The organism is Thalassococcus profundi (assembly GCF_003344785.1).
Lineage (GTDB): Bacteria > Pseudomonadota > Alphaproteobacteria > Rhodobacterales > Rhodobacteraceae > Puniceibacterium > Puniceibacterium profundi.
In genome coordinates this window covers 168,383-223,156 of the sequence record NZ_QPMK01000003.1, presented here as the reverse complement: position 1 = coordinate 223,156, position 54,774 = coordinate 168,383, and the positions used below count along the sequence as shown (strand labels likewise).

Sequence of the window (54,774 nt, the reverse complement as noted above, 5' to 3'; positions counted from 1 at the left end):
AGGGTTCCGCAATGTTGCGCGTCCACGCCGATTGCGAACCATGCGGACGGACCGACGCCGCCAGTTCCGGAGAAGCACCCGGATAATAGACTTGAGCATTACCCAACACACGGCCATCGGCGAGAGCAAACGCGGAACATGCGCCATCGGTCCATCCCAGCGCATCGACCAGATCAAGACGCAGCTGCGGGCGCCACGCATTCAAGAGTTCCACGATCCCTTCCTTGACCTTCGCTCCACGCGCCAGCACGAGACCCTTGCTGACCAAGACGGCTACAACGCGGGACGCGCTGCCCGACAAGGTTGCAGCATCCAGAATTACAGTATGCGAGCGGCCATCTTCGTCTTCAATCTCGATCACCTGGCCCCAACCAGATCCATTGGCCCGACGGCAGAGCGCGACGACACGAAGCGGCGAGCAGAGCCGGACAGCTTCTTCGTCGTCATCTTTCGTGGCTCGAATCTGCCACACGCCGTCCTGCCCGAGGAAGAAGTCGGCAGGCGGGCCGTCCGACACAGATGCGCCCGGAACGTTTTGCACAGTTCCCGCGCCCAATCCGGGTATGTGGATGATATTGGATATTTCGGGATTCAAGTGTTCGGTCATGGTGCGCCTTTCAGCGGGCATAGGAACATTGTTCCGGCGTGTTGATGCGCCGGTCGGACCAATTTGTTTCGGGTGTGAGGTCAGTTGATGGTGAGAGAGCTCTCAGGGATATCGAGATGAGCCACGAAGCCGATCAAACAGCTCGCCTCCCAGGCCTCGATGTCCGAAAGGCGCCAGCGGGTCGTGCGCCCGCTGAGCTTCATGGCCTTGGGAAAGGAGCCGTTGCGTTTCCAGCGCCAGATCGTGTCGCGCGACACGCCAAGGCGTGCCGCGACCTGATCGACGCTGAGGTAGAGGTTTTTCGGGTCGAGGGGCATCTGATGATCTCCAAAATCAGGTGTGTTCATTCTCCGTTGGAGCAGATCTATGCCCAAGGGGATTGCCTAGCTTGCTTATAGACAGCGGACATCCGCGATGCGGGCGGTTTTTTCACCGTGGGTGGATTTTTCTTCCCGGCCGTTTTCACGAGAGGGCCGTTTAGAGCAGTAAAGGCTGCCTAGAAGAGGCCCGTGAACGTTAAGGCCGTGCAAGCGTTGAGCATATTCAGGAACGTCGTGCGATCTGCGATCTGATCGGGTTCCAAAAACACACGGAAGTATCAGGTTTGAGACCGGCTTTGCGGTGAACCCTTGATGTTGCAGCGATCATTGCCCGCATCTCGATGGTATGAGCGCAGCATGACGCTCTATCACACATCAGTTGTTCCGCAGTTCGAAATTGGCAAACGGCGTCTTTGCCCAACCTCAGTGAGATTGAAAACCACTGCGGCGCTGCAGCTCGTTGCAGAAAACAGCAGCTAAACGGCGAACCATTGGCGGCAACGATGGAGGCAAGGCTGAATGGAAAATGTGTTTATTTATTATTTACAATGACTTACAAGGCGCTCTGGCGGAGGCTGTGGGATTCGAACCCACGGGACGCTCTCACGCCCAACGGTTTTCAAGACCGCCGCATTCGACCACTCTGCCAAGCCTCCGTCTTCCTCGGATAGACCCACTCACGCGATTCTGAAAGCCGCGCGGCGGGATTTTCCGCCGAGCCGTGGCAGCGGTCTTTTCTTGTCTCCACATTGCCGTTAAGCTACGCGCGAGCGAGGCGCAGACGGAACGGCGTTCGGCGGTCAAGACCGGTCAAACCGGCACAAAACCGCGACACCGAAGGATGCCGCGAAACAGGCTGAGGGGCACGGCATGAGCAGGGATTTCGGAACGGCGCGGCAGCATGGCTGGACGGTGCGCGGTGTGGCATTCTTCATCGGACTTGCGACGTTGTCCGCCTGCGAGGACGGCAATCTCCCGGGGTTCCTGCAACCGCGCGACAGGGATGCCGCCGCCTCCGAACCCGCCAGCCGTGCCGCCCGCACAGTCGAGCGCGACATCGAGGCGCCGGAGGTGTTCCAGGCCACCGAGGCCGGGCTCTGGGACGGCAGGCCGTCGCTGGGCGGTGTCTGGGCCGCGCATCCCGATGTCCAGGACCCCGAGCGGGTGATCATCCGCAACGAACAGAACGGCCAGTTCGTGATCGGCGCCCTGTTCCGGCGCGAACGCGAAACCCCCGGCCCGCGGCTGCAGATTTCCTCGGATGCGGCGGCGGCGCTCGGCATGCTCGCCGGGCAGCCCACCAACCTCAACGTCGTGGCCCTGCGCCGCGAAGAGGCCACCGAAGACGCCCCAGCCGAGGCCCCCGCCCCGGACGGCACCACCGGCACGCTGGCCGCGCCCACCGATATCTCGTCGGGCACGCTCGATCCGGCGAGTGTCGGCGCCGCTGCCGCGATCGAGGCAGCGCCCGAAACGCCCTCTGCATCCGCGGCCCCTGCCCCGACCCCGGTCGCCGCCGCCCCGAAACCGCCGGCCTCCGCGCCCGCCGCATCCGCCCTGTCGCGGCCCTACCTGCAGATCGGCATCTTCAGCGTCGAGGCCAATGCCAACAATACCGCGACCGCGATGCGCCAGGCGGGCATGGTGCCCACGGTGAAAAAGCAGTCCTCCAGCGGCAAGACCTTCTGGCGGGTGCTCGTGGGGCCGGCCCAGACGGAATCCGAGCGCGACACGCTGCTGGCCAAGATCAAATCCTCCGGCTTCACGGATGCCTATGCCGTCAGCGACTGACCCGTCGCGGGCGCGCCGACCCGACGCCGCCTGACCAAGGGAGCTGCCCATGTTCGCCCACCTGCGCCAGACACTGGCCCTCTGCGCGGCGCTTGCGCTTTTCGCGATGCCCGCGTCCGCCTTCGACACCCAGGCCCGCGCCGCCTTCGTGCTGGATTTCTCCACCGGGACCGTGCTGCTGGCCAAGAATGCCGACGAGCCCCTGCCGCCGGCGTCGATGTCGAAGCTGATGACCCTCTACATGGCCTTCGAGGCGGTGCGCGACGGGCGGCTGCAACTCGACGAACGCCTGCCGGTGTCGCAGCACGCCATGTCCTACGGCGGCTCGACCATGTTCCTCGACACCACCGACCGGGTGCGGGTCGACGACCTCTTGCGCGGCATCGTGGTGCTGTCGGGCAACGACGCCTGCGCCGTGATCGCCGAGGCGCTGAGCCCCGACGGCACCGAACGCGGCTTTGCCGACCTGATGACCCGCCGCGCGCAGCAGATGGGCATGACCAATTCCACCTTCAAGAACTCCAACGGCTGGCCCGCCGACGGCCACCTGATGTCGATGCGCGACCTGACGCTGCTGGCCAGCCGCCTGATCCGCGACTTTCCCGACTTCTACCCGATGTTCGCCGAGCAGACCTTCCAGTTCGACGGCCGCGCGCCGCAGAACGTCAGCAACCGCAACCCGCTGCTGGGTCTCGGGATCGGTGCCGACGGGCTCAAGACCGGCCACACGCAAGAGGCCGGCTACGGCCTTGTCGGATCGGCCAGGCAGGGCGAGCGTCGGGTGATCTTCGCCATCACCGGGCTCGAGACCACCCGCCAGCGCGCCGAGGAATCCGAGGCGATCGTCAACTGGGCCTTCCGCCAGTTCGCCGAGAAGAAGGTCACCACCGCCGGCCAGCGTGTCGCCGCGGCGGAGGTCTGGATGGGCGCCGAGGACAGCGTCGGGCTGGTCACCACCGAGGACACGACCCTGCTCCTGCCGATCATCCCCGGCGCCTCGCTCGAGGCCGAGGTGGTCTATACCGGCCCGCTCCAGGCGCCGATCAGCAAGGGTCAGCAGCTGGCAGAGCTGATCATCCGCCCCGAAGGTCTGCCCGAGCACCGCATGCCTCTGGTGGCCGAGTCCGACGTCGCCACCGGCGGGTTCATGAGCCGGATGATGACCGTCAGCAATGCGCTGCTGAAGCGGCTGGGCGATGGCACGGCCGAGGGCACGATGTGACGGCGCCAGGCCTTTTCGTCAGTTTCGAAGGCATCGACGGTTCCGGCAAATCCACCCAGGCGCGCCTGCTGGCAGAGACCCTGCGGGCGCGCGACCGCGATGTCGTGCTGACCCGCGAACCCGGCGGCAGCCCCGGTGCCGAGGAAATCCGCGCCCTGGTGCTGCAGGGCGATCCCGACCGCTGGTCGGCACAGACCGAGCTGCTGCTCTTCACCGCCGCCCGCCGCGACCACCTCGAACGCACGATCCGGCCGGCGCTGGCGGCGGGCCGGATCGTGATCTGCGACCGCTTCGCCGACAGCACGCGCATGTATCAGGGCCTGTCGCGCGGCGACCTGCGGCCCGCGGTGGACCAGCTGCACGACCTGATGATCGGCACCGAACCGGATCTGACCTTTCTGATCGACATGGACCCGGGCCAGGGCCTGGCGCGGGCCAAGTCCCGCGCCACGGCCGAGGAACGGTTCGAGGATTTCGGCCTCGACCTGCAAACCCGGATGCGCGCCGGTTTCCTCGCCCTCGCCCGGGAATTTCCCGACCGCATCCGCGTGATCGACGGCAACCGTGCCAAGGCCGCGGTGGCGGCGGACGTGCTGGCCGTCCTCGAGGCGGAACTGTCATGAGCGACGAGCCGCACCCCGAACCCGACCGCGTGGAAGGCGCCCCGCATCCGCGCGCGACCCCGCGGCTCATCGGACAAGAGAGCGCCGAGGCGGATTTTCTCGCCGCCTTTTCCGCCGACCGGCTGCACCACGGCTGGCTGATCACCGGACCGCAGGGGCTGGGCAAGGCAACCCTGGCCTGGCGCATCGCGCGCTTCCTGCTGGCCACGCCCGAGGCGGCGGACGACGGCCTCTTCGGCGCGCCGCCGCCGCCCGAAAGCCTCGACATCCCCGTCGATCATCCGGTCGCGCGCCGGGTGCTGGCGCTGTCGGACCCGGGACTGAAACTGGTGCGCCGCGGCTGGGACGAAAAGGCGAAACGCCTCAAGACGGTCATCACCGTCGACGAGATCCGCGACCTCAAGCAGTTCTTCGCCCTCTCCTCCGCCGATGGCGGCCGCCGCGTGGTGATCGTCGATTCCGCCGACGAGATGAACCCCAACGCCGCCAACGCGCTGCTGAAACTGCTCGAGGAACCGCCCGCCCGCACGACGCTGCTGCTGATCAGCCACCAGCCCTCGCGCCTGCTGCCGACGATCCGTTCGCGTTGCCGGGAGTTGCGCCTGGCGCCGCTGGGCGCCGCCGACATGACCGCCGCGCTCGGCCAGGCCGGGGCCGAGGTCGGCGCATCCGAGTCCCAGGCGCTGGCGCAGCTCTCCGCCGGGTCGGTGGGCGATGCGCTGCGGCTGCTGAACCTCGACGGCCTCACGCTCTACGGCCAGCTGGTGACGGTACTGGGCAGCCTGCCCGACCTCGACCGCGCCCGCGCCATCGCGCTCGCCGAAAGCGTCGCCGGGCGCGGTGCCGAAGCGCGGCTCGACCTGCTGCTGACGCTTCTCGACACCGGCCTCGCGCGCCTCGCCCGCACCGGCGTGACCGGCACCCCGCCACAGCCCGAAGCCGCGGCCGGAGAGGCCCGGGTCTTGACCCGCCTCGCCCCCGATGCCCTTTCGGGCCGCCGCTGGGCGCAGCTGGCCCAGACCGCCGGCGACCGCCTGCGCCACGGCCGCGCCGTCAACCTCGACCCGGCCTCGCTGGTGCTCGATACCCTGCTGCAAATGCAACGCACCGCGCGCCCCTGACGCGCCGCATCTGCCACATCGCCCCCTGCTTCATCTTGCCAATAAACCTCCAGAGAGCACGAGAGACAGCGTCTCTCGTATCGCCCCTTGGGCGATCCTGCTGCGCCAATGCGTAAGCGCATCGGACGATGTCTCTCGTATCGCCCGACGGGCGATCCCTCAGGGCAGCAGCGCCAGCCAGACCCAGGTCGTCCCCAGCGACAGCGCCGTCGCCACCAGCACCGATGACGCCGCCACCCGCCGCGCCCGGCCGTACATGTTGGCGAAGACATAGGCGTTGATCCCCGGCGCCATGGCCGCCGTCACCACCGCCGACCGGAAGGTCTGCACCGGCAGGTCGAAGGCGCGCCCCAGCGTCCAGGTGATCGCCGGATGCACCACCAGAACCACGACGCAGACAAAGGCGATGACCCGCCCGTCGCCCTCGGGCCGGTAGCGGTAGAGAACCCCGCCCATGCCGAAGAGCGCGGCGGGCAGTGCCGTGCGCACCATCATGTCCAGCGCCTCGACCGCCGGGCCGGGCAGCGAGACGTCGAAGAGGTTGAACGCCGCGCCCAGCAGGATCGCGATCACCAGCGCGTTGCGGAACATCGCCCGCATCACCTTGCCGGGAACCGCCCGCGCCGGCGTGCCGCGGGCGCGCGCGATCTCCATCGCGGTGATGCCGACGCCGTAGCAGAACGGCGAATGCATGGCGACGATGGCGTAGTTGGCCTCCAAAGCGTCCACGCCGTAGGCCCGTTCGGTGATCGCCAGCCCCAGCAGCAGCGAATTGGCGAAGAGGCAGCAGAAGCCGATCGCGACCGCGTCCTCCCAGTCCCGCCCGAAGACATAGCGCCCGCCCAGCAGCCCCAGCGCAAAGCCGGTGGCCGACCCGGTGTAGAAGCTGATCAGCAGTCCCGGCTCGAAACTCTGGCCCAGGTCCAGCGTCCAGATGGCGCGGAACAGCAGGCAGGGCACGGCGAAATTGTGGGTGAAGGCCATCAGCCCGTCGACAGCGCTGTCGGACAGATAGCCCCGCCAGACCGCGAGGTAGCCGAAGCCGATCACCAGAAAGACCGGCAGGATGACGTCAATCAGCGCCTGCATCGCGCCTCCGGCGCACCGAGGCGCAGACGACCGTCACAACGGGAACCGCAGCACCATCCCGTCATAGGCCGGGGTGATGTGCTCGGGCGTCTCCGCCTCCAGCGTCGCATAGTCGAGGTCGATATGCATGTTCGTCAGCACCGCCCGCCGCGGCGCCATCCGGTCGATCCAGTCGAGAGACTGCGCCAGATGCGCATGGGTCGGATGGGGTTTCCGGCGCAGGGCGTCCAGCACCCAGCAGTCCAGCCCTTCGAGCACCGGCCAGCAGGCCTCGGGGATCTGCGCCACGTCCGGCAGGTAGGCCAACCCGCCGATACGGAACCCCAGCGCGTCGATGCCGCCGTGGTTCACCCGGAACGGCAGGAAGGGCACGGCGCCGCCCGCGCCGTCGATCTCGAAGGCGCCGTCGATCAGGTTCATGTCGAGGATCGGCGGATAGGAGCTGCCTTCGGGCTGCACGAAGGCATAGCCGAACCGGTCGAGCAGCGCCGCCCGCGTTTCGGCATCGGCCCAGACCGGCAGGCGCGCGCGCATGTTGAAGACGATCATTCGCAGGTCGTCGATCCCGTGCACATGATCCGCATGGGCATGGGTGTAGACCACCGCGTCGAGCCTCCCAACGCCGGCGTCGAGCAGCTGAGCCCGCAGGTCCGGCGAGGTGTCGATCAGCACCCGCGTCACGCCCGCCTCGGTCTCGCGCTCCACCAGCATCGAACAGCGGCGGCGGGTGTTGCGCGGGTTCCCGGGATCGCAGTCGCCCCAGTGGCCGCCCAGCCGCGGCACCCCGCCCGACGATCCGCAGCCCAGGATGGTAAAGCGCATCTCGTGGGTCATGCAGCCGCCCGGAAGGCCGCCGCCTTGGCGAAGAGACGCTCGAAATTGCGTTCGGTCGCTGCGGCGAAATCGGCATAGTCGAGCCCGAAGACCTCGGCCCCGACCTTTGCGGTGTGCACCGAATAGCCCGGCTCGTTGCGCTTGCCGCGATAGGGCGGCGGCGCGAGATACGGGCTGTCGGTCTCCACCAGCACGCGGTCGAGCGGCGCCGCGCCGAAGATCTCGCGCAGTTCCGTGGACTTCGGGAAGGCCGCGATACCCGACATCGACAGGTAGAACCCCATGTCGAGCGCCGCGCGCGCCAGACCCGCGCCCGAGGAAAAGCAGTGCATCACGCAGGCATAGGGCGCGCGGTCATAGCCTTCGCGCAGGATCGCCGCCATGTCGTCATCCGCCGCGCGAGCATGGATGATGAGCGGCAGGCCGGTTTCCTGCGCCGCCGCGATATGCACCTTCAGGGACTGCTGCTGCACCGCGGCGCTGTCTTTCGTATAGTGATAGTCCAACCCGGTCTCGCCGATGCCCACGAATTTCGGATGCTGCGCCAGCGAGACCAGCTCGTCGACAGACGCCATCGGTTCGTCCGCGGCGCTCATCGGATGGGTGCCGGCGGCGTAGAAGACGGGCGCATGGGCCTCGGCGATGGCGCGCACCTGCGGTTCAAGCCGCAGCCGGGTGCAGATGGTGACCATCCGGTGCACACCCGCCGCCACTGCCCGGTCGATCACCTTGGCGCGTTCGGCGTCGAAATCGGGAAAGTCGAGGTGGCAATGGCTGTCGGTGATGACGCTTTCGCTCATGGGCCCCTCTTGGTCGCGTGTTGGCCCTGATATCTAGGATGTGGTCCCGAGGGTCAAGGCGGCCCACGCTCAGGGCGTGACCGTCACCAGGATGTACTTCGCCGCCGCCAGACCGGTGGCCAGCCGCACCCGCCCATGCGGGCGAAACCGCAGGCTGTCGCCCTGGTCGAGCCGGTGCACGACGTCGTCCACCGCCACCGTCATCTGCCCGCTCAACATATAGATATGGTGCTCCTGCCCCGGCACCGCCGGCGCCGCCTGGTCAAAGGTGCTTTCCGCGCCCAGCTTGCAATCCAGCACCTCGGCGGCCAGCCCGCCGCCGCCCGGCGACACGCTGCGCCGTACCACGCCCTGGTCGCCGTCGCGCCAGACGCTCTGATCGGCGCGCGGCAGATGCGCGGCAAAGCCGTCCTCGGCCTTCGCCATGAGCTGCGCCAGGCTGTAGCCATAGGCAAAGCAGAGCTTGTCCAGCATCTCGGCGGTCGGGCTGGCCTCGGCCTTTTCCAGCCGCGACAGGGTGGCCCGGCTGACGCCGCTGGCGGTGGCCAGTTCGTCCAGCGACAGGCCCCGCGCTGCGCGCGTCCGTGCCAATGTCTCTGCCAGCCGTGTCGTCAGGGACCGTACCATGCCCGTCCGCCTTCGGGAAAAATTCTCTGCCCTCGCACCAAAGCGTGGTCGGCGCCCAAGCGCAACCCAAAGATGCCGCAATGTCCGTGCGCTCCGCTCCAGAGGCGGAATGGCGTCCGCAGGCCTCGCGCAACCGGCGCTCTGGTGCCTGTGGTTGGGCAGACCCTCGCGGCTTCGGGTCGAAACCCTGGAAAAATGGTGCGGGTGGAGGGACTTGAACCCCCACGCCTTGCGGCGCCAGAACCTAAATCTGGTGCGTCTACCAATTTCGCCACACCCGCAGATCGTGCCGGCGCCACACGAAACGGCGGCTCGGCCCGGCGGGGTGTAGCAAAGCTGCGACGGCAATGCGAGGAGAAAAAAGCAGCCAAGAAAACGCACGACATTAACCTATTCTTGCCATAAACTGGTGAAAAAACGAGGCAGGACAATCAGGATGACGCCCATGAAGCCGAAAACGGCCGGGCGCGCGGACAGCCGGACGGCTGTCATCGATCGCGTGCAGGATCAGACCATCACCAATGCGCTTGTGGCGGGCACGTCGGTGCTCACGCTCGATGGGGCGTTGCCCGTGGAAATGCTGTCGCCCGGGGATCGCGTCATCACCCGCGACAGCGGTATGGCCGTGCTGCGCGAGGTGTCGGTGATCAAGCGCACCGTGCGCGCCATCGGCATCCGCGCCGGCACGCTGGGCAACACCCGTCCCGACCGCGACGCGGTCTTGCCTGCCAGCCAGGAGGTGCTGATCCGCGATTGGCGCGCCAAGGCGCTGTTTGGCCGCAGCCAGGCGCTGGTTTCCGCCGCGCGGCTGATCGACGGCGAATTCGTCCGCGACCTTGGACAGGTCACGCTCACGCTGGTCACGCTGCGTTTCGACGCGCCGCATATCCTCTATGCCGACGGTCTCGAAGTGGCGGCTCAGGACCCCGCGCACGCACCGGCCTGAGGCGCTCACCCTCCGTTCAGGATATCCGCCAACACTCCCGGCAATACCTCGGGCAGGTCCTCTGCGATCAGGCCGGGGCCGAAGCGCCGCGCGCAGGCCACGTGCAGCCAACTGGCCGTGGCCGCCGCGTCATAGGCCGCCGAGCCGCGCGCCATCAACCCGCAGATGTACCCCGCGAGCACATCGCCCGCCCCCGCCGTCGCAAGCCAGGGCGCTGCCTCTGCGCCGATGGCCGCGTTGACGCAGCAGCGCCCCTCGGGGTCGGCGATCACCGTGTCCGCGCCTTTCAAGAGCACCACGCAACCGGCCCGCGCCGCCGCGTCCCGCGTGGCATCGGCCTTCGAATAGGCCGTTCCGCCATCGGGCGTGGCCGTCAGACGCTCCGCGATATCCGGGAAGAGCCGCGCGAATTCGCCGCCATGAGGGGTCAGCACGCAGCGCGCGTGCAGCAGTCCGAACAGCGTCTCCGGCGCATCGGCAAAGGCGGTCAGGGCGTCGGCGTCCAGCACCACCCCCGGCGCATGGACCGCCCGCAAGGCCACGGGCACCAGGTCCCGCGCCCGGTCGGTGCCCATGCCCGGCCCGAGGCACAGCGCCGCGAGACGCCTGTCCTCCAGCGCTTGTGCCAAGGCCGCGGCATCGGCGATCCTGGTCAGCATGATCGCGGTCACTTGGAAGGCCACCTCCATCTGCGCCGAAGGCGGCACCCCCAGCGTCACCAGCCCCGCGCCGATCCGCAGCGCGCCGCGCGCCGCCAGTCGCGCCGCTCCGGTGCGCCCGGCCCCGCCGGAGAGCACCAGCGCATGCCCGCTGTCGTATTTGTGCGCGCCGTCCGCCTTGGAGAGGTCGCGCGCATCCGGGGCCTCGACCAATCGCGCGACGGACACATCGGGCGCGTGGGCCAGCCCGATCTCCGCCACCACTGTCTTGCCACATCTCGACGGCCCCAGGCTCAGCACCTGCCCCAGCTTTCGGGCGTGAAAGGTCACGGTCAGCGCGGCCCGCACGGTCTCGGCCGTCTCGCCCAATGCGCGCCCGCTGTCGCTGCACAGGCCCGACGGCATGTCGAGCGCCACGGTGCGGGCCGTGGCCTGCGGATCGGCGGCGCGGGTGGACACCCAGTCCAGCAGCTCGCCTTCCAGCGGCCGCCGCAAGCCGGTGCCGAAGAGCGCATCGACGTAAAGATCGGCCGCATCGGCTGCGGTCGGGGCCGAGGCGAAGGGCAAGACCGGACCCAACGCCCGCCAGCGGTCGTGGTTCGCCCGCGCATCGGGCGGCAGTTTTTCCGCGTCGCCGTAGAGGTACAACGCGACCTGCCAGCCCCAGTCATGCAGCAGCCGTGCGACGACGAACCCGTCGCCGCCGTTGTTGCCCGGCCCGCACAGCACCACGGCGCGATGCGGCGCGGCGGCCAGGTCCGGCCATTCGGCAAAGATCGCATCGACCGCGCCGCGCCCGGCCCGCTCCATGAGGTCGCGCCCGGTCACGGCGCCCGCCGCCATCGCCGCCTGTTCGAGGGCGCGCATCTGCGCCGCTGTCAGAAGTTCGGTCATCGCATCCCCTGCCCGTCCGGACATCTGAGTCCGCGTCAAGGCTAGCGAAGGCGGCGCGGCGTTACCACCCGGCGGGCAGCGGGTCGGTCGACAGCACCGCGCTGATCTGCGCCGCCTGGTCTTCGTCCATCACGGGCAACATCGCCCGCGCACCGAAATGCCCGTAGGCGCGCCCGTCGAGCGTCACGGTCCAGTCGACCATCTGGTCCGCGCCGAACGCGACCCGGTCGCCCCTCTTCAGCCCGTCAAGGTTGACCGGATCGTTGGAGAGGCGTCCGGTGTACGCGCCCTCCCCCTCGGGAAGGATGTCCGCCACCCAGATGTTCTCGACCTGATGCGTGCCGGGAATGGCCACCTTGACCGCTGGGCCCTCCCACCCGCGCGTGTCACCGCTCGCCATCCGGGTCAGGAACCCCGGCAGGCTGTGCTGCGCCTTGACCCTGGCGGTGGACATGCGCGCGTCGAAGGTGGCGACAAAGGCCACGTTCTGTGCGGGCGCCGGAGCCGCGTTGCTGCTGCCGGACAACATCCCCGACTGCTGGCCGGCCCAGACCGCGACGACCATGCCGCCCCAAAAGAGCATGCGGCCATATCCCTTGAAACCCGCCATGGTGCTTGTCCTTTCCCGCTCATTGCCGCGCGATAGACTCGCCCGCAATGACGACAGGACAAAGGCCGGGACCGGACCTGTCCGGGCGGTTTCCAAGGCAATTCCGCGGCACCCGGCCCCTGTCCCCGCCCGGCAAAGGCGCTGGTTTGCAAACCGCACACTTTTTGCGCATGTTGATCAAAATTTCAGCCTGCTTGCGGATTTGCTTTGCGCCCGCGCGCATTTCGGGACCGTATCAGATTGAGGCTCTGGGGCAGAAGTGATCTGGAGCGCCATGTAAGACCGAAGGGAGAGCACCGTGAAAAAGATCGAGGCGATCATCAAGCCGTTCAAACTCGACGAAGTCAAAGAGGCTTTGCAGGATGCCGGCATCCAGGGGCTGAGCGTGATCGAGGTCAAGGGCTTCGGCCGTCAGAAGGGCCATACCGAGCTTTATCGCGGCGCCGAATACGTGGTGGACTTCCTTCCCAAGGTGAAGATCGAAGTGGTTCTGGACGACGACCAGGTCGACGGCGCCATCGAGGCGATCATCGCGGCTGCCAAGACCGACAAGATCGGCGACGGCAAGATCTTCGTCAGCTCCGTCGAACAGGCCATCCGTATCCGCACCGGCGAATCCGGCTCGGACGCGCTCTGAGCCGTCCGGTCGCAGCCACATCACCCATATTGAAAAGACGACCCAACCGAGAAAGGGACCGAAGGAATGAGTAAGAAAGACGTTCTCAAGCTGATGAAGGACGAGGAAGTCGCATTTGTCGACATCCGCTTCACCGACCCGCGCGGCAAGCTGCAGCACGTGACGCTGATGGAAGACCAGGTCGACGAGGATTTCCTCGACGAAGGCTTCATGTTCGACGGCTCGTCCATCGAAGGCTGGAAGTCCATCGAAGCGTCGGACATGAAACTCATTCCCGACACCGAAAGCGCCTATATCGACCCGTTCTACGCGGAAAAAACCCTGTGCCTGCACTGCACCGTGGTCGAGCCCGACACCGGCGAACCCTATAATCGCGACCCGCGCGGCACCGCGCTGCTGGCCGAGGCCTATCTCAAGTCCTCCGGCATCGGCGACGTGTCCTACTGGGGGCCCGAGGCGGAATTCTTCCTCTTCGACGACGTGCGCTACTGCAACAAGATGAACAAGGTGTCCTACGAGGTCGACGCGCTGGATGCGGCGTGGAACACCGACACCGAATACGAGATGGGCAACACCGGCCACCGTCCGGGCGTCAAGGGCGGCTATTTCCCGGTGAACCCGATCGACGACGGCCAGGACATCCGCGCCGAGATGCTCTCGACCATGAAGCGCATGGGCATGAAGGTCGACAAGCACCACCACGAAGTGGCGTCCTGTCAGCACGAACTGGGCCTGATCTTCGGATCGCTGACCAAGCAGGCGGACGAGCTGCAGAAGTACAAGTACGTCATCCACAACGTCGCCCAGGCCTACGGCAAGTCGGCCACCTTCATGCCCAAGCCGATCTACGGCGACAACGGCACCGGCATGCACTGCAACATGTCGATCTGGAAAGACGGCAAGCCACTCTTCGCCGGCGACAAATACGCCGACCTCAGCCAGGAAGCGCTGTGGTACATCGGGGGCATCCTGACCCACGCGAAGTCGCTCAACGCCTTCACCAACCCGTCCACCAACTCCTACAAGCGCCTGATCCCCGGCTTCGAGGCCCCGGTGCTGCGCGCCTATTCGGCCCGCAACCGCTCGGGCTGCGTGCGGATCCCGTGGACCGAGAGCCCGAAGGCCAAGCGCGTCGAGGCCCGCTTCCCCGATCCGTCGGCGAACCCGTATCTGTGCTTTGCCGCCCTGCTGATGGCCGGTCTGGACGGCATCAAGAACAAGATCGACCCGGGCGAGGCGATGGACAAGAACCTCTACGACCTGCCCGCCGAAGAGCTGGCCGGCATCCCGACCGTCTGCGGCAGCCTGCGCGAAGCGATGCAGGAGCTGGAGAAGGATCACGAGTACCTGCTCGCCGGCGACGTGTTCACCAAGGACCAGATCGACGGTTACGTGGCGCTCAAGATGGAAGAGATCGAGCTTTACGAGCACACGCCGCACCCCGTCGAGTTCGGCATGTACTACAGCTGCTGATCCGATCCTTCAGATCGACACTCCGAAGCGCCCCACCCGGGGCGCTTCTTTTTTTCCGCACGCATGAAACGTGCGGTCCTGCGGCGGGATGTCCGTAGACCGGCACTGATTCGACGGGCGCCCTGTCGGTCACGGGACTGCCGACCGCTCCGCCACCATACTTTAGTCAAATGTGACCCGAACGCGGCGAAACGCGCCCAAAGCGTCGAAAATGGAGCGAAAGCAGAGGTTTGCACAAACTCCGTCTTAACCTTTGCGCTCAAAAAACAAAAAAACTGCACAATTCTCGGCCCTACTGGACCCCAAGCAACACGCCCCAAAACCGTTGCAAGGAAGCCAGGAAATGACCCTCATCACCTACCACAACTCGACGTTGATCCTGCAGTCAGAGCGCCTGTTCTCGACCACCGAGCTTGGCGGCATTCTGAAATCCGCCCTGCACGCCCTGGGCGAAACAGGATGCGACGCGGCGACGGTCACCTTCACCGGCGTGACCGTTTCCGGCGACAGCCTCGAGGCGGCGCTGGACGTGAACCTGACCCGTGGCGGAACCGAGCTGGTGCTGTCGCTGGGCGGCGCGGGGCTTCCCGACAAGGCGGTGCAGGCCCGCCTTGCAGGTCTCGTCTACCACCTGTGCGCGGCTCTGCCCGTGACCCATATCGCCTGGCTCGAGACCGGAACACTGCTGCCCCGGACCAGGTTCATGGAGGCGCTGGCGCCGAAATTCGCGGCCCCCGCCCCCGCCCCGGTCGCGCCGCGTCGCCCGACACGGACCCTGGCGGACACCAATCGACCCACCGCCCGCATGCACCGCCGCACCCTTGCCCGGATGATGCCAGCTGTGGACGGTGCCAACCGCAACGGCATCCCGACCCCGCACCGCTACGACGCGCATGTGCGGGCCTACGATGCCAACGTGAAGGCCTGCATGCTCCGCAGCGCCGACGACTCCGAGCTTGCCGCGATGCGCGCAGAGCACGGTGTGGCCGGTTCGAACCGTCTGCGCGTTGCTTCGATCGCCCTGACGCTGGCGGGTGTCATCCTGGCCACCGACACCAGCAACGCCATGGCCGGCGTCCTGAGCGTCTTCTGATACGGCAGAGCACGGAATCCCGGCATTTACCTATGGCGAAATGTCGCTACCTTATTTCCGAAACCCGGGTTTAAGGAGTTCCCATGCGCCGAATCGTCATCGCCACCCTTTTCTGCTTCGCCGCAGGATCCGCGCTCGCCGCGCCCTGCATCACCAGCCAGGGAGGCTATGGCGGATACAAACAGGCACTGGCCAACGATGCTGCTGCCGCCGGCGTCGGACAGCGCGGCATGGCGGCGCTGAGCGGCGCACAGCTGTCGGGCATCACCTGGCGGTTCGAATCGAACCCTTCGAGCCAGTCCGGCGTGTCGCAGGGCGACCCGGCGCGGTTCCTGGCCAAGCGGTCGGGCAGTTCGGCGGAGAATTTCATCGGCCAGACCCGCGCCAAAATCCAGCGCAACGCCAATCTCTTCGCCTCGCTCGAGCGCAACTACGGCGTGCCGGGGTCGATCCTCGCCACGATCTGGGGGCTCGAGACCAGCTGGGGCGGCTACCTGGGCGGAACGCCCATCGTCGACGGCGCCGTGACGCTGGCCTCGTACTGCCGCCGCCATCCGCGGTTCGAGGATGACGCGATCGCGGCGCTGCGGCTGGTCGACCGCGGAGTCATCAGCGCCGGCACCAACGGCGGACCATCGGGCGAGTTGGGGCACATGCAGTTCCTCGCAGGCAACTGGGAACGCTTCGGCGTGGATGCCAACGGCGACGGGCGCGCCGACCCCTACAACGCCGTGGATGCGCTGGCGTCGGCCGCCAACATGCTGCGCCGCAACGGCTGGCAGCCGGGGCAGCCCTTCGGACAGGGCACGCGCAACTTCAGCGTGCTGTCCGCCTGGAACGACAGCGGCAATTACCAGCGCGCCATCGCCTATTCCGCCGAACGCGTCGGTAACTGACCGCCGCGCCGCGCCCTGCCACAAACCGGCGGCGGCGCGGCGAAGAAACACCGTCAAAACGGGCGGGTTGCGTCGAAGTCTGACCGCAATTCGCGGGTATCCTGTCCTGGACCTTGCAACCGGGACGTGAAAACGATGCCGCAGCCCAGCTTCTACGCCGCCCTGATCCTGCCGGACACCAACGGCATGGCGCCGGGGCCTTACCTCAGCGCCGCCACCGATGCGGTCGCCCGCGCCGATTGCGCGCCGGGGTGCCGCCCCGGGATGTCCGACGACCTCACCGCGGTCTGGGGCGACACGATCCGGATCGAGATCACCCCCCAGGAAGACAGCGATTACGGCCCGCGCATCCTCTTTACCGCGCGCGCCACGTCGAACGCGCGCTTTTCCGAAGATCGCGCCGCCACGATCCTGTCGCACACGCTGGTCGCCGCTTTGCGCTTCAGCCCGGCCGACATCATCGAATGGAACGCCCCCGACATCCTTCTGGACACCGAGGATTTCCTGACCCTGCGCAGCTATGTCTCGCCCAACCGCCGGCCCGCCGCGCCGGTGGAAGACACACGCAGCTATGACGAGATCTTCGCCCCGGACAAGGCCACCCGCCCCGCGCCCACGTCCCGGGACGCGCACACCGATGCACGGCTCTCCGATGCCTTTGCCACCGCGGCGCACGACGAAGCACCCGCAAACACCCCGCCCCAAGCCAGCCGGCTGCCCCCGCCGTCGCAGATCGCCGACCGGCTGATGATCCATCTCGACGCCCTGCGCGAGATCGACCCGCCGGAGCTGCGCATGAAGGCCGCGAGCTGGGCCATGACCGGCACCGTGGCGATGATGTCACCGCCCGTGGGCGCCTCCATGGGAATCATCGGCCTGGTGCGCGGAATGGACTTCCGCAGGGTCACCCAGGCGATGACGATCACTGGCCTTTTCATGGTGCTTCACCAGACCGGCGCGTTCAGCCAGCTGCTGCCCTGACCGGCGCCCGCAGCACGAAGGTGTGGATCGAAAAGACCACCGCCCCGGTCCGGGGCAAGCGCATCAGGCACTGACGCTCGGAGCGCAGGAACGGCGCGCCACGCGGATCGCTCAGTGGCCGCGGCATGCTCTCCGACCGCGGCTGATGCAGCGCCGGGTCGTCGTACCAAAGCACGTTGAACCGCCAGATCGCCCGCCCCACCTGTAACCCGTCGAAGAGCCGCTGCACCCGGCGCGCGATGTTGTCGTCGTAGCTTGCGACCGGGCCGTGGATCGCGGTCAGCGGCCGCCCGATCTTTTCGGCCAGCCGCCAGCCCGCCGGAAAGCACAGCACCGCGCCGGTCATCACGTGCTCGGCCCCGCCATCCGGTTTTTCGAGGATGCACAGGTCTTCCTGAACCAGATGCCCCAGCGTGCCCAGCGGGTCGGACTGTCGAAGCGTCACCTCCACACCGTCGGGCCGAATCACGTGGTCGGGCCCGCGCCGATAGCCCGCGGGCAGATGCGCCAGCACGACATCCAGAAGCTCCGCCGCCGCCGCGTCCCCCGTCGCGGTCTGACGCAGGACGTCGTCGCGCCGATGCGCCAGCAGGCGCGTCCTCTCGGCCATTTGTGCCGCGTGGGCCTCGTCGACCAGGAGCCAGGACGCCGCGCCCAGCGGCTGCACCCCGGGCAAGGGACGGGCGGCGTGGATGTCGTAGGGAAGCGCGTCTTGCAGGATCATCCGATCCTCCTAGCGTCGCAGCGCGAGAACGGAAAGGCCCCGGCGCAGCACGCCGGGGCCGTGAGGCTCGAAGACGCCCGCGAGGGCGGAGGAGAGGCGCCTCAGATCCCCATGCAGTTGGCGTAGTAGGTCGTGGTCGCGGGCCAATCGCTGAAAACACCGACCACACCCGCTTCCTTGTGCAATGCGTCGAGGATGGTGAAATAATCGCCGTCCGTGGTCACCGCGTCGCTCACCGACTGGAAATACCAGCCGCCGCCCGACCCCAGCGGGCCGGACCGTTCCAGCGACCAGGCGATGATCCTGATCCCTGCGTCCTGCGCCGCCCGGGCGTAGTCCGACGCCACCATCTTGCCGCTCTCGTCCAGCGTCAGCAGCATCCACATCGGCGGCGCGATGTAATTCACCCCCATGTCCGCCAGTTCCTGCATGGTCGGCTTGAAGGTGGCGGGATCCATCGGGTCGATCAGCCCCTCGTCATCGTCCTCGGCCTCGTAGCGGTCGTCGAGATAGACCGCCTGCGCACCGAACTCGGGTTCGTTCTCGATCCAGTAGAGCACGTCCGACAGGTTGAAGGACTGCGCCCAGACGTCTTCCGGCGGCACGTCGGCGGCCTTGTATTCGTCGATCATCTTCTGCGCATACATCTCTTGCGTGAAGCCGTCGAAGGGCATCTCCACCGACGGGGCCTTGAGCTCGGGCGTGAATTTCACGCCCAGGTCCTTGAGCAACGCGATGGATTGCGCATGGGTGACCAGGCTCGCCCCGGCGGCCGCGTAGAGATCGGTGCGCCAGGGGGCCGTGGCGTTCATGTATCCCTCGACCGTCGTCGCCGTCGCATCGGCGGCGTCCATCTTGGGCGTCAGGCTTTCGAATTGCGACAGGCTCAGGTCCGAGGTCCGGCACTCGGCCGCGGCGGGCGTGTCGCCTTCCGCCGGGGTGAAGGGCGCGGTGCAGGCGCCGGCCAGGTCCGTGGCCAGAATGTCGGTCGTCGTGTGCAGGTCGTTCTGCGCGTGGCGGCAGACAAGTTCCTTGTCGGCAGTGAAGGTCACGTCGCATTCGACGATGCCCGCCCCCATCCGCGCGCCTGCCACGTAGCCTTCGGCGGTATGCTCGGGAAACAGCAGCGGCGCGCCGCGATGCGCGATCGAGAAATCGCTGCGCGCGGGCGTCTGGTCGCGGCAGGCCATCAGCGTGTCCTTGAGCGGACCGTCCCGCATCTGGTCGATGAGGTAGAACGGACGCTGGCCGTAGGTCATCGGCGTCTCGCCGCCATGGCCGCCCGCCAGGACCGGGGACGCGGCCGCCATCATCCCTGCCGTCAAAAAGATCGCCGTGTCACGCATGAGAATATCTCCTGATCGGATGCGAAAGAAGTGTCGCGCCGTCCTAGCGCGGCCCCTGCGACAAGGATGTGATGGTTGCGTGACAAAACGCTGACAGCCCTGACAGCCCGCACGGCGCGAAAACGACCAGCCCCCGCGTCGCAAAACGGCAGGCGCAACGTCCATTTCCACAGCAACCTGACGCGCAGAGACGGAGGCCTGGATGAACACCCATTTTCGCGATACCCGCAAGATCGACCCAACGCGCGGCGCGCTTCTGGGCGACATGACCCCCAACGACGAGAATCGAATCGAGATCGGGCCGACGCAGCTTGCCTTCGGCGAATGGGCCGCCGCAGGGCTCGCCTTGCCCGACCTGCCCGCCATGCGCCGTTATCGTTGGCAGCGGCTGGTGGATCACATCGTGGCGCGCGACTACGCCGGGCTCCTGATGTTCGATCCGCTCAACATCCGCTACGCCACCGACAGCACCAACATGCAACTCTGGAACACCCACAACCCGTTCCGCGCGGTGCTGGTCTGCGCCGACGGATACATGGTCGTCTGGGATTACAAGAACGCGCCGTTTCTCAGCAGTTTCAATCCACTGGTGCGCGAGGTGCGCTCCGGCGCGGACCTGTTCTACTTCGACCGCGGCGACCGGATCGACGTGGCGGCGGATGCCTTTTCGAACGAGGTTCGTCTGCTGCTGGCCACGCATGCGCCGGGCAACATGCGGCTCGCGGCCGACAAGCTGATGCTGCACGGGCTGCGCGCGCTCGAGGCGCAGGGGCTGGTGATCCACACCGGAGAGGAACTCACCGAAAAGGCGCGGTCGATCAAGGGCCCGGACGAGATCAAGGCGATGCGCTGCGCGTCTCATGCCTGCGAAACCGCCGTTGCCGCCATGGAGGCTTTCGCCCGCACCAACGTGCCGCTTGGCCAGACCAGCGAAGACGACATCTGGGCCGTGCTGCATGCCGAGAACATCCGCCGCGGCGGCGAATGGATCGAGACCCGGCTGCTGACCTCGGGACCGCGCACCAACCCGTGGTTCCAGGAATGCGGGCCAAGGATCACAAAGCCTAATGAAATCATTGCCTTCGACACCGATCTTGTCGGATCTTACGGCATCTGCGTGGACATTTCGCGGACCTGGTGGATCGGCCCGGACCGCCCCCGGCCGGACATGGTGGCGACCATGCAGCACGCCCATGAGCACATCCAGCACAACATGGCCCTGCTGCGGCCCGGCGTGACCTTACCGGAGCTGTCCGAACGCTGTCACCAGCTGCGTCCGGACCTGCAAAAGCTGAAATACGGCTGCATGATGCACGGGGTCGGGCTTTGTGACGAATGGCCGCTCGTGGCCTATCCCGACCAGGCGGTGCCCGGCGCCTTCGACTACGCGCTGGAGCCCGGCATGACCCTCTGCGTCGAGGTTCTGGCCTCGCCCGAGGGCGGCGATTTCTCGATCAAGCTCGAGGACCAGGTGCTGATCACCGAGGACGGGTTCGAAAACCTGACCAGGTATCCGTTCGACCCGGCGCTGATGGGACTGGCCTGACCAGGCCAGGGCTGAAACGACTCTCACCTTGCCGTGACGCCCCCTGCGTCTCTCTGGCACCGCAGGAGGTGAGCGCCTAGGTTCTGCGGGGCCACCGAAAGGACCCTCATGCCCACCGAACGCCTGACTTTTCCCGGCCATGCCGGCCACGCGCTGGCCGCGCGGCTGGATTTGCCCGAGGGACCGCACCTGGCCACGGCGCTTTTTGCCCATTGCTTCACCTGCGGCAAGGACATCGCCGCGGCGCGGCGCATCTCCGCCCGGCTGGCGGCCATGGGCATCGCCGTGCTGCGCTTCGATTTCACCGGGCTGGGGCATTCGATGGGCGAATTCGCCAACACCACCTTTACCTCGAACATCGCCGACCTGCACCTGGCCGCCCAAACGCTGGCGAATCGCGGCATGGCGCCGAGCCTTCTGATCGGCCACTCGCTGGGTGGCGCCGCGATCCTGCGCGCGGCGGCGAGCATTCCGTCCGCCCGCGCGGTGGTGACCCTTGGCGCACCGTTCGACCCAGGGCACGTGACGCATAATTTCGGCGACGCGCTGGACGCCATCACGGCAGACGGCCAGGCAGAGGTGGACCTGGGCGGACGGCCCTTCACCATCGGACGCGACTTTGTTGAGGATGTGAAAGAATCCACCCTTCATGAGGCGGTATCATCTCTGAAAAAAGCACTTCTGGTGATGCACGCGCCACGCGATGCGGTAGTCGGCATCGACAATGCGACGCGCATTTTCGGCCAGGCGAAGCATCCCAAGAGCTTTGTCACGCTCGACGACTCCGATCACCTGATCTCGGACCCGAAGGACGCCGAATACGCCGCCGGCGTCATCAGCGCCTGGGCCGGCCGCTACCTCGAGCTCGCGCCGCCTGCCCCGCCCATCGGCGCGCCCGAAGGCGTGGTGCGCGTCTCCGAGGCGGATGCCGACGGGTTCCTGCAGGACGTGCAATCCGGGCCGCATCACCATGCGCTGGCGGACGAACCTCTGGCCTATGGCGGCAGCAACCGCGGCATGTCGCCCTACGGCTTCATCGCCGCGGGGCTCGGCGCCTGCACCTCGATGACCATCCGCATGTACGCACGACGCAAGGGCTGGCCGCTGACCCATGTGCAGGTCGACGTCTGCCACGACAAGGTGCATGCGCAGGATGCCGACAGCGCTGCGGATGCCAAGATCGACGTCTTTCGCCGCCGCATCCGGCTGAGCGGCGACCTGGATGCGGACCAGCGCGCGAAACTGCGCGACATCGCCGATAAATGCCCGGTGCACCGCACGCTCGAACGCAGCTCCACGGTCGAAACCGTGCTTCTGGACGGCTGAGCGCGGGCCAGGCGGACTAAATTTCCGAGTTTTTTCGACAGGTATTGACCCGACTAAAAGAGTCGGTTTTAACAGCGGCATCTCGAAACGCCCCTCAAGGAGCAGACATGACCCTTCGCATCACCACCGCTGTTGCAGCTCTGGTTGCCGCCACCCCCGCTCTGGCCGAAGTGAACATCTATTCGCAGCGCCAGCCCGAACTGATCGCGCCGATCACCGATGCCTTCACCGAAGCCACCGGGATCGAGACCAACGTGGTTCACCTCGACGAGGGTCTGACCGAGCGTCTGACCGCGGAAGGCAGCCGGTCGCCCGCCGACATCATCATGACCGTCGACATCTCGCGCCTGTCGCAGGCGGTCGAGGCCGGCGTGACCCAGGCCGTCGAAAGCGACGTGCTGGCCGAGAACATCCCCGCGGAATTCCGCGACCCCGGCAACCAGTGGTTCGGCGTGACCACCCGCGCGCGCATCGTCTATGCCTCGAAAGAGCGTGTCGAGGACGGCGCCGTCACGACCTACGAAGACCTTGCCGACCCGAAGTGGGAAGGCCGGATCTGCACCCGCTCGGGCACCCACCCCTACAACCTTGCGCTGGTGTCGGCGATGATCCATCACAACGGCTATGACGCCGCCAAGGAATGGGCCGAAGGCGTCAAGGCCAACCTCGCGCGCAAGCCGCAGGGCAACGACCGCGCGCAGGTCAAGGCGATCTGGGCCGGCGAATGCGACATCAGCCTGGGCAACACCTACTACATGGGCAAGATGCTCGAGGACCCGGAACAGACCGAATGGGCCAACTCGGTCAACATCGTCTTCCCCGAGTTCGAAGAGGGCGGCAGCCACATGAACGTGTCGGGCGTAGCAATGACCGCCGCGGCACCGAACCGCGAAGACGCGCTGGCCTTCATGGAATTCCTCGCGTCGCCCGAAGCGCAGGAAATCTACGCCGAGGTGAATTACGAATTCCCCGTCAAGCCGGATGTCGAGCGGTCGGAACTGGTGCAAAGCTGGGGTGACTTCACCCCCGACAGCGTCAACCTGATGGACCTTGCCAACCTGCGCGCCGACGCGCTTCGGCTGATGGAAGAGGTCAACTTCGACGGCTAAGTTCCTGACATAAAGTCATTTCGAGCAGAAGCGCCGTCCGGTTCCGACCGGGCGGCGTTTTGCATCTGTCCGCGCGGACCGGTCCGACATGCCCTTGGATGCGGCCTTGAACGCCACAGAGCGATTGCGGGCGCCCCACGCAGTCTCACAGCTTTTCACGCGCCTAGCGCCTGCCTTTGTAACCTCCCACGAACTCTTTTCATGCCGGCACGGGACACTCCCCGTCTTTGCGTGTAAAGAGCCGCCATGGAACAGCTTTCTCCGATCGCCCTCGGCTTTCTCGGCAGCCTGATCGCCGGGTCGATGACCGCGGTTGGCGCCCTGCCGGTATTGCTGGGGCGGCAACCAAGCCGCGCCATGCGCGATCTGTCCCTGGGGTTTGCCGCCGGCGTGATGCTGGCGGCGTCGTTCTTTTCGCTGATCATCCCGGCGCTCGACGTCGCGACCGAAAGCCATGGCGACGGCCCCGTGCCCGCCGCCATCGTCTGCATCTCGATCCTGCTGGGCATGGGGGCGGTGGCGCTGCTGAACGAGACGCTGCCGCACGAGCACTTCAAGACCGGCCCCGACGGCCCCGCCTCTCCCTCGTTGCGGCGCATCTGGCTCTTCGTCATCGCGATCACCATCCACAACTTTCCCGAAGGCCTGGCGGTGGGCGTGGGCTTTGGCGGCAAGGGATTCGAGGCCGGCATGCCGCTGGCCATCGGCATCGGGCTGCAGAACCTGCCCGAGGGCCTCGCCGTGGCGGTGGCGCTGCTTGGCGAAGGCTATTCGCGCGGCCGGTCCTTTGCCATCGCCGCGCTCACCGGTCTGGCCGAGCCGCTGGGCGGGTTGCTCGGGGCGGCGATCATCACGGTGTCGGAGCCGTTCCTGCCTTGGGGCCTCGCCTTTGCGGCCGGCGCGATGCTCTATGTCATCAGCCACGAGATCATTCCCGAAACCCACCGCAGCGGGCACCAGAAACGCGCCACGCTGGGCCTGTCCGTCGGGCTGGTCCTGATGCTGTTCCTGGACGTCTGGCTGGGCTGAACACCGCCCGTACAAAGAAAAACCAGGGCAAAGAAAAACGGCGCCTCCCCGCGAGGGAAGACGCCGTTCAGAAAGGATGATCCGAAGGGATCAGGCGTTCTTGATGAACTTGACCGCGTCGCCGAAGGTCTGGATGGTCTCGGCCGCGTCATCGGGGATCTCGATGCCGAACTCTTCTTCGAAGGCCATGACCAGTTCCACGGTGTCGAGGCTGTCAGCGCCCAGGTCGTCGATGAAGGAGGCATTCTCCGTCACCTTTTCCTCGTCAACGCTGAGGTGCTCCACCACAATCTTCTTCACGCGTTCTTCGACGTCGCTCATTCTGAATTCCTCGTTGTCTTGTCGGACCCTGCGGCCCAGGTTTGCCCTCGCCCCTGCGGGGTGGCGTCTTACGTGCCCTCGCGGGCGGTTCGTTCTGCCCGCAGAGCGGGATAGGATCGGCGCAGAAGCTGCGCCAATTCCCGGACTGACGCGCCTATAGCACATGGGCAGGCGTTGGCAAACGCTTTCCCACGGGCCGCGCGACAGCGAGTTACAGCATGGCCATGCCGCCGTTCACATGCAAGGTCGTGCCGGTGACATAGGCGGCCTCGGGACTGGAAAGATAAAGCACGGCAGCGGCGATTTCCTCGGGCGTGCCCATGCGCCCCGCGGGGATCTGACCAAGGATGCCGGACTTCTGATCGTCGGTCAGCTTGTCGGTCATCGCCGTCTCGATAAAGCCGGGTGCCACCGCGTTGACGGTGATGCCGCGGGTCGCGACCTCGTAGGCCAGGCTTTTCGACATGCCGACCATGCCGGCCTTGGCGGCGGCATAGTTGCCCTGGCCAGGGTTTCCGACGGCGCCCACGACCGAGCTGATGTTGACGATCCGGCCCCAGCGCGCCTTCATCATGCCGCGCAGCACACCGCGGCAGAGCTTGAAGGTGGCGGTCAGGTTCACGTCGATCACCGACTGCCATTCGTCGTCGGACATGCGCATGAAGATATTGTCGCGGGTGATACCGGCGTTGTTGACCAGCACGTCCACCGATCCCATCGCCTCGACCGCCTGTTTCGGCAGCACCGCCACCGCGGTGGGGTCGGAGAGGTTGCAGGGCAGCACATGGACACGGTCGCCCAGCTCCGAGGCCAGAGCCTCGAGCGGTTCGGTCCGGGTGCCGCTGAGGCCCACCGTGGCGCCCGCGTCGTGCAGTGCCCGGGCGATCTGCCCGCCGATGCCGCCCGAGGCGCCGGTCACCAGCGCCGCCTTGCCTGTCAGATCAAACATGGTCTCTCCTTTGCTTGCCGTCTGGTGCCGCGCCTGCTGCGGCGGATGTGGTCTAGATCAACGCCTCGGCCGCGGCCTTCGCATCCTGGGCGGTCTGAACGGACCGGGTGGCGGCCTCGCGCTCGATGCGGCGGACCATGCCCGACAGCGCCTTGCCGGCGCCGATCTCCCAATATTCGCTGACCCCCTGCCCGGTCATCCAGGCCACGGACTCGCGCCAGCGCACGGCGCCGGTCACCTGTTCGACCAGCAGCGTGCGGATGCGGGCCGGATCGTCGGTGCCCTCGGCGATGACATTGGCCACCACGGGCACGCGCGGGGTTTCGATGCGCACCTCCGCCAGCGCCTCGGCCATCGCTTCTGCCGCCGGGGCCATCAGGGCGCAATGGAAGGGCGCGCTCACCGGCAGCAGCAGCGCCCGCTTGGCGCCGCGGGCCTTGGCGAGTTCCGCCGCGCGTTCGACCGCGGCCTTGTGGCCCGACACCACCACCTGCGCGGGGTCGTTGTCGTTGGCTGCGGCACAGACCTCGCCCTCTGCCGCATCGGCCGCGATTCCGGTCACGGCGTCGAAATCGAGCCCGAGGATCGCCGCCATCGCACCCACGCCGACCGGCACCGCCTCTTGCATGGCGCGGCCGCGCAGCCGCAGGAGCCGCGCCGCATCGGTGACCGACAGGGCGCCGGCGGCGGTCAGGGCGGAATATTCCCCCAGCGAATGCCCGGCAACGTAAGAGGCCGCGGAGACGTCGATGCCCTCGGCCTCGAGCGCGCGCATGGCCGCCAGCGAGGTGGCCATCAGCGCCGGCTGGGCGTTCTGCGTCAGTTGCAGCACCTCGGCCTCGCCATCCCAGATCAGCCCGCTGAGGCTTTCGCCCAGGGCCTCGTCGACCTCTTCGAAAATCGCGCGGGCGGCCGGATAGGCCTCTGCCAGGTCGCGGCCCATGCCGATCGCCTGGGCGCCCTGCCCGGGGAATACGAATGCACGGCTCATCTTGCCTCCCACATGGTCCGTTTCGCTTTGTAGCGCCCTTGCTAGCGGTCCGCGCGGCGCTGTGCAACGTGCAAGCCGCCGCGACACGCGCTGCACGGCGGCTGTGCGCCGCTGCAGGATTGCAGCCGCGGATGCATCCGCTAGGTAGATCGCAAACCAGACACGCCGCCGGAGACACCGCATGGCCCTGACCAACACCGCCACCCGCTACGGCACCGTCACCAAGACGCTGCATTGGATCATTGCGCTTGGCATCGTCGCGGCGATCCCGCTGGGCATCCTTGCCAACGATGCGCCGCTCGATACCAGCGAAGAACTGGCGACCAAGGCCTGGCTCTTTTCCATGCACAAGACGCTGGGCGTGACGATCTTCTTCGCCGCCCTCCTGCGCATCCTCTGGGCGCTGACCCAGCCCAAGCCCGCGCCGCTGCATCCCGAGCGCAAGGCCGAATCCTGGGCCGCGGAGACGGTGCACTGGCTGCTTTACGGATCGCTGGTGCTGGTGCCGCTCACCGGTTGGATGCACCATTCGGCCACAACCGGCTTTGCGCCGATCTGGTGGCCGTTCGGGCAGTCGCTGCCCTTCGTCCCCAAGGACGAAGGCTGGGCCGCGGTCACGGCGGCGCTGCACATCGTCTTCGAACGGGTGCTGATCGTGTCGCTGCTCCTGCACGTGGCTGGCGCGCTCAAGCATCACTTCGTCGACCGCGACGCCACCCTGCGGCGCATGTGGTTCGGGCGGACGACGGCAGGCGATCCCAATGCCGGACACCGCAAGGCCGTGCCCCTTGCCTCGGCCCTTGTCGTCTGGGCCGCTGCCATCGGTATCGGCGCGGGGCTGGGCGTCTTCCAGCACGAAGCCTCGGCCGCGCAAGTCGCGGCCCTCGAGGAGGTCGAGAGCGACTGGCTGGTGCAGGACGGCACCCTGTCCATCACCGTGACGCAGATGGGCTCAGAGGTCACCGGCAGCTTTTCCGACTGGACCGCCGACATCACCTTCGAAGAGCAGGACGCGCCGGGCAAAAGCGGCGAGGTGTCTGTGACCGTCTCGATCGGATCGCTGACGCTCGGCTCGGTCACGAGCCAGGCGATGGGGGCGGATTTCTTCAATGTCGAGCAGTTTCCGACCGCGACCTTCGACGCCGACATCCTGAAGGTCGAGGACGGCTACGAGGCCCAGGGCACGCTCACCGTCAAGGACCAGAGCGTGCCGGTCACCCTGCCGTTCCAGCTGCGCCTTGACGGCGACACCGCCGAGATGGCCGGGCGCCTGACGCTCGACCGGCGCGACTTCAACGTTGGCCAGAACATGAGCGACGGCAGCCAGCTGGGTTTTGACGTCGGTGTCGACGTGGCGCTGACGGCGACGCGCGTCACGGACTGAGGCTTGCGGGCCGGCGCGCCGGCCCCTATGCCCTGCCCCCATGCTGGTGCTGGAAAACATCCTGAGCGACCGCGGGTCGAAATACGCCGTCTCGGGCGGACCTTGCGCGTCCGAAGACGACGCCAAGGCGCTGGTCAAGGAACTGATGCGGCGCAAGAAATTCGCCAAGGCGACGCATCACAGCTGGGGCCTGCTGACGCCGGACGGCCCGGTCAAGAACGACGACGGCGAAGCCGGCGCCGGGATGGTGATCCTGCGGATGCTCGAACGCGAAGGGCTGGTGGGCCACGTCATCGTCGTGACCCGCTGGTTCGGCGGCAAGCATCTGGGCGGCGACCGTTTCCGGCATATCCAGGAAGCGGTGCGCATCTACCTCGACGCGCTGGAGCGGTAGCGCAGTAGATATCTTGACGCGCCGGAGCCGTCAGTGCGGTGGACATTTCCCAACGGCCGACGGCAGCCAGCGAGATGCCGCGCTAACGCCGCCGCGGAGCGCTTGATGCTGGCCACTCCCGAAAAACACTGAAATTCAGCACCGAACTTAAACAATTCGGCAGCCCGTCTCGCCACAGGCGAGCCGATCAATGACTGCGCACCTTTGGTGCGACGGGCTGACTGCCGCTGCCCGGCGGTCGCAAGCGACCTTGACTTCGGGTGGGAGCATCGGGGACTCGTTGCCCTCTAGCCCATCGTCACCTTCACCCCGCCGATGCCGTCGATCAGCACCTCGACCTCCTGCCCGGCCTTCACGGGCAGCGCGCCCACGGACGTGCCGCAGGCGATCACGTCGCCGGGATGCAGGGTCATGTCCTGCGACAGCTCCGACACGATCTGTGCCGGCGGCTTGATCATGTCCGACGCGGGGTAGTTCTGGCGTTCACGGCCGTTGACCTCGACGCGGATGCTGACGCTGGACCAGTCGAGATCGGTCTCGATCACCGGGCCGATGACGCCGAAGCCGTCGTAGCCCTTGGCGCGCGTCCATTGCGGAAAACTGTCGTCAGCGGTCAAAACCTGGATCGCGGTGAAATCGTTGATGCAGGTGTAGCCGAGGATCGCGTCCTCTGCCTCGTCGACCGTTGCATTGGCGCAGTTCTTGCCGATGACGATACCGAGTTCGCCCTCGTAGACGACCCGGCCGACGCCCTCGGGGATTTTCACCGTAGCACTGGGACCAGCGACGGACGATGCGGGTTTCAGGAAGAAAAGCACATGCTCCGGCACCTCCAGCCCCTGCTTTTCCCGCGCGGCGTGGAAGTTGTTCCAGAGCCCGATGAACTTGCCCGGCTGCACCGGCGCCAGCATCTCCAGCGTCTCGAGCGCTACGGCCTCGCCCGCCGCGTCCGCCGATCCCAAAGCGGCGCGCGGATGCAGCATCCCGTCCTCCACGACCCCGGTGATCACCGTGCCGTCCGCCGACTTGCCCCGTGCCCATTGCATGCGCTCTCTCCCTTTCCTGTCTTTCACACCTTTCCTAGAGCACGCGACGCCGCTTGCAAACGCCCGTACCGCGCATGAAAAACCCCGGCGCATCGCTGCACCGGGGTCAATGGTTGCCGTGAGGCGCCGCTTACTCGGCCTTCATCGCCTCGACCGACAATTCGACCTGCACCTCGTCGCTGACGAAGGGGGCGAAGGCGCCGACATTGTAGTCGCTGCGCAGCAGGGTCGTGGTGGCGCTGAAGCCGGCCCAGGGCTTTTCCTCCATCGGATGCTGGCCCACCTGGTTCAGCGTGGCGTCCAGCACGACTTCCTTGGTGACACCGTTCAGGGTCAGGTCGCCGGTGATGTTGGCAGTGTCCTCACCGGTGACCTCGATGCCGGTGGATGTGAAGGTGATCATGTCGCCTTCCTGACCGTCAAAGAAATCCGGGGACATCAAATGCTCGAACCGCGCTTCCCAGCCGGTGATCATCGACATCAGGGGCATCGACACTTCGACAGAGGAGTTGGCGGGGTCTTCCTGGTCGAACATGATCTCGCCCTCGAAGCCCGAGAACATGCCGTAGCCGGTAGAAAAGCCCAGGTGATCATAGCTGAAGACGATCTGGCTGTGGCTGCTGTCGAGCGTATAGGCCTCGGGTTCCGCCATGGCGGTCATCGGGGCGGCGATCAGGGTGGTGGCAAGAAGAAGACGTTTCATTCGGGGTACTCCCATTTGGATCAAGCGGTTTGCTTGGCCAAGGAACTGGGGCACGCCCCCCTGTCTTTCAATCACGTTTCTGCAAACAGCGGCTGTGGGATTTTGAACAGGCCGCGGCCCGCGCCCCCGCGACGGCCTGCTTCGGCGCCCGGCCAATCGGCCTTGAAGGCCCGGATCAGCGCACCGGGCGGGTGCTCACGATGCAGCACATGCCGCCGATCAGCATGAAGATCGACACGCCCAGCTTCATCAGCGACAGCTCGGGGACGTTGGCGCTGCCCGGCACGGCCCAGAGCCCGAAGGCCGAAAACAGCAGCGACCAGCCCGTGATGCCCAGCACCAGCCGGGTCAGCAGCGCCGGGCGTGCGTGGTCAGCGTCTGTCGCCTCGGGCAGGTCTGTCGATGTCACGCTCATCTCGGGTCTCCGGCTCGTCGGGGGCTGAATTCGGTGCCGGCAAGAATTGCGGTGCATAACGGCACGAATACGGCACGAAGGGGGAAATGCTGTGGGCGCCCGCCCCGGCCCGTCAAAGCTGCCGCGCCGCTTGCACGCAGGCCAAAACCGTGTATACGGGCGCTTCCTTTCGCAAGACAGATGAACCGCGCAGTCTCTCGTGGGCAGGCGCGAAAGGATCAACGCCTCGCCCTTTGAAATGCGCCCGAAAATGAACGGAGCCCACATGCCGCTGTACGAGCATGTCTTTATCTCGCGCCAGGATCTTTCCAGCGCCCAGGCCGAAGGCCTTGTCGAACACTTCACCACGGTTCTCTCGGACAACGGCGGCAAGCTGATCGACTCCGAATACTGGGGCGTGAAGACCATGGCCTACAAGATCAACAAGAACCGCAAGGGCCACTACGCCTACCTGCGCACCGACGCCCCCGCCACCGCCGTGCAAGAGATGGAGCGCCTGATGCGCCTGCACGACGACGTGATGCGCGTGCTGACCATCAAGGTCGACGAACACGAGGAAGGCCCCTCGGTCCAGATGCAGAAGCGCGAAGAGCGCGGTGACCGTGGCGACCGCCGCGAACGCCGTAACTGAACCTGAAGAAGAGGAGATAACCCATGGCTGCAAAACCGTTTTTCCGCCGCCGCAAGGTCTGCCCCTTCTCGGGCGACAACGCACCTGCGATTGACTACAAGGACACCAAGCTGCTGCAGCGCTACGTGTCCGAGCGCGGCAAGATCGTGCCGTCGCGCATCACCGCCGTTTCGGCCAAGAAGCAGCGTGAACTGGCCCGCGCCATCAAGCGCGCCCGTTTCCTCGCCCTGCTGCCCTACGCCGTGAAATAAGGAGATACTGACATGCAAGTGATCCTTCTGGAACGTGTGGCCAAGCTGGGCCAGATGGGCGATGTGGTCGACGTCAAGCCGGGCTTCGCCCGCAACTACCTGCTGCTGCAGGGCAAGGCGCTGACCGCCTCCGAGGCCAATATCAAGCATTTCGAAGCGCAGAAAGCGCAGCTCGAAGCGCGCAACCTCGAGACCCGCAAAGAGGCCGAGGCCCTGGGCGACCGCCTGGGCGGCCAGCAGTTCGTCGTGATTCGTTCCGCCTCCGATGGCGGCAACCTCTACGGCTCCGTCACCACCCGTGACGTGTCCGACACCGCGACCGAGGCCGGCTATTCCATCGACCGCAAGCAGGTTCTGATCCGCACCCCGATCAAGGAACTGGGTCTGCACGAGGTCGAGGTGCACCTGCACCCCGAGGTCATGGTCACCATCGAACTCAACGTCGCCCGCTCGCCCGAAGAGGCCGAGCTTCAGGCGTCGGGCAAGTCGATCCAGGATCTGGCTGCCGAGGAAGAAGCCGCTGCCGAATTCGAGATCGCGGAACTGTTCGACGACATCGGCGCTGCCGCCTCCGACGACCAGGACCTGGCCGAAACCGCCGGTGTCGAATCCGACAGCGCGGACGAGAACGGCTCCGACGACGAAGACAAGAGCTGAGGCAAAGCCTCGCGTTGCGCCTGCGGGCGCGACATGCCGCGCGGGCCCACCCCGCGCGGCTTTTTCATGCCCGGTGAGCGGATGATCCTCCGTTGGCGAGACCCCGCCCGCGCGGTCAGTTCAGCGCCGAATGGGCAACCCCGGACAATGCCGACACCGGGCCCTGCAGCGACAGGCGCAACCCGTCCCGGGCGAAATCCAGCGTCGCTTCGGCCGCGAATGCCTCGGGCAGGACCGATCTCAGGATCGTGCTGCCAAAGCCGGTGCTGCCGGGCGCCGTCACCGCGGGCCCGCCAGTTTCGATCCAGGACAACCGGAAGGCCGCGCCTTCGACGCCCCAACTCAGATACACCTGGCCCTCGAACCCGGCGCTGAGCGCACCGTATTTCGTGGCATTGGTGCCCAGTTCGTGCAGCGCGAGGCTGAGGGCCGTCGTCTGTTCCGGGCCGATTTCGACGTCAGGCCCGCTGAAATGGATGCGCTTGCCTTCGGTCTGGAAGGCGCCAAGCGACTGTTCGGCGATCCGACCCAGCAGACCCTTCGACATCCCCTCTTCCATCAGCAGGTCCTGAGCGCGCACCAGCGCCTGGATCCGCGACTGGATCGACCGGCGCGCCGCTTCCAGATCCTCGGCGCGTCGGAAAGTCTGGTTGATCAGCGCCGACACCAGCGCATAGGCATTACGCGATCGGTGCACCAGTTCCTTGTTGCGCAGTTTTCCAAGCTGTTCGGCGCGCACCTTTGCCGTGGTCTCGATCACCGTGTCCAGAAGCCCGCAGACCTGCCCGTGCTCGTCCCGCACCGGGCTGTAGCAGAAGGTGAAAAACGCGTCCTCGGGCGTGCCGGACCGGTCGATAAGAAGGGGGAAATCCTCGATGAAGGTCGACTCTCCGGCCATCGCCAGATCCATGATCGGCTCGATATCGGCCCGAACTTCGTCCCAGACCTCCAGCCCCGGCTGCCCGACGCAGGGATGCTTGTGGCCCAGGATCGGGACGAAGGCATCGTTGTAGATCATGGTCTTTTCCGGCCCCCAAAAGAGGCATTTGGGAAAATCCGAAGAGATCAGGATGCCGACCGCGATCCGTAAAGCCGAGGGCCACTGCCGGATCGGGCCCAACGGCGTACTGCTCCAGTCATGGCGGGCAATTTCGCCCGCCATGACCCCGTCTCTACGAAGGAAACCCCATTCGGGCGCATCGAAAGCGGTATTGTCGGCGTGTTGCGGTGAGGCCATGCCCTTTGTCTCCGGGTCGTGATCGGCATACCAGCATGTAGGATAATAAGATGCGGCAATAAGTCCAATAATCCATCACACTCTGCTTGAAAATTCGAATCCGTCCCAGTTCGCCGGCCCGCGCCGCGCGCGCGCATCAAAAAGGCCGCCCGTTATGGGGCGGCCTTTTCGGAAAACAGAAGTTAAACAGCGCGTTACGCGTCGTCTTCTTCCAGCGCCTCGACAGCCTTCTGAAGCTCGTCCTTGGACACTTCCTTGTCGGTGACCTCGGCCTGGTCGACGATGTGGTCGATGACCTTGTCCTCGAAGATCGGCGCGCGCATCTGCTGCTGCATCTGCTGATTCTGGCGCACGAAGTCGAAGAACTGGCGTTCCTGGCCCGGGTACTGGCGGGCCTGGTTCATGATCGCCTGGGTCATCTCGGCATCGGTGACCTCGACCTTGGCCTGCTGACCCAGTTCGGCCAGCAGCAGGCCCAGACGCACGCGGCGCTCGGCCAGCGACTTGTGCTCGTCGGTGGGCTCGATCTCGCCGTGGTCGTGGCCCTGATCCTCGGGATGCTCTTCGTGGTAAAGCTGGTGCGCGATCTGCTTGGCCTCGGCCTCGACCAGGCTCGGCGGCAGGTCGAAGCTCACCATGCCATCAAGCGTGTCGAGCAGGTTGCGCTTCATCACCTGGCGCGCGGCGCCCTGGTATTCGGCCTCGAGACGCTCGGCGATCTGCGCCTTGAGCGCGGCAAGGTCCTCGGCGCCGAATTTCTTGGCCAGTTCATCGTCGATTTCCGCCGCAACCGGTTCCTTCACCGCCTTGATGGTGCAGTCGAAGGTCGCCGCCTTGCCCTTGAGGTTCGGTGCGCCGTAATCGTCGGGGAAGCTCACTTCGACCTGCTTTTCCTCGCCGGCCTTGACGCCGACAAGTTGCTCTTCGAAGCCGGGGATGAAGGACCCCGAGCCCAGCACCAGCGGGTAATCCTCGGCCGATCCGCCCTCGAATGCTTCGCCGTCGACCTTGCCGACGAAATCGAACACGACCTGGTCGCCGTCCTTGGCCTTGCTGCCCTTCTTGCGGTCCTTGAAGTCCTGCGCGGTCTCGGCGAGGTTCGCCAGCGCCTCGTCCACCGACGCGTCGTCGGCCTTGACCACCAGACGCTCGACCTTGACGCCCGAAAAGTCCAGCTCGGGCACCTCGGGCAGCGCCTCGTAGGACATTTCGACCTGGACGTCGTCGCCCTCTTTCCAGTCCTCGTTGGTCATCTTGACCTCGGGCTGCATCGCCGGGCGGTCGCCGGATTTCTCGAAATGCTCGGACATGGCGCCGTCGATGCTTTCCTGCATCGCCTCGCCCAGCAGGCGCTGACCGAATTGCTTGCGCAGCAGCGGCAGCGGCACCTTGCCCTTGCGAAAGCCCTTCATCTCGATCTCGGGCTGCGCTTCGCTCAGCTTCTCCACCACCTTCGCGTCCAGTTCGGCTGCGGTGACAGTGATCGCATAGCCGCGCTTCAGACCGTCGTTCAGCGTCTCGGTGACCTGCATTCGTTTCCCCATATCCTTGCGCGGGGCCCCTGCCCCGGCACGTTGAAAATTTGGGGTGTTCTATGCGCCACGCCCTTGGCGTGCAAGGCGTATTCGTGCCGTGCGGTCGGTGACACGCAGTGCCTTGCCAACGGCCTGAGGGCCCTGAAAGGCGTCACAAGCCCCGCTCTTCGCAGGGCGCAGGACAGGGTTCTATCTGCAAAACGGAGAAAATGGTGCGGTCGAGAAGACTCGAACTTCCACGGGAGTTACCCCACAGCGACCTCAACGCTGCGCGTCTACCAATTCCGCCACGACCGCACGTCTTGACTTGGTGGGCCGCGTATAGACGAGGCCTTCGGGGTTGTGAAGAGGAATCTTGCGGCTTTTTCCGCCCCTCCGGCAGAGCGCGGTTTCGCCGCCGCGCGCTGCCTGTCCGGCGCCTAGGGCAAGCCGTTCCAGACCCCGTCGCGCTTCTGGAATCGGCTGCGTGACAGGACGTGAAAATCCGGATCAGCGTCCCTGGTGCCATGGCGTTCGATCGTGACCCGGCCGTCCTGCACGATCAAAAGGTTCAGGTCGTTTGGCTCTCCGCGCAGTCGCGTCGAGAGCCCGGTTCCCGCCTGCACCAGCAGCAACGACCGCATGGCGCGGAACGGCGCCACGCGCCAGGAATGCAGATGCCCGCAGAGCACGATGTCGGCACCGCAATCGCGCAGCGTCTCGAGCCCCCGCGCCGCCCCCTTCATCAGCGTCTTGTTTCCGGCGGCATCGTCATGTTCCGGCGGGTGATGCATCACCACGATCCCGATCTTGTCGCCGGTGCGCTCGCGGCTGAGAAAGCCGCAGGCCCGCCGCAGGCTGGACCGGCGCAGCTTGCCGCGCTGCCAAGCCCAGGGATCGGCGGTGTTGAGCCCGGTCACCACGTGGCTGTCGCCGCTCTGGCAGGGTTCGAGGTCGCTGGCGATGTGCCGCCGGAACCGCCGCCACGGCTTCAGCAGCCGGATGTAGAGGTTGTCGAGCGGCGTGTCGTGATTGCCGGGCACCGCCAGAACCTGCGCCTGCAACCGGTCCATGAACTGTCGGGCCGCGGCGAACTGGTGATTTCGGGCGCGCTGTGTCAGGTCGCCCGAGATCAGCACGAGATCCGGAGCGAGGCCGTTCACATAGGCCACCAGAGGCTCCAGCAATTCCGGCCGGTCACGCCCGAAATGCAGGTCGGACAGATGCACGATGCGACTCATGTCGCGCGTGCGTCCGCCGGCATGATGACGTTCAGCGCCTTTTCGTGCATGACGAACCTGAACGGGCTGCGCAGGCGCATGCGTTCGCCGTCCATGGCCACGGTCTGCATCGGCTTCGACGTGGCGATCTCGATCTCCTTGCCGCAGATCAGCTCGAAATCGCGCTCGGGCACCATCCCTTTGCCCGCCAGCCGCAAGGCGCGCAGAAGCAGTTCCATCCGCGTACAATCCGGAGCGAGGTACAGGGCGAATTCGCCGCGGCGCACGCAATCCGCCCCGGCCAGGCCGAAATGTTCAAGCTGGTAGGCGCTGCGCCCGACGAAGGCGAGCGGCGTCTTGGTGCGCAACTCGCGGTCCTGCATCCGCACCGCCATACGCACCGGCGACCTGAAGGACAGGAAGGTCACCAGCACCGACCAATGCGCCGCGATCCGGCTGCGGCCCCAGCGCTTGTAGGTGCCTTCGCGTTCGCGCAGCACCTGGGGATAGATGCCCAGGCTGGCGTTGTTGAGAAAGATCTGCCCGTTGACCTCGCCCACCGGCATAGCCTTCGCCTCACCGGTGGCGATCAGGTCGATCGCCTCTTCGACATCTTCGGGAATGCCCAGCCCGCGCGCGACGAAGTTGAAGGTACCAAGAGCGATGATCCCCATGCGCCGCTCGCTGTGCGCCAGCTGCCCCGCGACACCGGCGATGGTGCCGTCGCCGCCCGCGGCGACGATGGTGCCGAACCCGTCCTTCATCGCCCTCCGGCAGGCATCCGCAAGCCCCTGCCCGCGGTCGAGCATCCGCAGTTCGAACCGGCCAGGGTAGCGGTCAAAGGCCACCTGCATGCGCTCGGCCTGCTCGGACTTGTCATCCTTGCCGGAGGCTGCGTTCATCAGGACGCAGATGCGGTTGTCGGTCAACGGCGGCGGCGCCTTGAGGCCGTTGTCACGCGGTGGGTTTCCCATGAGGATCCTTTGACGCCCAAAGCGTCGAAAAAGAGGTTGCAGAGGACGCTTGGTCACTGGGCCGTCAACGTACCAAGCGACCTCCCGGTTCCCTTGCGAAGCCGCCGCATCTGGCGCAGAAGAGGCGCGAAAGGCGGGACGACATGGTGGAATGGCGACAGGACGACGGGCTGACGGATTACGACGCGGCGCTGGCCTTCATGGAGACGCGCGCGGCACAGATCGCCGCGGGCACGGCGCCGGAATGCATCTGGCTGCTGGAACATCCGCCGCTTTACACCGCCGGCACCTCCGCCGATCCGGCCGATCTGCGCGATCCCGACCGCTTTCCGGTGCACATGACCCGGCGCGGCGGACAGTACACCTACCACGGCCCCGGCCAGCGCGTGGCCTACGTGATGCTCGATGTCGGCAAGCGCGGCCATGACGTGCGCCGCTTCGTGCAACAGCTCGAATCCTGGGTGATCGCGGCGCTGGCCGAGTTCAACGTCACCGGCCATATCCGCGAGGGCCGGGTCGGCGTCTGGGTCGAACGCGACGACAAGCCGCGGACCGCCACCGGCGCCAGGGCAGAGGACAAGATCGCCGCCATCGGAATCCGCCTGCGCAAATGGGTGAGCTTTCACGGCCTGTCGATCAACGTGGAGCCGGATCTCGCGCATTTCGACGGCATCGTGCCCTGCGGCATCACCGAACACGGCGTCACCAGCCTCGTCGACCTCGGCTTGCCGGTGGCCATGGAGGACGTGGACGTCGCCCTGCGCCGCAGCTTCGGCACCGTCTTCGGCGACTGAACCGAGAACTCCCCCTCCCCTTCTTCGGTTTAAAATAACCCTCAGAGAGCACGAGAGACAGCGTCTCTCGTATCGCCCATAGGCGATCCGGCAACGCGCCCGGACCGGGCCCCCTGGACACGTTCCCGCGAGTGTCACAAAACTCTTACCCGGCGGTCGCAGATCTGTTGCCGGCGCGGTCTAGCGAAGGCCCGACACGCTGTCATCTAGCCAGACATCACGGAGACCGAGCGATGAAAGACACCGATACCCGTCACCTCAGCTGGGACGAATGGGACGAACTCAAGAACCCGCGCCCCGAAGGCTGCGAATTCGACGCCGTCGTCGAACGCGCGCTGTCGCGCCGCGGCTTTCTGCGCGGCGTACTGGCCTTCGGGTCGGGCGCCGCTGTGATGGGCGCCGGCACGCTGATGGGCACGACCTCCGCCCGCGCGCAGGCCGCCGCCAGCCGCCTCGGCTTCACCCCGATCCAGGCCTTCACCGATTCGACCGTGCACGTGCCCGAGGGCTACGAATGGTCGACCCTGGCGCGCTGGGGCGATCCGCTGTTTTCGGACGCCGCCCCCTTCGATCCCGAAACCGGCGTCGACCTTGCCTCGTCCGACAAGGTATTCGGCGAGAACACCGACGGTATGGAGCTTTTCACCGTGGACGGCCGCCAGCTGATCGCGGTGAACCATGAGTACGTGAACCCCGACATCAACCTGCCGCAGACCGGAGGCGACGTCACCTCGGCCGAGGATGCGCAGAAGCTGATGAACCTGCAGGGCGTCACGGTGATGGAAGTGGCCGAAGGCGACGGCGGCTGGACCATCGTGGTCGACAGCCCCTACAACCGCCGCATCCATCACAACACGCCGATGCGCCTGTCCGGGCCCGCCGCCGGGTCCGACCTGCTCAAGACCAACGCCGATCCCACCGGCACGGAAAGCCTCGGCACCTTCAACAACTGCGGCGCCGGCAAGACGCCCTGGGGCACGTACCTCACCTGCGAAGAGAACTTCAACGGCTACTTCGGCTCCACCGATCCCGAGGCCAGCCTGCCCGAAGACTATGACCGCTACGGCATCGGTCTCGAATCGCGCTACGCCTACGAACAGTACGACGCGCGCTTCGACGTGAGCCAGACCCCCAACGAACCCTACCGCGCCGGCTACGTGGTCGAGATCGACCCCGCCGATCCGCAATCGACGCCCGTGAAGCGCACCGCCCTGGGCCGGTTCAAGCACGAGAACGCCGCCTGCGCCATCGCTCCGGACGGCCGCGTGGTGGTCTACATGGGTGACGACGAACGCGGCGAGTTCCTCTACAAGTTCGTTTCGTCCGGCGTCTATGCCGCCGGCGGCGGCACCTCGACCCTGCTGGACGAGGGCACGCTCTATGCCGCGGTCTTCAACGACGACGGCACCGGCACCTGGGCGGCGCTCACCGAAGAGTCGACCGGCATGACCACGCCCGAGATCCACGTCTTCACCCGCATGGCCGCCTCCAAGGTCGGCGCCACCACCATGGACCGTCCCGAATGGGTCGCGGTCAACCCGGTGTCGGTCGAAGGCTATTGCGCGCTCACCAACAACTCCAAGCGCGGCGTTGCGCCCAATGCCGGCGGCGACGAGACGCCGGTGGGCGGCCCGAACCCGCGCGAAGCCAACGAATACGGCCAGATCGTGCGGTGGTATCCGGCGGACGACAATCATGCCTCCGAAAGCTTCGAATGGGATCTCTATGTCATGGCGGGCAACCCGACCGTGCATGACGACGCCTATGCCGGCTCTGAAAACGTCAACGCGGGCAATCTCTTCAACTCGCCCGACGGCATGATGTTCGACACCAAGGGCCTGCTCTGGATCCAGACCGACGGCGACGACAGCAACGAAGGCGACTTCGCCGGCATGGGCAACAACCAGATGCTGGTGGGCGACCCTGCGACGGGCGTGATCGAGCGTTTCATGACCGGCCCGAAGGGCTCCGAGGTCACCGGCATCACCTGGTCGTCGGATCTGCGCACGCTCTTTGCCGGCATCCAGCATCCCGACGCGCCCTTCCCGGATGGCGACGGTGTGCTGGCCCGCTCCTCGATCGTCGCGATCAAACGCAGTGACGGCGGCCTCGTCGGTTAAGACGGCTGCAGCGTCGACATCCGAACCGGGACGTTTGCGCGTCCCGGTTTTTCATTTTGACCACAGGCTTTTGACGGCTGGCCGCGTCGGCCAATGCCGCGCAGTTCGCGATTATCCCTCGCGGCAGCCGAACACGTGAAAGGCGATTTCTTCGCGGCGCAGCCCGCGCTTCTCCAGCTCCGCATCGCTGAGCGAGCGCAAGTCGTCCAGCTGGTCCGCGATCTCGGCGCTGCGTTGGTCGAACGGTGTCTCGATCAGGCGTTTCAGAAGACCCCGGAATGAGGGGCGCCCGGCTTTCGCCCGACGGCGGGCACTACGCGCAAAATTCCCGTTCAGCTCAAAATAGGCCATGGGTGCGTCTCCGTAAAATGGTTTTGCCGATGCATCGGCTTTCAATGAACACGGTACTCATACCGCGCGCGCGGTCGCCGTCAAAGTCATGAATTCACGACCTGTCCTTTTCGACAGGCGAGAAATTGCCCGCAAAGCAACCACCAGCGGGGCCCCTGCCAAAAAAACGGGCAGATGGTGCCCACCAGAAGGAGACCTACGGGTCGAATCGCGCGCCCCGGTCCGACGGCGCCCCAAGGCCGCTTCCGGCATGCCCTCAGACAAAGGTCGCACCTCAGCCGGTCAAATGTCCCGCCCTGCGACAATAATGTGCTGGATGCGTCATATCGGGTCATTGCCGCTCGGCGCGGTTGTCCTTAAAACGGAGGCAGGGAACACATCGGGCCCGTGCGATATGTTGCGCGCCCCGATCACACACAACAGCTGGAGGCACATATGGCAGACGCTGCCGTTCACGGCCACGAACACCATGACGAGCGCGGTTTCTTCACCCGCTGGTTCATGTCCACGAACCACAAGGACATCGGGATTCTCTACCTGATCGTTTCGGCCTTCGTGGGCTTTGTCTCGGTGGCCTTCACCGTCTACATGCGTCTGGAGCTCATGGAGCCCGGCGTGCAGTACATGTGCATGGAAGGCGCGCGGATGACCGCGGCGGCGGCCGGCGAATGTACACCCAACGGCCACCTCTGGAACGTGCTGATCACCGGCCACGGCATCCTGATGATGTTCTTCGTGGTGATTCCGGCGCTGTTCGGGGGCTTCGGCAACTACTTCATGCCGCTGCAGATCGGCGCCCCGGACATGGCGTTCCCGCGGATGAACAACCTGTCGTTCTGGCTCTATGTCGCGGGCTCCACGCTCGCGATCTGCTCGGTCTTCTCGCCCGGCGGCAACGGCCAGCTCGGTTCCGGCGTGGGCTGGGTGCTCTATCCGCCGCTCTCGGTGCGCGAAGGCGGCATGTCCATGGACCTCGCCATCTTTGCCGTGCACGTCTCGGGCGCGTCGTCGATCCTCGGTGCGATCAACATGATCACCACGTTCCTGAACATGCGGGCCCCGGGCATGACGCTCTTCAAGGTGCCGCTGTTCAGCTGGTCGATCTTCGTGACCTCCTGGCTCATCCTGCTGTCGCTGCCGGTTCTGGCGGGTGCCATCACCATGCTGCTCACCGACCGCAACTTCGGGACGACCTTTTTCGATCCGTCGGGCGGCGGCGATCCGGTGCTCTACCAGCACATCCTGTGGTTCTTCGGCCATCCGGAAGTGTACATCGTGATCCTGCCCGGCTTCGGCATCATCAGCCACGTCATCGCCACCTTCAGCCGCAAGCCGGTCTTCGGCTACCTGCCGATGGTCTGGGCGCTGATCGCCATCGGGGCTCTGGGCTTCGTCGTGTGGGCGCACCACATGTACACCGTCGGCATGTCGCTGACACAGCAGTCCTACTTCATGCTGGCGACAATGGTCATCGCGGTTCCGACGGGGGTGAAAATCTTCTCGTGGATCGCGACCATGTGGGGCGGCTCGATCGAGTTCAAGACGCCGATGCTCTGGGCCTTCGGGTTCCTGTTCCTCTTCACCGTGGGCGGCGTGACCGGCATCGTGCTCAGCCAGGCCGGCATCGACCGCGCCTACCATGACACCTACTATGTCGTGGCGCACTTCCACTACGTGATGAGCCTGGGGGCCGTGTTCGCGATCTTCGCGGGGATATACTTCTACTTCCCCAAGATGACCGGCCGGATGTATCCGGAATGGGCGGGCAAGCTGCACTTCTGGGCCTTCTTCATCGGTGCCAACATCACCTTCTTCCCGCAGCACTTCCTGGGCCGCCAGGGCATGCCGCGCCGCTACATCGACTATCCGGAGGCCTTCGCCACCTGGAACTACGTGTCGAGCTGGGGTGCCTTCCTGTCCTTCGCGTCCTTCCTGTTCTTCTTCGGTGTCATGGCCTATGCACTGCGCTCCGGTCCCCGGGTCACGCAGAACAACCCGTGGAACGAATATGCGGACACGCTGGAATGGACCCTGCCCTCGCCGCCGCCCGAGCACACGTTCGAGCAGCTGCCGAAGCGCGAAGACTGGGACAAGGGTCACGCGCACTAAGCGCCGCCCGATCCGGCAGACCGAAAGGCCCCGCCATGTGCGGGGCCTTTTTTGTCCGGCCCTGCGCAGGCCGCGGCGCGCTTGCACGGGCCAGCCTGTCACCTGCCGGTTGCAATCTGCCCGCAGACTGGCGCAACTGGGTGCAGACGCCAAAGCCGAAAGAGCCCGCATGACCCCGATCCGTTTCCTCCGCACATCCGGCGCTGTCCTGACCGCCCTCGCCCTGTCGCTGCCGCTCGCGGCGGCGGCCGAAATCGCTGGCGTCAGCACACTGACCGCCCCTTCGGCGGAACGCGGCACCGACCTCGACGTCACGGTCTGGTATCCCGCCGGGTCTGGCGGAACGTCGACCAGCCTTGGCGACAGCATCTTTTTCCAAGGGACGGACTCCCTGCGCGAGGCCGAGGTTGCGGAAGGACCCTTTCCGCTGATCCTGCTATCGCACGGCGCGGGCCTCGGCGGGCGTCCCGAAGCGGCAGCCTGGCTTGCGGCGCCGCTCGCCGCGCGCGGTTTCGTCGTCGCCGCCCCCCGGCATCCCGGCAACACCGGCCCCGACCGGTCAGCGGCGAAGACGATGAAGCTCTGGCTGCGGCCTTCGGACCTGTCGGCGACGCTGGATGCCGTGACACGCGACCCGGAGATCGGCCCGCATCTGGACGCAGACCGCATCGGCGTCCTCGGCCTGTCCATGGGCGGCAATTCCGCGCTCCTGCTGGCCGGCGCCCGGCTCGACCCGGAGCGGCTGGCAGGCTACTGCGACGCGCCCGAGCGCAACCTGTCGCTTTGTGCCTGGGTGCGGCAGAGCGGTGTCGACCTTCACGCCCTCGACCGCGAGGCCGCCGGTGGCGACCGCGGCGATCCGCGTGTCACCTTCGCCATGGCGCTCGATCCGGCGCCCGCGGACATCTTTGACCCCGCGTCCTTCGGCGGCATCGGGATCGGTGTCGCGCTGATCAACCTCGGCGCGCTTGCGGACAGCCCGGACACCGTTCATGCGGATGCCATCGCCGCGGCGATTCCCGATGCCACGCACCGGGTCATCGAGGGCGCAAGCCACGACGCGATGTTCCCGCTCTGCAAACCCGGCGCCGCAGAGATCGCGCTGGACGAAGGGATCGAGGATCCGATCTGCTCCGATCCCGGCGGGAGGACACGCGCCGAGATCCACCGCGAGATCCTCGACCTCGTGGCGGCGACCTTCGGGCGAGCCTTGCAAGAGGCCGACTAAGCCGGTCCGAGGCGCCTCGTTGCCCCGAACCCCTGCGGCAAAAACCCGGTTCGACAGCGCGCGTGAGGGTGCTAAAACCACCCCATGCCATATGACTGGACCCATCCCACTTCCGCCCCGCGCCAGGAACTGCGCCTCTGGCCGCACCAGTCGCTGCCGCCGCAGGGCTTCGCGGCCTTCATCCTCGGCCTGTTCTCGCTGGCGATGATTCCGCTTTACGCGATGCTGGGCACGGTGTTGCTCTGGGGGCTGCTGCCCTTCGTGCTGGCGATGGTCGCCGGGACCTATTATGCGCTGCGGCGCAACGGACGTGACCGGCAGATCCTCGAGGTGCTGACGCTGACGCCCGAGGAACTGCGCCTCGTGCGCCACAACCCGCGCGGGGCCGATCAGGAATGGCAGTGCAACACCTACTGGGCCAAGCTGGCGCTGCATCCCGACGGTGGGCCGGTGCCCTTCTACGTGACCCTGTCGGGTGCGGGCCGCGAGGTCGAGATCGGCGCCTTCCTGTCCGAGGACGAGCGCAAGGCGCTCTATTCCGACCTCTCGGACCGGCTGCGCATCGCCTCGGCCAGCGGCGTGCAGCCGTGAAGGCCTCCTGATGGCCCAGGCCCCTGCCGCGCCCAAGCTCAAACGCGCCGCCCTGCTGGCCGCCACCGCCGTGGTCGGACCCCGGCTGGCGCGCAACGGGGAGGCGCTGATACCCTCCGAACGCGCGGCGCTGAACCTGCGCGCGGCCCGCCCCCGCGGCGCGCGCCCGCGGGCAAAGGGCGTGACCTTCCTCATCCCGCTGGTGGGGCCGGAGCACGTGTCGGACTGGCAGGCGGTGACGGACCGGCTGGCCACGACGATGCAAGGCTTTCTGGACCAGACCGACCCCAACTGGCGGGCGGTGATCTGCTGTCAGCGCAGACCGCCCCTGCCCGACGATCCGCGCATCACCCACCTGCACTTCGACGATCCGACACCGGGCAACGACAAGTGGCGCAAGCTTGCGGCGCTCTGCGACCACCTCGGCGCGCTGAACCTCGCGCCCGGCTACGTGATGAGCTTCGACGCCGACGACCTGTTGCACCGCGACGCGGTGGCCGAGATGCTGGCGCGGCAGGACCCCGGCGGCTATCTCGTGCAAAGCGGCTACGTCATGAACCACGCCACCGGCCAGATCGCCCTGGCCGGTCCGCCGACGCCCGCGCTGCCCCTGCGCAAGCCGTTCTGGAAGCTCTGCGGCTCCTGTGCCGCGCCGTTCCACGACCCCGCCCTGCCGGAAAGCGCGGCCTTCCTGCGGGCGATGACCGCGCATGAACACCGGATGTTTCCCTACCTCGCGCGGCTCGCAGGCGCGCCGCTGCGCCCGATGTCGCGTCCGGCGGTGCTTTACGTGCTGAACCACGGGGAGAATTTCGGCGCGCGTCGGGGACGCGTCGGGTTCAAGACCCGCTTCGTCACGCGCTTTGCGGTCACGGACCCCGCGACGCTAAACGCCATCGCCGCAGAATTCCCGGCGCCCTGACCAACCCTGTGCGGACGAACTGCCGCCCGGATCAGGCGTTCGCCAGCCGTTCCTTGACCATCGGGCCGACTGTGGCGAAATCCATCTGGCCGGTGTAGCGCGACTTCAGCGCGCCCATCACCCGGCCCATGTCGCGGATCGAGTCGGCACCGACCTCGGCCACCGCCGCATCGACGGCTTCGCGGACTTCCTTGTCCGACAGCTTGCGCGGCAGAAACTCCTCGATCACGGTGATTTCCTCGAGTTCACGCTCCGCGAGGTCCAGACGCCCGCCCTCTTCGTAGGTCTTGGCGCTTTCGCGGCGCTGCTTGACCATCTTCTCGAGGATGCGCAGCACCTCGTCATCGCCGACGCCGTCGTCGTTGCCGTCGGCGCGCGCCGCGATGTCGCGATCCTTGATGGCGGCGTTGATCAGCCGCAGCGTCGACAGGCGGTCCGCCGCCTTGTCCCGCATCGCCTGCTTCATCGCCGTATTGATCCGTGCCCGCAGTTCCATCCGATCCCCATCCTTGATGTGTGCGCGAGATTGGACCCTACTCAAAAGCTCCCCCCTGCGCAACCTGCGCTGAACAAGGCCAACTCATTGATTTCAATGAATAACACAAAAACGCAGGCCCCTTGACCCGCCGTCGCCCAACCCTTAGGTACAGACAGATTTCGCGCCAGAGAGGAAACGCCCATGCCCGGTCCGGACAGCCCCAAGCCCACCGCCTGCCTTGCCTTGGCCGATGGCACGATCTTCTACGGCACCGGCTTCGGTGCCAGGGGCGACACGGTGGCCGAACTGTGTTTCAACACCGCCATGAGCGGCTACCAGGAGATCATGACCGACCCGTCCTACGCCGGCCAGATCGTGACCTTCACCTTCCCGCATATCGGCAATGTCGGGGTGAACCCGGATGACGACGAAACCGGCGACCCGGTGGCGGCGGGCATGGTGGTCAAGTGGATGCCGACGCAAAGCTCCAACTGGCGCGCGGTGCAGGAGCTGGGCGACTGGCTGGCGGCGCGCGGGCGCATCGCCATCGGCGGCATCGACACCCGCCGCCTGACCCGGGCGATCCGCCAGCAGGGCGCGCCGCATGTGGCGCTGAGCCACGATCCCGACGGCAATTTCGACATCGACGCGCTGGTCAAGAAGGCGCGCGCCTTTCCGGGCCTGACAGGCCTAGACCTCGCCCGCGACGTCACCTGTGCGCAAAGCTATAGCTGGGACGAGATGCGGTGGGCCTGGCCCGCGGGCTACACCCGGCAGACGGAGCCCAGGCACAAGGTCGTCGCCATCGACTACGGCGCCAAGCGCAACATCCTGCGCTGTCTTGCCTCGGCGGGCTGCGACGTTACCGTGATGCCCGCCACCGCCACCGCCGAAGAGGTGCTGGCGCGCAATCCCGACGGCGTGTTCCTGTCCAACGGCCCGGGCGATCCGGCCGCGACGGGTGCCTATGCCGTGCCGATGATCCAGGGCCTGCTGGACAAGCCCGATCTGCCGATCTTCGGCATCTGCCTCGGACACCAGATGCTGGCGCTGGCGCTGGGTGCCCGGACGATCAAGATGAACCACGGCCACCACGGCGCCAACCATCCGGTCAAGGAGGTCGAGACCGGCAAGGTCGAGATCACCTCGATGAACCACGGCTTCGCGGTGGACAGCCAGACCCTGCCCACCGGCGTTCTGGAAACCCATGTGTCGCTCTTCGACGGGTCGAACTGCGGCATCCGCATGTCCGACCGGCCGGTCTTCTCGGTCCAGCACCATCCCGAGGCCAGCCCCGGCCCGCAGGACAGCTTCTACCTGTTCCAGCGCTTCGCGGAATCGATGGACCGCGTCCCGGCCTGACCCCGGCTGCCAGACAGGTTCGCCACGGTTTAAGACTCCGTTAACCACGCGCACGGCATGCTGATCCTGTCGCTGACAGGGGATTCGCCATGCGCACCGCCCGCTTGCATCATGACGACGCCTTTCGCGCCGTGCCGGGCGCGCGGGGCCAGCCCTTGGGGCGCATTCTCATCGATATGGGTGCACTCAGTGCGGCGGACGCGCTGAGTGCACTGTCCGCGGCGCAGGACACCGGTGCGCCGATCGACCGCGTGATCCGGGCAGAGGCGCTGGCCAGCCCCGAGGCGGTTTTGCACGCACAAAGCCTGCACTGGGGCGCTGCGCGGCTTGATCCTCGAACGACTCCGCCCGACGACAGGCTTGAGGGCCTGCTGCCTTTGCACCTGTGCCTCCGCGAAGGCATCCTGCCCTGGACGCGCATCGGCGATGCCCTTGTGATCGCCACCTGCCAGCCTGCGGCGTTCGACGACCTGCGCCAGCGGCTGCCCAACACGCTCGGCCCGGTGATCATGGGGCTGGCCGCCGAGGCGGATATTCAGGACATCCTCGCCGCCCGCCATGGCGCGACGCTTTGCCGCGCCGCCGAAAGCTGCGTCGCAGATGCCGAAAGCTGTCGAGATATCAACAAGTTGACACCGGTGCGCGCGGCCCTCGGCGGGACCTTCGCGCTGCTGTGCCTCGGGCTGCTGGCTGCCGCTCCGCAGATTTTCTTCACCGGGGTGCTGGCGCTCGCGGTGATCTCCCTCCTCTGTGCGCAGGGTCTCAAGATCGCCGCATTGGCCAGCGGGGTCGCGCGGCGTCCCGATCCCGACCCGGCGCCGGTCGTCCCGCTGCCCAGCGTCACGCTCCTGGTGCCGCTCTTTCAGGAGGATGCCATCGCCACTGCGCTGGTCGAACGGCTGTCCCGCCTCGATTATCCCCGCGCCCTGCTCGACGTCCTCCTGATCCTCGAAGCCGGCGATGCCCAGACCCGCGCCGTGCTGGCGAAGGCCGACCTGCCCCCCTGGATGCGCGTGGTCGAGGTGCCGCCGGGCACCGTCACCACCAAGCCGCGGGCGCTGAACTATGCCCTGCGCTTTTCCCGGGGCGAGATCGTGGGCATCTACGATGCGGAAGACGCGCCCGCACCGGACCAGTTGCACATGATCGCCGGCCATTTCAGCCGCGCGCCCCCCAGGGTCGCCTGTCTTCAGGGCATCCTCGATTTCTACAACCCCCGCGCCAACTGGCTGGCGCGCTGTTTCGCCATCGAATACGCCATGTGGTTCCGCATCCTGCTGCCCGGTATCGCACGCCTCGGCTTTGCGGTCCCGCTGGGCGGCACCACGGTGTTCTTCCGTCGAGACGCTCTTGAACAGGTCGGCTGCTGGGATGCCCACAACGTCACCGAGGATGCCGACCTTGGCATTCGACTGGCGCGCTACGGCTACCGCACCGAACTGGTGCCCACCGTCACCCGTGAAGAGGCGAACGCCCGTGCCTGGCCCTGGGTCAAGCAACGCTCGCGCTGGCTCAAGGGCTACATGCTCACCTACCTTGTCCACATGCGCAGCCCCGCCCGGCTGTGGCGCGACATCGGGACCCGCGGCTTTGTCGGCGTGCAGCTGCTGTTCCTGACCACCCTCCTGCAATTCACCCTCGCCCCGGTACTCTGGAGCTTCTGGCTGCTGCCTCTGGGCCTGCCGCACCCCGCCTCGGGCGTGCTGGACCCGGTCCTGATGACGGCGCTCTTCACGCTGTTCCTGAGTTGCGAAGCGGTGTCGGTCCTCATCGGCATCGCAGCGGTGTCGCGCAGCCCGCACAGAGGGCTCTTGATATGGGTACCGACGCTGCTGTTCTATTTTCCGCTGGGCACGCTGGCCGCCTACAAGGGCCTGTCCGAGATTGCCCTGCGCCCGTTCTACTGGGACAAGACCCGGCACGGCTGGTCGCAGCCCGACGCACCGGTTCAGGTAAAATCTGAAGACCCCCGCCTAGACGGCTGACTTCGAATGCGAATCCAGTTTCAGCCGCGTCACGAAGGCGACCGAGATATGGTCCCTCAAGGCGCTGTATGCGGCGTGTTCATCGCGCTTTGAAATCGCGTCGACGATGGCCTGGTGTTCGGCCAGCGCGATCTCTCCGCGCCCCTGCGCCGCCAGCGACGTGGTCGCCATCAGCGCCATCGACCGGTGCACGAGATCGAGCTGCTGCACCAGGTAGCGGTTGTGCGAGGCAAGGTGGATCTGCTTGTGAAACCGCCGGTTCGCCCGCGCCAGCGCCGACGGGTCCGACAGCAGCGCGCGGTCTTCCTCGACCATGTCGCGCAGCACCTGCACCTCTTCCTCCGTGGCATGCCGCGCCGCCAGCCGCGCCGCCAGCCCCTCGAGCTCGGTGCGCACCACGTAAAGTTCGGCCATCTGGTTGTGGTCCAGCGACGCCACGATCAGCGACCGCCCGTCCCGCGTCAGCAACGACTGCGTCTCAAGCCTTTGCAGCGCCTCGCGGATCGGCGTGCGCGACACTCCGAAGCGGTCCGCGAGGTCGCTTTCCACGAGCCGATCGCCGGGGCGAAAGGTGCCCACGTCGATCGCGTCGAGGATCAACGTATAAGCATCCTTCTGTTGTGGCTTGATCTGGTTCATGCGGCGCTCCCCCCAATGTCCCGACACGATAGACGCAGGCCCCGCCCCCTAGCAAGCAAGCAGCGCCATTGCCCCGGCCCCCGCGCCGGTCTAGGGATCGCGCATGGAAAAACCGGCTTTCGATCACGTGCGTCACTGGGTCTTCGACCTCGACAACACGCTCTACCCGCCAGCCGTGCGGCTATTCGACCAGATCGAAGTCCGCATGACCGACTTCGTGATGCAGGCGCTCGATGTCGACCGCGCTCGCGCCGATCACCTGCGCCTGCACTACTGGCGCACCTACGGCACCACGCTTGCTGGCCTGATGCGCGAGCACGGCGTCGACCCGGCGCCCTACCTGCTGGAGGTGCACGACATCTCTTTCGACGTGCTCGAGCCCGATCCGCGGCTCGCCGCGCTGATCGCGGGCTTGCCGGGTCGCAAGATCGTCTACACCAACGGCACCGCGCCCTACGCGGCGCAGGTGCTCAAGGCGCGCGGGCTCGAGGCGGCCTTCGACGCGATTTACGGCGTCGAACACGCGGATTTCGCCCCCAAACCTGAACGTGCCGCCTTTGAAAGGGTGTTCACCCGCGACGGCACCGACACCGCCCGCGCCGCGATGTTCGAGGACGATGCGCGCAACCTCGCGGCGCCCCATTCCATGGGGATGCGCACCGTGCACGTCGCACCGCTGGCGGAACCGGCCGATCACATCCACCACCACACCGACGACCTCACGGCCTTCCTGGCACGCCTGACCTGACCCCCTGCGGCGCTTTGGCCAAGCCCACCCCCTGTGCAGCGGAGCACCGGCGGGCTAAGTCTTCGCTCAAAGGAGATTAGGATGGATTTCGACATCGTCATCTCGGGCGGCGGCATCGCCGGTCTGACCGCGGCGGCGGCCTTCGGCGCCGAGGGGTTCCGCGTGCTCTGCGTCGACCCTGCCCCGCCCATCACCGACCGCGCGGCCGCGGGCGCCGACCTGCGCAGCACCGCTTTCCTGCAACCGGCCCGCGATTTGCTGACCGAGGCGGGCCTCTGGCCGCGTCTCGAAAGCCACGCCATGGCGCTGCAGGTGATGCGCATCGTCGATGCCGGCGGAACCGGAGACACGGCACCCGTCGCCCACGATTTCGACGCCGCCGACATTTCGCAGCAGCCGTTCGGCTGGAACCTGCCCAACTGGCTGCTGCGGCGCGAGCTTTCGGCGCATCTCGCCGACCTGCCCAATGTGGACTACCGCCCCGGCACCGCCACCACGACGCTCTTCACCCGCGCCGCGGAGGCGCGCGTCGGTCTCAGCGACGGCAACCGCGTGCGCACCCGGCTGGTGATCGCCGCCGACGGGCGCAACTCGCCGATGCGGCAGGCGGCAGGCATCGGCGTCCGGACCACGCGCTACGGACAGAAGGCGCTGGCCTTCGCCGTCACCCATGCCGAACCGCATCACAACGTCTCGACAGAGATCCACCGCAGCGGCGGCCCCTTCACGCTGGTGCCGCTGCCCGATCACGAAGGCCGACCCAGCTCGGCCGTGGTCTGGATGGAGAAAGGTCCCAAGGCGCAGGCGCTGATGGCGCTCGCCCCCGCCGATTTCGAGGCGGCGATGACAGATCGCTCCGGCGGCCTCTACGGTCCGCTGGCGCTTGCCTCGCAGCGCACGATCTGGCCGATCATCTCGCAACATGCCGAGCATCTGGCCGGTGAGCGGCTGGCGCTGGTTGCCGAGGCCGCGCATGTGCTGCCCCCGATCGGTGCACAGGGGCTCAACATGAGCCTCGCGGACCTGCGCACGCTCCGCGACCTCGCCCGCACCAGCCCAGAAGGGATCGGCGATACGCAGATGCTCGCCGCCTACGAACGCGCACGGATGCCCGACATCCGCACCCGCATCGCCGGGATCGATCTGCTGAACCGCGCCTCGATGCAATCCGACCCGCTCCTGCGCGCCGCCCGCGCCATGGGCCTCGACGCGCTGCACCGGCTCACCCCGGTGCGCAAGACGCTCATGCAGCTGGGCCTCGGCGCCAGGTCCTCCTGACCCGCCCGCCGCGCACCGCCGGTATCGGCGCACCGAAAACCACCCGCCCAAACGGCCGGTCCCCTCTCGGCGCCTGCCCCGCGCCCCTTCATCTTGCCAATAAACCTCCGGGGGGTCTGGGGGGCTGGCCCCCCAGTTGCCCTGCGGTCTGGGGGTTAACCCCGCTATCCGAGCGATCAGAATACCTTGTCGATCACCCGCTTCAGCCGCGCCACGGTACCATGCACGTCATAAAGCTTGTCGAGACCGAAGAGCCCCAGCCGGAAGGTGCTGAACCCCGCCGGTTCGTCGCATTGCAGCGGCACGCCGGCGGCAATCTGCATGCCGTGTGCGGCAAAGGCGCGGCCCGACTGCACCTCCGGGTCGTCGGTGTAGCTTACTACCACGCCCGGCGCACCGAAGCCCTCTGCGGCGACCGACCCCACGCCCTTATCCGCCAGCATCGCGCGGACTGCATCGCCCAGCGCCCACTGCGCCTCGCGCAGCCGGTCGAAGCCATAGTCGCGCGTCTCGATCATCGTGTCGCGGAAGGCGCGCAGACCGTCCGTCGGCATGGTGGCATGATAGGCATGGCCACCGTTTTCATAGGCGGTCATGATCTGGTGCCATTTCTTCAGATCGACGGCAAAGCTGTTGGACGCCGTGCCCTCCATCCGCTGGACCGCGCGTTCCGACAGCATCACCAGCCCGGCCGAGGGCGTCGCCGACCAGCCCTTCTGCGGCGCCGAGATCAGCACGTCGACGCCGGTGGCACCCATGTCCACCCAGGCGCAGCCGCTGGCGATGCAGTCGAGCACCATCAGCGCGCCAACCTCGTGCGCGGCCTCGGCCAGCGCGGTGACGTAGGCATCGGGCAGGATGATGCCGGCGCTCGTCTCCACATGCGGGGCAAAGACCACGTCCGGCTTCACCTCGCGGATGCGCGCCGTGACCTCGTCGATGGGCGCCGGTGCAAAGGGCGCCTGGGCGCTATTGCCGGTCTGGCGGGCCTTCATCACCGTGGTTTCGCCGCCGAACCTGCCGGCATCGAAGATCTGGCTCCAGCGGTAGGAGAACCAGCCGTTGCGCACCACCAGAACCGACGCGTCCTGGCCGAACTGCCGCGCCACCGCCTCCATCCCGTAGGTGCCGCCGCCGGGCACCAGCACCACCGCATCGGCCTTGTAGACCTCTTTCAACATGCCCGAGATATCGGTCATCACCTGCTGAAAGCTCTTCGACATGTGGTTGAGCGACCGGTCCGTGAAGACCACCGAAAATTCGTCGAGCCCCACAGGGTCAACCTGATCCAGCAATGCCATCGTGCATCCTCCTCTTGTTGCCCCTGTCCTACCCGCCGCGCGCGGCTTTGGCAAAGCGGATCGACGCGCGCGAGCCTGTCGTTTCGCCGTCACACCGGGAAACCTGATGCAGGAAGGGATTCCCTTTTGAAGAAAATGACTTAAAACTGTCTCAAATGCGGCAAAAATGCGCCGCGCCGGGGCAACGACCCCAGAACGCAGGCAAAGAGCAGTCATGCCGCAGACCGAGCTTTTGCTTTTCGGGAACAACATTCTCGACGGAGCAAACGTCAATACCCGCTCGAACGGCGGGTTCGAGAACGAGGGCATCGCCCGGATCCGCAACGGCGAGATGCCGTTCGAGGCGGATGATATCGTCGTCGTCCTGGTCGAGAACGCCACCGACACGCTCGAGGTCAACGGAAGCAGCCGCATCGTCGGAATCCGCGTCTATGACAACGCGACGGATTACTTCAACGAAACCGCGCTGTACACCTACGCGCCGCAAAACCCGGGCCAGTATGCCAACATCCAGTCCGACGTCAGCGGCCTCGGCGACCAGTACCTGCGGTTCAACGCCAACGTGCTACGCTCGGACGATCCGGGGGCCCCGCGGATCAACCAGCTGCTGCTGGTCGCCGGGCAGGACCTATCGGGCGTGGCCAACAACGGCGAAACGCTGGTGATCGACCGGGTGTCGGATATCGATTACAACGGAAACAGCACGATCGAGGGCAGTACCACGGAAGACGGCAACGGCTGGTTCAACACCGAGAACAACCTCTACGTCACCCAAGGCATCGTGCCGCCGATCTGCTACGTCCGCGGCACGCTGATCGAAACGCCGAACGGGCCGCGTTTCATCGAGACGCTGAAGGAAGGCGACCTGGTCACGACGCTGGACCACGGCCCGCAGCCGATCCGCTGGATCGGCCGTCGGCGCCTGCCGGGCACCGGGATCAACGCGCCGGTGCGCATCCGCGCGGGCGCGCTCGGCAATGTGCGCGACCTCTGGGTATCGGCCAATCACCGGATGCTGCTGCGCGGCGCAGCGGCCGAACTTCTGTTCGGCCAGGCCGAGGTGCTGGTCGCGGCAAAGCATCTGGTCAACGACGACAGCATCCGCATCGTCCCGCGCGCCGAGGTCGAATACATCCACTTCCTCTGCGACGATCACCAGATCGTCTTTGCCGAGGCCTGCCCCTCCGAATCGCTCTACCCCGGCCCGCAGACCCTGCGCAGCACCTGCGACACGGCCCGCGCCGAGATCCTGCGGCTCTTTCCGGAGCTTGAGGCAACCGAAACCACCGGCGCGCTGTCGCGCTACGCCCTCACCCGGCGCGAGGCGCAGGTGATGCGAAAAGCCGGGTAGACCTCAGATCGGTCCGGGGCGCCGTTCCTCGGTCAGAAGCACGTTGGCATCGACATTGCCCACGCCGGGCAGCGTCATGATCCGCCGCCGCAGCACCCGTTCGAAATCCGAGATGTCGCGCGCCACCACCCGCAGGCGGTAGTCGTACATGCCCAGCACATGCTCCACGGTCTGCACCTCGGGGATGGCGCCCACGGCGCGTTCGAAATCGTCGAGACCGACCCGGCCCTTGGTGGCCAGCTTGATGCCCAGGAAGACCGTCACGCCGAACCCCAGCGCCTCGCGGTCCAGGTCCAGCCGCAACCCGCGGAATACGCCCGCGGCGCGCAGACGCGCAATGCGCCGCCAGGCGGCGGGCTGCGACAGGCCCAGCCTGCGTCCCAGCGCACCCGCGCTTTGCGTCGCATCCTCGGCCAGGGCCGCCACCAGCGCCCGGTCGGTGTCGTCCATAGGGATCATGGCGCCACTCTCATAGCGGCAGGGTCTCGTCGGTCTTGAGCCGCGCGACATGCATCAGCGCCTCGATA

56 protein-coding genes and 3 tRNA genes (2 of these 59 only partly in view) are annotated in these 54,774 nt (G+C 66.6%); 30 read left to right on the top strand and 29 right to left on the bottom strand.

Translation table 11 applies throughout. From position 1 onward, the window contains the following. The 3 genes from DU478_RS05365 to DU478_RS05355 all read right to left on the bottom strand — a co-directional run. Positions 1-607, bottom strand: the 5' end (the start) of a protein-coding gene (locus tag DU478_RS05365) for a DUF927 domain-containing protein (protein WP_158545740.1). It extends 1,175 nt beyond the left edge of the window; only the first 607 of its 1,782 coding nucleotides appear in the window; the start codon lies at positions 605-607; its stop codon lies off the left edge, out of view. An 80-nt stretch (positions 608-687) separates the two neighbouring features. Continuing rightward, positions 688-924 (bottom strand): helix-turn-helix transcriptional regulator, encoded by a 237-nt coding sequence (locus DU478_RS05360; RefSeq protein ID WP_114509914.1) that lies wholly within the window; start codon positions 922-924, stop codon positions 688-690. Between the two features lie 569 nt (positions 925-1,493). Next, positions 1,494-1,583: transfer RNA gene (locus DU478_RS05355), tRNA-Ser, on the bottom strand. A gap of 214 nt (positions 1,584-1,797) precedes the next feature. Between DU478_RS05355 and DU478_RS05350 the strand changes: the two genes are divergently transcribed. From DU478_RS05350 to DU478_RS05335, 4 genes are read left to right on the top strand one after another with little or no spacing between them, the layout of a single operon-like run. Beyond that, positions 1,798-2,718: an SPOR domain-containing protein gene (locus DU478_RS05350; protein WP_114509913.1), complete on the top strand. Its 921-nt coding sequence runs from the start codon at positions 1,798-1,800 to the stop codon at positions 2,716-2,718. Positions 2,719-2,767: 49 nt separating this feature from the next. Then, positions 2,768-3,940 (top strand): D-alanyl-D-alanine carboxypeptidase family protein, encoded by a 1,173-nt coding sequence (locus DU478_RS05345; protein WP_114509912.1) that lies wholly within the window; start codon positions 2,768-2,770, stop codon positions 3,938-3,940. Then, on the top strand, positions 3,937-4,563 hold the full coding sequence (tmk, locus tag DU478_RS05340; RefSeq protein ID WP_114509911.1) for a dTMP kinase: 627 nt from the start codon (positions 3,937-3,939) through the stop codon (positions 4,561-4,563). Before DU478_RS05345 ends, tmk begins: the two co-directional genes overlap by 4 nt. Then, positions 4,560-5,684: a DNA polymerase III subunit delta' gene (locus DU478_RS05335; protein ID WP_114509910.1), complete on the top strand. Its 1,125-nt coding sequence runs from the start codon at positions 4,560-4,562 to the stop codon at positions 5,682-5,684. Before tmk ends, DU478_RS05335 begins: the two co-directional genes overlap by 4 nt. A gap of 159 nt (positions 5,685-5,843) precedes the next feature. On the opposite strand, the gene DU478_RS05330 is transcribed toward DU478_RS05335, so the two are convergent. The 5 genes from DU478_RS05330 to DU478_RS05310 all read right to left on the bottom strand — a co-directional run bounded on the left by DU478_RS05330 (position 5,844) and on the right by DU478_RS05310 (position 9,315). After that, positions 5,844-6,773, bottom strand: a complete 930-nt coding sequence (locus tag DU478_RS05330; protein ID WP_114509909.1) for an AEC family transporter — start codon at positions 6,771-6,773, stop codon at positions 5,844-5,846. 33 nt (positions 6,774-6,806) lie between these two features. After that, positions 6,807-7,607 (bottom strand): MBL fold metallo-hydrolase, encoded by an 801-nt coding sequence (locus DU478_RS05325; protein WP_114509908.1) that lies wholly within the window; start codon positions 7,605-7,607, stop codon positions 6,807-6,809. Beyond that, entirely contained in the window at positions 7,604-8,407 is an 804-nt protein-coding gene (locus tag DU478_RS05320) for a TatD family hydrolase (RefSeq protein WP_114509907.1), read from the bottom strand. Before DU478_RS05320 ends, DU478_RS05325 begins: the two co-directional genes overlap by 4 nt. Positions 8,408-8,476: 69 nt before the next feature. Continuing rightward, positions 8,477-9,034, bottom strand: a complete 558-nt coding sequence (locus DU478_RS05315) for a helix-turn-helix domain-containing protein (RefSeq protein WP_114509906.1) — start codon at positions 9,032-9,034, stop codon at positions 8,477-8,479. Between the two features lie 196 nt (positions 9,035-9,230). Beyond that, positions 9,231-9,315, bottom strand: a tRNA-Leu gene (locus DU478_RS05310). A gap of 164 nt (positions 9,316-9,479) precedes the next feature. Between DU478_RS05310 and DU478_RS05305 the strand changes: the two genes are divergently transcribed. After that, positions 9,480-9,980 carry a Hint domain-containing protein gene (locus DU478_RS05305; RefSeq protein WP_114510231.1) on the top strand — a complete coding sequence of 167 codons (501 nt, stop codon included), beginning with the start codon at positions 9,480-9,482 and terminating at the stop codon, positions 9,978-9,980. Between the two features lie 5 nt (positions 9,981-9,985). Here the strand turns inward: DU478_RS05305 and DU478_RS05300 are convergent, their stop codons facing one another. Both DU478_RS05300 and DU478_RS05295 read right to left on the bottom strand, forming a co-directional pair. Then, positions 9,986-11,533 carry an NAD(P)H-hydrate dehydratase gene (locus DU478_RS05300; protein ID WP_114509905.1) on the bottom strand — a complete coding sequence of 516 codons (1,548 nt, stop codon included), beginning with the start codon at positions 11,531-11,533 and terminating at the stop codon, positions 9,986-9,988. Positions 11,534-11,594: 61 nt separating this feature from the next. Then, positions 11,595-12,143, bottom strand: coding sequence for a DUF2314 domain-containing protein (locus DU478_RS05295; protein WP_114509904.1), 549 nt, complete (start codon positions 12,141-12,143; stop codon positions 11,595-11,597). Positions 12,144-12,441: 298 nt separating this feature from the next. Here DU478_RS05295 and DU478_RS05290 point away from each other — a divergent pair, with 298 nt between their 5' ends. The 5 genes from DU478_RS05290 (at position 12,442) to DU478_RS05270 (ending at position 17,223) form a co-directional block, all read left to right on the top strand. Next, the gene (locus DU478_RS05290; RefSeq protein WP_114509903.1) at positions 12,442-12,780 is read left to right on the top strand and encodes a P-II family nitrogen regulator; all 339 of its coding nucleotides are present in this window, start codon (positions 12,442-12,444) and stop codon (positions 12,778-12,780) included. 66 nt (positions 12,781-12,846) lie between these two features. Then, positions 12,847-14,253 carry a type I glutamate--ammonia ligase gene (gene glnA / locus DU478_RS05285; RefSeq protein WP_114509902.1) on the top strand — a complete coding sequence of 469 codons (1,407 nt, stop codon included), beginning with the start codon at positions 12,847-12,849 and terminating at the stop codon, positions 14,251-14,253. 343 nt (positions 14,254-14,596) lie between these two features. Continuing rightward, positions 14,597-15,346: a hypothetical protein gene (locus DU478_RS05280; RefSeq protein ID WP_114509901.1), complete on the top strand. Its 750-nt coding sequence runs from the start codon at positions 14,597-14,599 to the stop codon at positions 15,344-15,346. Positions 15,347-15,429: 83 nt separating this feature from the next. After that, entirely contained in the window at positions 15,430-16,242 is an 813-nt protein-coding gene (locus tag DU478_RS05275; RefSeq protein WP_114509900.1) for a lytic murein transglycosylase, read from the top strand. Positions 16,243-16,377: 135 nt separating this feature from the next. Beyond that, on the top strand, positions 16,378-17,223 hold the full coding sequence (locus tag DU478_RS05270; protein WP_114509899.1) for a hypothetical protein: 846 nt from the start codon (positions 16,378-16,380) through the stop codon (positions 17,221-17,223). Here DU478_RS05270 and DU478_RS05265 read toward each other — a convergent pair. Both DU478_RS05265 and DU478_RS05260 read right to left on the bottom strand, forming a co-directional pair. Continuing rightward, positions 17,204-17,947 carry a heme-dependent oxidative N-demethylase family protein gene (locus tag DU478_RS05265; protein ID WP_114509898.1) on the bottom strand — a complete coding sequence of 248 codons (744 nt, stop codon included), beginning with the start codon at positions 17,945-17,947 and terminating at the stop codon, positions 17,204-17,206. The genes DU478_RS05270 and DU478_RS05265 overlap by 20 nt on opposite strands. A 101-nt stretch (positions 17,948-18,048) precedes the next feature. After that, on the bottom strand, positions 18,049-19,260 hold the full coding sequence (locus DU478_RS05260; RefSeq protein WP_114510230.1) for a glycerophosphodiester phosphodiesterase family protein: 1,212 nt from the start codon (positions 19,258-19,260) through the stop codon (positions 18,049-18,051). Positions 19,261-19,495: 235 nt separating this feature from the next. On the opposite strand from DU478_RS05260, the gene dddP reads away from it, so the two are divergent. From dddP to DU478_RS05240, 4 genes are all read left to right on the top strand, one after another. Next, on the top strand, positions 19,496-20,839 hold the full coding sequence (gene dddP / locus DU478_RS05255; protein ID WP_114509897.1) for a dimethylsulfonioproprionate lyase DddP: 1,344 nt from the start codon (positions 19,496-19,498) through the stop codon (positions 20,837-20,839). A 108-nt stretch (positions 20,840-20,947) separates the two neighbouring features. Next, positions 20,948-22,165, top strand: coding sequence for a bifunctional alpha/beta hydrolase/OsmC family protein (locus DU478_RS05250; RefSeq protein ID WP_114509896.1), 1,218 nt, complete (start codon positions 20,948-20,950; stop codon positions 22,163-22,165). 107 nt (positions 22,166-22,272) lie between these two features. Further along, positions 22,273-23,274, top strand: a complete 1,002-nt coding sequence (locus DU478_RS05245; protein WP_114509895.1) for a Fe(3+) ABC transporter substrate-binding protein — start codon at positions 22,273-22,275, stop codon at positions 23,272-23,274. Positions 23,275-23,520: 246 nt separating this feature from the next. Next, on the top strand, positions 23,521-24,303 hold the full coding sequence (locus DU478_RS05240; RefSeq protein ID WP_114509894.1) for a ZIP family metal transporter: 783 nt from the start codon (positions 23,521-23,523) through the stop codon (positions 24,301-24,303). 90 nt (positions 24,304-24,393) lie between these two features. On the opposite strand, the gene DU478_RS05235 is transcribed toward DU478_RS05240, so the two are convergent. The 3 genes from DU478_RS05235 to fabD all read right to left on the bottom strand — a co-directional run bounded on the left by DU478_RS05235 (position 24,394) and on the right by fabD (position 26,564). Then, entirely contained in the window at positions 24,394-24,624 is a 231-nt protein-coding gene (locus DU478_RS05235; RefSeq protein ID WP_114509893.1) for an acyl carrier protein, read from the bottom strand. 211 nt (positions 24,625-24,835) lie between these two features. Continuing rightward, positions 24,836-25,573: a 3-oxoacyl-[acyl-carrier-protein] reductase gene (fabG, locus tag DU478_RS05230; protein WP_114509892.1), complete on the bottom strand. Its 738-nt coding sequence runs from the start codon at positions 25,571-25,573 to the stop codon at positions 24,836-24,838. 52 nt (positions 25,574-25,625) lie between these two features. Beyond that, positions 25,626-26,564, bottom strand: a complete 939-nt coding sequence (gene fabD, locus DU478_RS05225; protein ID WP_114509891.1) for an ACP S-malonyltransferase — start codon at positions 26,562-26,564, stop codon at positions 25,626-25,628. A gap of 181 nt (positions 26,565-26,745) precedes the next feature. Between fabD and DU478_RS05220 the strand changes: the two genes are divergently transcribed. Continuing rightward, on the top strand, positions 26,746-27,948 hold the full coding sequence (locus tag DU478_RS05220; RefSeq protein ID WP_114509890.1) for a cytochrome b/b6 domain-containing protein: 1,203 nt from the start codon (positions 26,746-26,748) through the stop codon (positions 27,946-27,948). Positions 27,949-27,988: 40 nt separating this feature from the next. Further along, complete coding sequence (locus tag DU478_RS05215; protein ID WP_114509889.1) at positions 27,989-28,342, top strand: YigZ family protein; 354 nt, start codon at positions 27,989-27,991, stop codon at positions 28,340-28,342. A 287-nt stretch (positions 28,343-28,629) separates the two neighbouring features. On the opposite strand, the gene DU478_RS05210 is transcribed toward DU478_RS05215, so the two are convergent. The 3 genes from DU478_RS05210 to DU478_RS05200 all read right to left on the bottom strand — a co-directional run bounded on the left by DU478_RS05210 (position 28,630) and on the right by DU478_RS05200 (position 30,506). Further along, positions 28,630-29,388 carry a fumarylacetoacetate hydrolase family protein gene (locus DU478_RS05210; protein ID WP_114509888.1) on the bottom strand — a complete coding sequence of 253 codons (759 nt, stop codon included), beginning with the start codon at positions 29,386-29,388 and terminating at the stop codon, positions 28,630-28,632. 130 nt (positions 29,389-29,518) lie between these two features. Next, positions 29,519-30,091, bottom strand: coding sequence for a YceI family protein (locus tag DU478_RS05205; protein ID WP_114509887.1), 573 nt, complete (start codon positions 30,089-30,091; stop codon positions 29,519-29,521). A 175-nt stretch (positions 30,092-30,266) separates the two neighbouring features. Then, entirely contained in the window at positions 30,267-30,506 is a 240-nt protein-coding gene (locus DU478_RS05200) for a hypothetical protein (RefSeq protein WP_114509886.1), read from the bottom strand. 265 nt (positions 30,507-30,771) lie between these two features. Here DU478_RS05200 and rpsF point away from each other — a divergent pair, with 265 nt between their 5' ends. From rpsF to rplI, 3 genes are read left to right on the top strand one after another with little or no spacing between them, the layout of a single operon-like run. Next, a complete protein-coding gene (gene rpsF / locus DU478_RS05195) occupies positions 30,772-31,137 on the top strand; it encodes a 30S ribosomal protein S6 (protein ID WP_114509885.1) in 366 nt (121 codons plus the stop codon). A 23-nt stretch (positions 31,138-31,160) separates the two neighbouring features. Beyond that, positions 31,161-31,388, top strand: coding sequence for a 30S ribosomal protein S18 (rpsR, locus tag DU478_RS05190; RefSeq protein ID WP_114509884.1), 228 nt, complete (start codon positions 31,161-31,163; stop codon positions 31,386-31,388). 12 nt (positions 31,389-31,400) lie between these two features. Further along, complete coding sequence (gene rplI, locus DU478_RS05185; RefSeq protein WP_114509883.1) at positions 31,401-32,045, top strand: 50S ribosomal protein L9; 645 nt, start codon at positions 31,401-31,403, stop codon at positions 32,043-32,045. 115 nt (positions 32,046-32,160) lie between these two features. Here rplI and DU478_RS05180 read toward each other — a convergent pair whose 3' ends face one another. The 5 genes from DU478_RS05180 to DU478_RS05160 form a co-directional block, all read right to left on the bottom strand. Then, on the bottom strand, positions 32,161-33,282 hold the full coding sequence (locus DU478_RS05180; protein WP_114509882.1) for a sensor histidine kinase: 1,122 nt from the start codon (positions 33,280-33,282) through the stop codon (positions 32,161-32,163). 194 nt (positions 33,283-33,476) lie between these two features. Further along, positions 33,477-34,814, bottom strand: coding sequence for a trigger factor (tig, locus tag DU478_RS05175; RefSeq protein ID WP_114509881.1), 1,338 nt, complete (start codon positions 34,812-34,814; stop codon positions 33,477-33,479). A gap of 213 nt (positions 34,815-35,027) precedes the next feature. Further along, a tRNA-Leu gene (locus DU478_RS05170) sits at positions 35,028-35,114 on the bottom strand. A 122-nt stretch (positions 35,115-35,236) separates the two neighbouring features. Further along, on the bottom strand, positions 35,237-36,037 hold the full coding sequence (locus tag DU478_RS05165) for a metallophosphoesterase family protein (protein WP_114509880.1): 801 nt from the start codon (positions 36,035-36,037) through the stop codon (positions 35,237-35,239). Next, entirely contained in the window at positions 36,034-36,990 is a 957-nt protein-coding gene (locus tag DU478_RS05160) for a diacylglycerol/lipid kinase family protein (RefSeq protein WP_114509879.1), read from the bottom strand. Before DU478_RS05160 ends, DU478_RS05165 begins: the two co-directional genes overlap by 4 nt. Before the next feature lie 110 nt (positions 36,991-37,100). Here DU478_RS05160 and lipB point away from each other — a divergent pair, with 110 nt between their 5' ends. Both lipB and DU478_RS05150 read left to right on the top strand, forming a co-directional pair. Beyond that, positions 37,101-37,784 carry a lipoyl(octanoyl) transferase LipB gene (gene lipB / locus DU478_RS05155; protein WP_267897091.1) on the top strand — a complete coding sequence of 228 codons (684 nt, stop codon included), beginning with the start codon at positions 37,101-37,103 and terminating at the stop codon, positions 37,782-37,784. A 233-nt stretch (positions 37,785-38,017) separates the two neighbouring features. Beyond that, positions 38,018-39,904, top strand: a complete 1,887-nt coding sequence (locus DU478_RS05150; protein ID WP_114509877.1) for a PhoX family protein — start codon at positions 38,018-38,020, stop codon at positions 39,902-39,904. A 111-nt stretch (positions 39,905-40,015) separates the two neighbouring features. Here DU478_RS05150 and DU478_RS05145 read toward each other — a convergent pair whose 3' ends face one another. Beyond that, the gene (locus DU478_RS05145; RefSeq protein ID WP_114509876.1) at positions 40,016-40,255 is read right to left on the bottom strand and encodes a hypothetical protein; all 240 of its coding nucleotides are present in this window, start codon (positions 40,253-40,255) and stop codon (positions 40,016-40,018) included. Positions 40,256-40,690: 435 nt separating this feature from the next. Between DU478_RS05145 and ctaD the strand changes: the two genes are divergently transcribed. From ctaD to DU478_RS05125, 4 genes are all read left to right on the top strand, one after another. Then, on the top strand, positions 40,691-42,364 hold the full coding sequence (ctaD, locus tag DU478_RS05140) for a cytochrome c oxidase subunit I (protein ID WP_114509875.1): 1,674 nt from the start codon (positions 40,691-40,693) through the stop codon (positions 42,362-42,364). 169 nt (positions 42,365-42,533) lie between these two features. Then, entirely contained in the window at positions 42,534-43,592 is a 1,059-nt protein-coding gene (locus tag DU478_RS05135) for an alpha/beta hydrolase family protein (protein WP_114509874.1), read from the top strand. An 84-nt stretch (positions 43,593-43,676) separates the two neighbouring features. Beyond that, the gene (locus tag DU478_RS05130; RefSeq protein WP_114509873.1) at positions 43,677-44,183 is read left to right on the top strand and encodes a DUF2244 domain-containing protein; all 507 of its coding nucleotides are present in this window, start codon (positions 43,677-43,679) and stop codon (positions 44,181-44,183) included. 10 nt (positions 44,184-44,193) lie between these two features. Beyond that, on the top strand, positions 44,194-45,105 hold the full coding sequence (locus tag DU478_RS05125) for a glycosyltransferase family protein (RefSeq protein ID WP_114509872.1): 912 nt from the start codon (positions 44,194-44,196) through the stop codon (positions 45,103-45,105). 31 nt (positions 45,106-45,136) lie between these two features. Here DU478_RS05125 and DU478_RS05120 read toward each other — a convergent pair whose 3' ends face one another. Continuing rightward, entirely contained in the window at positions 45,137-45,601 is a 465-nt protein-coding gene (locus DU478_RS05120) for a GatB/YqeY domain-containing protein (protein WP_114509871.1), read from the bottom strand. A gap of 183 nt (positions 45,602-45,784) precedes the next feature. Here DU478_RS05120 and carA point away from each other — a divergent pair, with 183 nt between their 5' ends. Next, on the top strand, positions 45,785-46,945 hold the full coding sequence (carA, locus tag DU478_RS05115) for a glutamine-hydrolyzing carbamoyl-phosphate synthase small subunit (protein WP_114509870.1): 1,161 nt from the start codon (positions 45,785-45,787) through the stop codon (positions 46,943-46,945). An 89-nt stretch (positions 46,946-47,034) separates the two neighbouring features. Further along, complete coding sequence (locus DU478_RS05110; RefSeq protein ID WP_233501117.1) at positions 47,035-48,930, top strand: glycosyltransferase family 2 protein; 1,896 nt, start codon at positions 47,035-47,037, stop codon at positions 48,928-48,930. Here the strand turns inward: DU478_RS05110 and DU478_RS05105 are convergent. Then, positions 48,919-49,569, bottom strand: a complete 651-nt coding sequence (locus DU478_RS05105) for a GntR family transcriptional regulator (RefSeq protein WP_114509869.1) — start codon at positions 49,567-49,569, stop codon at positions 48,919-48,921. The genes DU478_RS05110 and DU478_RS05105 overlap by 12 nt on opposite strands. A 103-nt stretch (positions 49,570-49,672) precedes the next feature. Here DU478_RS05105 and DU478_RS05100 point away from each other — a divergent pair, with 103 nt between their 5' ends. Next, the gene (locus tag DU478_RS05100) at positions 49,673-50,317 is read left to right on the top strand and encodes a pyrimidine 5'-nucleotidase (RefSeq protein ID WP_114509868.1); all 645 of its coding nucleotides are present in this window, start codon (positions 49,673-49,675) and stop codon (positions 50,315-50,317) included. A gap of 81 nt (positions 50,318-50,398) precedes the next feature. After that, positions 50,399-51,595, top strand: coding sequence for a UbiH/UbiF family hydroxylase (locus DU478_RS05095; protein WP_114509867.1), 1,197 nt, complete (start codon positions 50,399-50,401; stop codon positions 51,593-51,595). A 176-nt stretch (positions 51,596-51,771) separates the two neighbouring features. Here the strand turns inward: DU478_RS05095 and DU478_RS05090 are convergent, their stop codons facing one another. Next, positions 51,772-52,896, bottom strand: a complete 1,125-nt coding sequence (locus DU478_RS05090; RefSeq protein WP_114509866.1) for an aminotransferase class V-fold PLP-dependent enzyme — start codon at positions 52,894-52,896, stop codon at positions 51,772-51,774. 214 nt (positions 52,897-53,110) lie between these two features. Between DU478_RS05090 and DU478_RS05085 the strand changes: the two genes are divergently transcribed. Beyond that, a complete protein-coding gene (locus DU478_RS05085; RefSeq protein WP_158545739.1) occupies positions 53,111-54,247 on the top strand; it encodes a Hint domain-containing protein in 1,137 nt (378 codons plus the stop codon). Between the two features lie 3 nt (positions 54,248-54,250). On the opposite strand, the gene DU478_RS05080 is transcribed toward DU478_RS05085, so the two are convergent. Continuing rightward, positions 54,251-54,706 (bottom strand): Lrp/AsnC family transcriptional regulator, encoded by a 456-nt coding sequence (locus DU478_RS05080; RefSeq protein WP_114509864.1) that lies wholly within the window; start codon positions 54,704-54,706, stop codon positions 54,251-54,253. A gap of 10 nt (positions 54,707-54,716) precedes the next feature. After that, positions 54,717-54,774, bottom strand: partial view of an Lrp/AsnC family transcriptional regulator gene (locus DU478_RS05075; RefSeq protein WP_114509863.1) — the 3' end only. Its footprint extends 398 nt past the window's final position; 58 of the gene's 456 nt are visible here — the last part of the coding sequence; its start codon lies beyond the right edge, outside the window — the gene reads right to left on this strand; its stop codon occupies positions 54,717-54,719.

Excerpts from the sequence above, each read along its gene's own strand:
- fabG (WP_114509892.1), bottom strand. The coding sequence starts at position 25,573 with ATGTTTGATCTGACAGGCAAGGCGGCGCTGGTGACCGGCGCCTCGGGC.
- fabD (WP_114509891.1), bottom strand. The coding sequence starts at position 26,564 with ATGAGCCGTGCATTCGTATTCCCCGGGCAGGGCGCCCAGGCGATCGGC.
- DU478_RS05215 (WP_114509889.1), top strand. The coding sequence starts at position 27,989 with ATGCTGGTGCTGGAAAACATCCTGAGCGACCGCGGGTCGAAATACGCC.
- DU478_RS05100 (WP_114509868.1), top strand. The coding sequence starts at position 49,673 with ATGGAAAAACCGGCTTTCGATCACGTGCGTCACTGGGTCTTCGACCTC.
- dddP (WP_114509897.1), top strand. The coding sequence starts at position 19,496 with ATGAACACCCATTTTCGCGATACCCGCAAGATCGACCCAACGCGCGGC.
- DU478_RS05120 (WP_114509871.1), bottom strand. The coding sequence starts at position 45,601 with ATGGAACTGCGGGCACGGATCAATACGGCGATGAAGCAGGCGATGCGG.
- DU478_RS05305 (WP_114510231.1), top strand. The coding sequence starts at position 9,480 with ATGAAGCCGAAAACGGCCGGGCGCGCGGACAGCCGGACGGCTGTCATC.
- DU478_RS05180 (WP_114509882.1), bottom strand. The coding sequence starts at position 33,282 with ATGGCCTCACCGCAACACGCCGACAATACCGCTTTCGATGCGCCCGAA.
- DU478_RS05235 (WP_114509893.1), bottom strand. The coding sequence starts at position 24,624 with ATGAGCGACGTCGAAGAACGCGTGAAGAAGATTGTGGTGGAGCACCTC.
- DU478_RS05105 (WP_114509869.1), bottom strand. The coding sequence starts at position 49,569 with ATGAACCAGATCAAGCCACAACAGAAGGATGCTTATACGTTGATCCTC.
- DU478_RS05145 (WP_114509876.1), bottom strand. The coding sequence starts at position 40,255 with ATGGCCTATTTTGAGCTGAACGGGAATTTTGCGCGTAGTGCCCGCCGT.
- DU478_RS05095 (WP_114509867.1), top strand. The coding sequence starts at position 50,399 with ATGGATTTCGACATCGTCATCTCGGGCGGCGGCATCGCCGGTCTGACC.
- DU478_RS05270 (WP_114509899.1), top strand. The coding sequence starts at position 16,378 with ATGCCGCAGCCCAGCTTCTACGCCGCCCTGATCCTGCCGGACACCAAC.
- DU478_RS05320 (WP_114509907.1), bottom strand. The coding sequence starts at position 8,407 with ATGAGCGAAAGCGTCATCACCGACAGCCATTGCCACCTCGACTTTCCC.
- DU478_RS05130 (WP_114509873.1), top strand. The coding sequence starts at position 43,677 with ATGCCATATGACTGGACCCATCCCACTTCCGCCCCGCGCCAGGAACTG.
- DU478_RS05210 (WP_114509888.1), bottom strand. The coding sequence starts at position 29,388 with ATGCAATGGGCACGGGGCAAGTCGGCGGACGGCACGGTGATCACCGGG.
- DU478_RS05080 (WP_114509864.1), bottom strand. The coding sequence starts at position 54,706 with ATGATCCCTATGGACGACACCGACCGGGCGCTGGTGGCGGCCCTGGCC.
- DU478_RS05335 (WP_114509910.1), top strand. The coding sequence starts at position 4,560 with ATGAGCGACGAGCCGCACCCCGAACCCGACCGCGTGGAAGGCGCCCCG.
- DU478_RS05205 (WP_114509887.1), bottom strand. The coding sequence starts at position 30,091 with ATGAAACGTCTTCTTCTTGCCACCACCCTGATCGCCGCCCCGATGACC.
- DU478_RS05315 (WP_114509906.1), bottom strand. The coding sequence starts at position 9,034 with ATGGTACGGTCCCTGACGACACGGCTGGCAGAGACATTGGCACGGACG.
- DU478_RS05165 (WP_114509880.1), bottom strand. The coding sequence starts at position 36,037 with ATGAGTCGCATCGTGCATCTGTCCGACCTGCATTTCGGGCGTGACCGG.
- DU478_RS05300 (WP_114509905.1), bottom strand. The coding sequence starts at position 11,533 with ATGACCGAACTTCTGACAGCGGCGCAGATGCGCGCCCTCGAACAGGCG.
- DU478_RS05360 (WP_114509914.1), bottom strand. The coding sequence starts at position 924 with ATGCCCCTCGACCCGAAAAACCTCTACCTCAGCGTCGATCAGGTCGCG.
- carA (WP_114509870.1), top strand. The coding sequence starts at position 45,785 with ATGCCCGGTCCGGACAGCCCCAAGCCCACCGCCTGCCTTGCCTTGGCC.
- rpsR (WP_114509884.1), top strand. The coding sequence starts at position 31,161 with ATGGCTGCAAAACCGTTTTTCCGCCGCCGCAAGGTCTGCCCCTTCTCG.
- DU478_RS05345 (WP_114509912.1), top strand. The coding sequence starts at position 2,768 with ATGTTCGCCCACCTGCGCCAGACACTGGCCCTCTGCGCGGCGCTTGCG.
- DU478_RS05150 (WP_114509877.1), top strand. The coding sequence starts at position 38,018 with ATGAAAGACACCGATACCCGTCACCTCAGCTGGGACGAATGGGACGAA.
- DU478_RS05250 (WP_114509896.1), top strand. The coding sequence starts at position 20,948 with ATGCCCACCGAACGCCTGACTTTTCCCGGCCATGCCGGCCACGCGCTG.
- ctaD (WP_114509875.1), top strand. The coding sequence starts at position 40,691 with ATGGCAGACGCTGCCGTTCACGGCCACGAACACCATGACGAGCGCGGT.
- glnA (WP_114509902.1), top strand. The coding sequence starts at position 12,847 with ATGAGTAAGAAAGACGTTCTCAAGCTGATGAAGGACGAGGAAGTCGCA.
- rplI (WP_114509883.1), top strand. The coding sequence starts at position 31,401 with ATGCAAGTGATCCTTCTGGAACGTGTGGCCAAGCTGGGCCAGATGGGC.
- DU478_RS05330 (WP_114509909.1), bottom strand. The coding sequence starts at position 6,773 with ATGCAGGCGCTGATTGACGTCATCCTGCCGGTCTTTCTGGTGATCGGC.
- DU478_RS05110 (WP_233501117.1), top strand. The coding sequence starts at position 47,035 with ATGCGCACCGCCCGCTTGCATCATGACGACGCCTTTCGCGCCGTGCCG.
- DU478_RS05260 (WP_114510230.1), bottom strand. The coding sequence starts at position 19,260 with ATGATGGCGGCCGCGTCCCCGGTCCTGGCGGGCGGCCATGGCGGCGAG.
- DU478_RS05220 (WP_114509890.1), top strand. The coding sequence starts at position 26,746 with ATGGCCCTGACCAACACCGCCACCCGCTACGGCACCGTCACCAAGACG.
- DU478_RS05135 (WP_114509874.1), top strand. The coding sequence starts at position 42,534 with ATGACCCCGATCCGTTTCCTCCGCACATCCGGCGCTGTCCTGACCGCC.
- DU478_RS05200 (WP_114509886.1), bottom strand. The coding sequence starts at position 30,506 with ATGAGCGTGACATCGACAGACCTGCCCGAGGCGACAGACGCTGACCAC.
- DU478_RS05125 (WP_114509872.1), top strand. The coding sequence starts at position 44,194 with ATGGCCCAGGCCCCTGCCGCGCCCAAGCTCAAACGCGCCGCCCTGCTG.
- DU478_RS05350 (WP_114509913.1), top strand. The coding sequence starts at position 1,798 with ATGAGCAGGGATTTCGGAACGGCGCGGCAGCATGGCTGGACGGTGCGC.
- DU478_RS05295 (WP_114509904.1), bottom strand. The coding sequence starts at position 12,143 with ATGGCGGGTTTCAAGGGATATGGCCGCATGCTCTTTTGGGGCGGCATG.
- DU478_RS05245 (WP_114509895.1), top strand. The coding sequence starts at position 22,273 with ATGACCCTTCGCATCACCACCGCTGTTGCAGCTCTGGTTGCCGCCACC.
- DU478_RS05325 (WP_114509908.1), bottom strand. The coding sequence starts at position 7,607 with ATGACCCACGAGATGCGCTTTACCATCCTGGGCTGCGGATCGTCGGGC.
- tig (WP_114509881.1), bottom strand. The coding sequence starts at position 34,814 with ATGCAGGTCACCGAGACGCTGAACGACGGTCTGAAGCGCGGCTATGCG.
- DU478_RS05275 (WP_114509900.1), top strand. The coding sequence starts at position 15,430 with ATGCGCCGAATCGTCATCGCCACCCTTTTCTGCTTCGCCGCAGGATCC.
- DU478_RS05085 (WP_158545739.1), top strand. The coding sequence starts at position 53,111 with ATGCCGCAGACCGAGCTTTTGCTTTTCGGGAACAACATTCTCGACGGA.
- DU478_RS05265 (WP_114509898.1), bottom strand. The coding sequence starts at position 17,947 with ATGATCCTGCAAGACGCGCTTCCCTACGACATCCACGCCGCCCGTCCC.
- DU478_RS05240 (WP_114509894.1), top strand. The coding sequence starts at position 23,521 with ATGGAACAGCTTTCTCCGATCGCCCTCGGCTTTCTCGGCAGCCTGATC.
- DU478_RS05160 (WP_114509879.1), bottom strand. The coding sequence starts at position 36,990 with ATGGGAAACCCACCGCGTGACAACGGCCTCAAGGCGCCGCCGCCGTTG.
- DU478_RS05090 (WP_114509866.1), bottom strand. The coding sequence starts at position 52,896 with ATGGCATTGCTGGATCAGGTTGACCCTGTGGGGCTCGACGAATTTTCG.
- rpsF (WP_114509885.1), top strand. The coding sequence starts at position 30,772 with ATGCCGCTGTACGAGCATGTCTTTATCTCGCGCCAGGATCTTTCCAGC.
- DU478_RS05280 (WP_114509901.1), top strand. The coding sequence starts at position 14,597 with ATGACCCTCATCACCTACCACAACTCGACGTTGATCCTGCAGTCAGAG.